The sequence below is a fragment of the Chromobacterium subtsugae genome, assembly GCF_001676875.1.
Taxonomy (GTDB): Bacteria; Pseudomonadota; Gammaproteobacteria; order Burkholderiales; family Chromobacteriaceae; genus Chromobacterium; species Chromobacterium subtsugae.
Genome location: NZ_JYKA01000004.1, coordinates 274,595 through 330,751 on the forward strand (window position 1 = coordinate 274,595; position 56,157 = coordinate 330,751).

The following is a 56,157-nucleotide window of genomic DNA, read 5'->3' on the forward strand; positions in this document are numbered from 1 at the left end:
TAGACGCTGGCGTAATCGCGGCAGCCGGGGAACAGCGCTTTGACCCAGGCGATCTCGTCGAGGTTTTCCGAGATGTGCGACTGGATCGGCACGTCGGGAAACTCCGCCGCCAGCGCGCCCAGCATTTCCAATTGGCCATGGCTGGACGTCGGCGCGAAGCGCGGGGTGATCACGTATTCGGCGCGGCCCCGGCCGTGCCAGCGCTGGATCAGCGCGCGCGAATCCTCATACGCGGTCAGCGGCGTGTCCAGCAGGGCGTCCGGCGCGTGGCGGTCCATGCACACCTTGCCGGCCAGGATGCGCAGGTCTATCCGCGCCGCTTCCTGCAACAGGATCTCCACCGAGGCGGAGTGCACGGTGCCGAACACGCAGCCGGTGGTGACGCCGTTGCGCAGCTGCTCGGACAAGAACACCTGCGCCACTTCGCGCGCGTGCACTTCATCGGCGAAGCCCTGCTCGGTGACGAAGGTGTAGTGATGCAGCCAGTCCAGCAGCTGCTCGCCGAAGGCCGCCATCATCTCGGTCTGCGGATAATGGACGTGGCAGTCGATGAAGCCCGGCAGGATCAGGTGCTCGGGGTAATGCGTCAGCCGGACATCCGGCGTCAGCGTCGGCAACAGCTTGGCCGCCGGGCCGCATGCCGCGATGCGGCCGTTTTCCATCACCACCAGCGCGTCGCGCTGGAATGCCAGGCTGTCCTGCTCGGCCTCCCGGAACGGGTTGCCCCGGAAAGTCAGCACATCGCCGCGTACCGCTGTTTTCAAGCTTCGCTCCCGCCGCGTCAGGCGGCCTTGTCGCGCCGGTGCGGAAGCCGCGGCGCATTTATCTTCACATAAAGAATCTTCATGTATAAATATAGCCGCGTTTCACGCCTCTGGCAAATCCGCCGCCGCGGCGCAAGCGCCAAAGCGCTGATCTTCAACAACTTGTCTTTAGATGAAGATAGTATATTTTCAAGTCGTGATACTCTTGCGCCCGAACCCGTTTGCCGCGTTTACCTTTGGATCAGGAACCAGCAGCATGCAGCAAGTACCAGACCAGATTGACCGTATCGTCGCCCTGTGGAACGAGGTCCGCCCCGACCTGGACACCTCGTCCACCCAAGTCATCGGCCGCATCGTGCGGATGGAATACTTCATCACCCGCCGGGTGCTGCAGGACTTGTCCCGGCACAATTTAAATGTAGGCGAATTCGACGTGCTGGCGGCGCTGCGCCGCGGCGGCGAGCCCTACCAGCTGTCGCCCAACCAGCTGCAAGGCATGGTGCTGATTTCATCCGGCGCGCTGACCAACCGCATCAACCGGCTGGAAGAAGCCGCGCTGGTCAGCCGCTCGCCCGATCCGGACGACCGCCGCGGCGTGATCGTCACCCTCACCGCCAAAGGCCTGCAGGTGATAGAAGACGCCGCCGGCCACCACCTGGCGGCGGAGGCGGAGCTGATGGAAATGCTGGACGCCGACGAGCGCGACACGCTGGCGCGGCTGCTGAAGAAGATGCTGCAGGCGCAGGAAGACTGATTCCGCGAACAGGCCGCCCCCGGGCGGCCTTGATTTCGCCCTTCGCCCGGCAAGGCGACGCCACGCCGCTCACCCCAAGAGCAGCGCGCAGTTGGCGGCCAATATCAGCCAGAACAGACCCCAGCCGCAGACGACTACCCAACGCAGGGCGGCGTGCGCGCCCATCAGCGCCCGGTCCCCGGTCATCCGCAGCAGCGGCCACATCGCCAGCGGCAGCTGCAGGCTCAGCACCACCTGGCTCCACACCAGCAGCGGGCCGACGGCACTCTCCCCCCACCAGCCGATGCCTCCCGCCGCCGGCAGCAAGGCCAGCGCGCGGGTGATCAGCCGCCGCTGGTAGCACGGAATGCGGATCTTGAGGAAGCCGTCCATGATCACCTGGCCGGCGACGGTGCCGGTCAAGGTGGCGCTTTGGCCGGCGGCCAGCAAGGCGACGCCGAACAGCAACGCCGCCAGCGAGCCGGCCAGCGGGCGGATCAGTTCGTGGGCGTCGGCGATGTCGGCCACCGCGGTATGGCCGGCGGCATGAAAGGCGCTGCCCGCAAGCACCAGGATGGCGCCGTTGACCAGCATCGCCAGCAGCAGCGAGGCGATGGTGTCGATCCGGCACAGCAGCAGCGTCTGCCGCAACGCGCCGTCTCCCCCCTCCACCCGCCGGGTCTGCACCACCGACGAATGCAGGTACAGATTGTGCGGCATGATGGTGGCGCCGACGATGCCCAGCGCCAGCACCACGGCCTTGTCCATGTCGTGCGCCGGCAAGCTGGGCGCCAGGCCGGCCGCCACCGCCGGCCAATGGGTATCCAGCAGCGCCAGTTGCGCCAGAAAGCACAGGGTGATGGTGGCGATCAGCCCCAGCACGATGGCCTCCAGCTGGCGAAAGCCCCGTCCCTTCAGCCCCAGCACGATCAGCGTGTCGAACGCGGTCAGCGCCACGCCCCACAGCAGCGGCACGCCGAACAGCAGTTTGAACGCCAGCGCGCAGCCCAGCACTTCGGCGACGTCGCAGGCGACGATGGAGACTTCGGCGCTCAGCCAGTGAAGCAGGCGGCCGGCGCGGCCGTAGCGCGCGGCGCTGGCCTGCGCCAGGTCCATGCCGGTCACCAGCCCCAGCCCGGCCGCCAGCATCTGCAACAGCATCGCGGCGATGCCGGACAGCATCACCACCCACAGCAGCTGGTAGCCGAAGCGCGAGCCGGCCTCGATGTCGGTCGCCCAGTTGCCCGGGTCCATATAGCCGACCGCCACCAGCAGGCCGGGGCCGGCGAAGCGGCGCAGGCGCTGGCTGAACGAGGCGCGCGCGTCTATGCGTATGCTGCCGTTGACCTCGGCCGGGCAGAACGGCGCGGTGGCGGTGGTGGGGAGGGAGAACATGGGGGCCGCGGGGAGAGTTCAGTTCCCCGCCAGCATAACGCGGATCAGCGGGCGCGCGGCAGATTGTCGCCGACCGCCTGCAACGCCGGCGGCGCGCTCCAGGACCACTGGCGCTTCCAGGCGCCCATCACCTGCCCCGGATATTCCGGCTTGCCCAGGCTGCCGTTGTAGCGGCCAAGCGCGCGGTAAAGATTGCCGTGCTCGATGTCGAGATAGTGGCGCAGGATGGTGCAGCCGTAACGCAGGTTGGTGGTCAGGTCGAACAGATTGTGGCGCGGATCGCCGATGTGGCGCACCCAGAACGGCATCACCTGCATCAGGCCGCGCGCGCCGGGGCTGGAGAGCGCGTATTTGTTGAAGCCGCTCTCCACCTGGATCAGTCCCAGCACCATCTGCGGATCCAGGCCGGCGCGGGTCGCCTCGTACTGGACCGCGGTGAGCAGGCGCTCGCGCATCCAGGCGTCGGGAATGCGCTTTTGCAGCCGCGCCGACATCTCGGCGAGCCAGGCCTGGCCGACGCGGGGATCGTCGAACACCAGCCTGGGCGCGTTGACGTCGGAAATCGAACGGCTCATCGCCGAGGCGACATTGGCCGACAGGGCCTCCTCCTTCTGCGCGCCGGCCCGCGCCGGCGCGTGCAGAAGCGCCAGGCAGCAGAACAGCGGGAGGAGGAGGCTCGTCTTCATCAGGCCAGCTTGGAGAGGACATGCTCCAGAATAGCATCGGCGGCGACGGCGGTGGCTTCGCTGTCGCGGCGGTGCTGGTACTCGACCTTGCCTGCCGATAGGCCGCGGTCGCCGATGGTGACGCGGTGCGGCGCGCCGATCAGCTCCCAGTCGGCGAACATCGCGCCCGGGCGCTCGCCGCGGTCGTCCAGGATCGCGTCGACGCCGCGGGCCAGCAGGTCGGCCAGCAGCTTGTCGGCAGCTTCCTTCACTGCTTCGGAGCGGTCATAGCCGACCGGGCAGATCACCACCGCGAACGGGGCGATGGCATCCGGCCAGATCATGCCCTTGTCGTCGTAGTTCTGCTCGATGGCGGCGCCCAGGATGCGGGTGACGCCGATGCCGTAGCAACCCATCTCGAACGGTTTCGGCTTGCCGTCTTCGTCCAGGAAGGTGGCGTTCATCGCCACCGAGTACTTGGTGCCCAGGTAGAACACGTGGCCGACTTCGATGCCGCGCTGGATCGCCAGCACGCCCTGGCCGTCCGGCGACGGGTCGCCTTCCACCACGTTGCGGATGTCGAACACTTCCGGCTCGGCGCAGTCGCGGCCGAAGTTGGCGCCGGTGTAGTGCTGGTCGTCCTCGTTGGCGCCGATGACGAAATCGGCCATCTTGGCGACGGTGCGGTCGGCGATCACTCGGCCCTTGAAGCCCACCGGGCCCAGCGAGCCGGGGTTGGCGCCGAAGGCGTCGCGGATGGCGGCCGGGCTGGCGAACGCCAGCGGGTTCTTGATGCCGGCGATCTTCTGCGCCTTCACCTCGTTCAGTTCGTGGTCGCCGCGCACCAGCATCAGCACGGCCTCGTCCTCTTCGCCTTCCACCACCACCGCCTTGACGGTCTGTTCGATGTCGATCTTGAGGAAATCGACCAACTCGGCGATGGTCTTGACCTTGGGCGTATGCACCTTGGCCAGCGCGGCCGCGGCCGCGGCGCGCTCGCCGGCCGGGGCCACCGCCTCGGCCAGCTCGATGTTGGCCGCGTATTCGGAAGCGGGGCAGTAGACGATGGCGTCTTCGCCGGTATCGGCGATCACCTGAAACTCATGCGAGCGGTCGCCGCCGATGGCGCCGGTATCGGCCGCCACCGCGCGGTAGGTCAGGCCGAAGCGGTCAAAGATGCGGCGGTAGGCGGCGTACATATTGTCGTAGCTCTTGCCGGCGTCTTCGGCGCTGCGGTCGAACGAGTACGCGTCCTTCATGGTGAATTCGCGGCCGCGCATCACGCCGAAACGCGGACGGCGCTCGTCGCGGAACTTGGTCTGGATCTGGTAGAAGTTCTTCGGCAGCGCGCGGTAACTGCGCAGCTCGCGGCGGGCGATGTCGGTGATCACTTCCTCGGCGGTCGGCTGCAGCGCGAAATCGCGCTCGTGGCGGTCCTGGAAGCGCAGCAGCTCGGCGCCCATCGCATCCCAGCGGCCGGTCTCCTGCCACAGCTCGGCCGGCTGCACCACCGGCAGGCTCACTTCGATGCCGCCGGCGCGGTTCATTTCCTCGCGGATGATGGCTTCCACCTTGCGCACCACGCGCAGGCCCATCGGCATCCACGAGTAGATGCCGGCTGCCTGCTTGCGGATGAAGCCGGCGCGCATCATCAGCTTCTGGCTGGTGATGTCGGCGTCGGCGGGGGCTTCTTTCAGCGTGGAGATGAAAAACTGCGATGCGCGCATGGTGCGTCCTTGGAATTCGGCTAAATGGCTTCGATTGTAGCGTTGACAGGGGCTGGCGGCCAAGCCTCGGCGGCGGCGCGCGCCGGCTCGCACCGCTTTTGGCCAGTTGTTGCAGTACAACAATCGTGCGCGCACCGCGGACGCCTGCGCTTGGCTCGCCCCGGCGTCTGGAGTAACCTGCGCGCAGCCGGACCGTTTATGGCTTTTTTATTCCGCCTCCATCATCAACAATGAGGGGATGGCGGCAGCCATCGACGCCCCTCCGGGTCCCCACGCCGCTGCGGCAGCGCCAGCAGCGACGCATAACCGTTATGGAAGCTTATGCAGGATCACAATAAACAGGCGATGGCTGGCCTGACCCTGGCCGCGCTCGGCGTCGTCTACGGCGACATCGGCACCAGCCCGCTCTATACCTTGCGCGAGTGTTTCGTCAGCCAGAGCATCCCCACCACCCCGGACAACATCTTCGGCATCCTGTCGCTGATCTTCTGGTCGCTGATCTTCGTCGTGTCGATCAAGTACGTGGCCTTCGTGCTGCGCGCCGACAATCGCGGCGAAGGCGGCATCATGGCGCTGATGGCGCTGGCCCGCCATTACACCACCCATGCCGCGCGCTGGAAGATCGTCATGCTGGGGCTGTTCGGCGCGGCGCTGTTCTACGGCGACGCCATCATCACCCCGGCGGTGTCGGTGCTGTCCGCCGCCGAGGGCATGGAAGTCATCTCCTCCGGCATGGAGGCCTACGTGCTGCCGGTGGCGGTCGGCGTGCTGGTGGGGCTGTTCCTGCTGCAAAAGCACGGCACCGCCAGCGTCGGCCTGCTGTTCGGTCCGGTGATGATGGTGTGGTTCGCCATCCTCGGCATCCTCGGCCTCAACCAGATCCTGCAGCAGCCGGCGGTGCTGCAGGCGCTGAACCCCTGGCACGCGTTCGCCTTCCTGCACCAGCACGGCTTCCACGCCTTCCTGACGCTGGGCTCGGTGGTGCTGGCGCTGACCGGCGCCGAGGCGCTGTACGCCGACATGGGCCACTTCGGCAAAACGCCGATCCGCCGCGCCTGGTTCGCGCTGGTGCTGCCCGGCCTCGCGCTCAACTACTTCGGCCAGGGCGCGCTGTTGATGCGCGATCCGGCCGCCATCAAGAACCCGTTCTTCCTGCTGGCGCCGGACTGGGCGCTGCTGCCGATGATCGTGCTGGCCACGCTGGCCACGGTGATCGCGTCGCAGGCGGTGATTTCCGGCGCATACTCGCTGACGCGCCAAGCCATCCTGCTGGGCTACTGCCCGCGGCTGGAGGTGAACCACACCTCGGAGAAGGAAATCGGCCAGATCTACATGCCCTTCATCAACTGGGCGCTGCTGATCGCGGTGCTGGTGGTGGTGCTGACCTTCAAGAGCTCGTCCAGCCTGGCCGCCGCCTACGGCATCGCCGTCACCGGCACCATGCTGATCACCACCATGCTGTTCTTCGTGGTGGCGCGGGTCAACTGGCGCTGGCCGCTGCCGCTGGCGCTGGGCATCACGCTGCTGTTCGGCGTGATCGACACCGCCTTCTTCGCCGCCAACATCCACAAAGTGGCCGACGGCGGCTGGCTGCCGCTGGTGATGGGCATGGCCATCTTCACGCTGATGAGCACCTGGAAGCTGGGCCGCGAGCTGCTGTTCAAGCGCCTGCGCGAACAGGCGCTGCCGCTGGACGGTTTCATCCAGAACCTGGAAGCCTACCCGCCGGCGCGGGTGGAAGGCACCGCGGTGTTCCTGACCAGCACGCTGCACGGCGTGCCCCACGCGCTGCTGCACAACCTGAAGCACAACAAGGTGCTGCATGAGCGGGTAGTGCTGATGACGGTGCGCACCGAGGACGTGCCCTATGTGGCCGAAGACGAGCGGCTGGAAGTGGTGCAGATGTCGGCGTCGTTCTGGCGGGTGGTGGCGCGCTACGGCTTCAAGGAAGATCCGAACGTGCTGCAGGTGATGGAAATGTGCGCGAAGGAAGGCTTCGAGCTGGAGCTGATGGACACCTCGTTCTTCCTGTCGCGCGAAACCATCGTCCCCACCGAGCGGCCGGGCATGGCCCGCTGGCGCGAAAAGTTGTTCGTCTGGATGAGCAAGAACGCGATGCGCGCCACCGACTTCTTCCAGGTGCCCACCAACCGGGTGGTGGAGTTGGGCGCCCAGGTCGAACTGTAAGCCCGGCGGCCATCGCCAGGCTGTTTGCCGCGACGCGCCGCTTCCGGCGCGTCGCCCGCTTGCCCGCTGCTAGCGCCTGGCCACCCGGCGCAGCGGGCTCTCCCGCCGCGCGCCCCAGCACAGATATTGCTCGTACGCCGTGCAGAAGGCGGCCAGCACCTGCGCGATGGTCATCGGCCAGATCCTCTCCGGCAACGGCTGCACCCCCATCAATATCGGCCATTCCACATTGTCCGGCGGCATCAGGTCGCGGCGTTCGGTCGCCAGCAGCCTGGCGTCGGCCATCGCCAGCATCGCCCGGTCCTCTCCCGACAGGCTGAGGCCGAAACGGGCTTCCACCGCCGCGCCCACCCGGCCCTGCAGCGGCGAGCGTTCGTAGGTGTCCGCCCTCACCACCTCGCCGGCGTAGGCCTTGGCCGCGCCGTACAGCAAGCCGGCCAGTTGCAGCCGCGGCGGCAGGATCTCCGCCATCCGGATCGCATGCTCGGCCTCGCTGTAGAACTGGCGGCAAGCGCCTCCGAAGCGGCACAGATGCGCCAGATGATGGGCGATGTCGGCGATGTCGATATCGTCGGGCCGCGGGTCCAGCACATTGAGATAGCGGCCGGACACCGTCTGAATAAATGCATTTCTCATCAACCGCTCCATTGACTCGGCCCGCCGGCAGGCAGGCCTGCTTCACGCCCATTCCCGCGCCCGGCCGCGCCGCCGATGCCCGCATGAGCGCCATTCCGCCTCGGCCGGCCACGCGGCGCGGCGACGAAATTTATTTTGATTTAATAATTGAAATAATTAATTCCAATAGAATAGAATCGGTTCGCCCCAAATAACCGAATCGCCAGCGCCATTCATGCAACCACGCTGGCGATAAAGCCTCCATTGGAATGAACTCCGGTGTTCCGCCGACGTAAAACATTCAGGAAGAATGGCGACGGATGCCGAATATGTTCTAAGAAAGACTAATAAAACAGAAACTTGCTATGACACCAGTCATAAACCCGAAATTTAGCACAGCGCCGAACTGATTTTCCAGTGCCATTCCGGGCAGGATATTCGCGACGCTTCAATTAACGTGAATTTCTAAATTCGTAATATCGAAATTAAAACCTATTCTTGATGAGGATTCGTGTCATGCACGCAAAAGACCTCCCTAAAAACAATACTTCGCTGAATGAATTCAAGCTGAAGGCCATCAAGAAAATTCACGATCAAAAACTCACCATCAGCGCGCTGGCCCGAATGACCGGCATCAAGCAGTCCACTTTGCACAAGGGCTTGTTCGAAGAAAGGGAATTGTCGTTCAGCAATGCCCACGCCATCGGCAACGCGCTGGACATCAGCCTGTCCGGCCATGGCGCCGCGCCGGGCCGGATGGCGCCGGTATTGACCCATTTGAGCCAGCTGCCGTCCTTGCGCGGCCCGGGCCTGCCGATATGGGATGAATACGTGCTGCTGCAGCATGCGCCGGGCGAAGCCGTTCTGGCGATAGACCGCTCGCTGTTCCGCCCCGCGCTGTTTCCGGCCCGCGCCGTCGTGCTGGTGCAAACCGGAGAGCGCGACGGGGCAAACCTGGTGTACCCGCACCACGACGCGCTTTGCCTTGGCGACAACGGCAAGCCGCCGCTGGGCAGAATCATCGGCATCACCTTCAGGAAAAACCAATGAGAACCATCAGAGAACTGGCCGGCAAATCGCTGGCCGCGGTCGACCCCATCGTCATCCTGTCCTTTTTGATCCTGATTTCCGCGATTGTGTCCAATCTGACCTCATACAAGGTCATCCAGATTTTCGGCACGGAAGCCAGCCTGGGCACCTTCACCATGCCCATCATCCTGATGCTGCTCAACCCCATCGCCGAGGTCTACGGCAAGAACCGCTCCAACCAGATCCTGTTCGCCACCTGCCTCGCCGAGATCGTCTTCGCGGTCTCCTTTACCGCGCTCAGCCAGTCGCAGCGCGACTGCGGACTGCTGCCGCTGGCCGAACGCGACCACTGCGCGGCGCTGAACCAAAGTTATGTGCTGATCAGCGAACATATCGTCAGGGGCTCGATCTCGTTCGCGCTGGGCTGCCTGATAGGCAGCCAGTTCAACACCCGTTTCCTGCTTTACCTGAAACGGCTGTGGTCCAGCCGCTTCTACTTCGTCCGCGACGTCTTCTCCTCGGTGATAGGCGAGGTGGTCTACACCGCCATCTGCTTCATGATCGCCTTTTACGGCGTGTTCCCCTTCGCCACCATCGTCAAGATCTTCGCCTTCAGCCTGATGTTCAAATTCTCGTCCACCGTGCTGCTGTCCTGGATTTCTCAATACATCGTCCAGTTGCTGTACCGCTACCAGGCCTGGCTGGAGCCGGCGCCGTCCAGCAAGAAAATCAAATTCTCCTCGCGCTACCTGCAAGTATGAAACCCATCGTCCTTCATCACCGGCCCCGCGCCGGCCAAACCGCCGCCGCGCCATTGTTCGCGCTGGAAAGCAATTACGACTACACCCGCAAATACCGCCGCCAATCGCGGCGGGTGGAGCGGGCGTCGCTGACGCTGCTGTTTTTCGCCGACCGCGTCATGCTGCTGCCGCGCAGCGCCAACGGCCTGGCCATGCTGCGGGCGCTGGCGGAGCGGTTGCCGCTGCGGCGCGACGGCGACGGCGACGCCTTCAGCCTGGCGCTGGACGCCAGCGCGCCGTTGCGGCGGCGGCTGGCGCAGCTGCTGGGGCTGCTGCAGCCGTTCCAGGCCGATGCCTGCTTCGGCCTATACGGTTTCTTCACCTACGAGCTGCTCCATGCCGAACTGGGCCTGCCCTGCGATTTGCTCGGCCTGTTCCACCTGCCGGAGCAGTTAAGCGTAGACGGCCAGCCGCATGGATACTTTGTCGACCCCGAGGCCGACGACGGCCCGGCGCCGCCGCCCGACCTGGCGCGCTTCATCGATCTGGACCGCTTCGCCGCCGGCCGCAACGCCGAGCATGGGCCGATGTACCGCGCCGCCAGCCAGCAAATCGCCGACGGCCAAGTACGCTCGGTCAACCCCAGCTTCGCCATCCGCCGCCCCACCGCCCGCAACGCCTACCAGATTTACCAGGCGCTGCAGGCGAAAAACCTGGCGCCGTACAATCTGTTTTTCGACGCCGGCCCCTTCCAGCTGGCCGGCGCGTCGCCGGCGATGTTCCTGCGCATCCGCGGTGGCCGGGTGGAGACCAGCCCGATCTGCGGCACCGTCGCCCGGGGCCGCGACGAAACGGAAGACCGCGCGCAGATCGCCAAACTGCTGGCTTCGGAGAAAGACGATTTCGAACTGGCGGAATGCGTGCGCGCCGACCTGGCGGCCAAACAGGCCAGCTGCCGCGACGCGACGCTGCTGGCGGCCAAGGAAATAGAGAAATTCGCCAACGTGTTCCACACTTCGGCGCACGTGGCGGCCACGCTGCGGGAAGGATGCACGGCGGCCGACGCCATAGCCGATCACCTGTGGCCGGCCACCATCCTGGGCACGCCGACCGCCGCCGCCGCGCGGCTGCTGGCCGAGCATGAAAGCCGCCACTGGTACGGCGGCGCCTTCGGCTATCTGACCGCCGCCGGCGAAGTCGACCTGGGCACCATCATCCGCAGCGCGCTGCTCCGCGACGGCGTCGCCACCACCCGAGTCGGCAGCACCCTGACCCGCCACTCCAGCGCGCCGGCCGAACAAAGGGAACTGGAAGCCAAGGCGGCGCTGATCCTGGGCGTGCTATGAAAGCGCTGACGATAGAGGACATCAGCGGCGAGGCCATCACCATCCGGCTGGTGAACACCGCCAAAACCTACCGGGTCGGACTGGACCGGCCGGTGCGGCTGCAGGATATCCGCGGGCTGGCCAAGGACGAGATTCTGCTGGCCGGCGTGGTGGCCGGCAAAGTGGCGCGCGGCAATGCCGCGCTGCTGGCGCAGTACGACTTCAGCCAGGTCGCCATAGCCGGCGACTTCCGGCTGCAAAGCGTCATTTTCGACCAGAATGTGGCCTTCGTCGCCGACGAAAACGCCAGGATCGCCATTCCCTACCGCGACCTGCCCAGCAATCTGGACGTGATCGGCAAGCTGTCCGACGAGCTGGCCTTCTACATCGGCTTCCTGTACGCCGCCTTCACGCTGCCGGACGAGGAGCTGACCTTCCAGGATCACCCCCGTCCCTACCTGACGCTGAAATAGCGCCGCTACAGCGCCAGGCCGCAGTCCGCCTGCGCGCGCGCCCAATCGAACCAGGGGCCGGGGTCGGTCTTGCGGCCGGGCGCGATGTGCTCGTGGCCGGCCAACGCCGATAGCGGCAGGTGGCGGCGCAATTCCGCGCCCAGCGCCGCCAGCGTGCGGTATTGCGCCTCGCTGAACGGCTCGAAATCGCAGCCCTCCAGCTCCACGCCTATGGAAAAGTCATTGCACTTCTCGCGGCCGCGCCAGCAGGACACCCCGGCATGCCAGGCGCGCTGCCCCACCGGCACGAACTGCAGCAATTGGCCGTCGCGGCGGATGAAGAAGTGCGACGACACCCGCAGCTGGTGGATGCCGCGGTAATACGGGTCTTCGTCCGGGTCCAGGCTGTTGCCGAACAGCTGCTGCACGCCGGGGCCGCCATAGCGGTAAGGCGGCAGGCTGATATTGTGTATCACCAGCAGCTCCGGCGCGCAGCCCGGGCTGCGCTCGTCGCAATTGGGCGAGGCCTGCTGCAGCGCGCCGCGCATCCAGCCGTCCGGGGCCAGCGACAGGACCGGCGGCGCGGCCGGCCGGTAGTCCATCCGCCACAGCGCCAGCCCGTCCGGCACGCTCCAGCGCCGCTCCAGCACGAAGCCCGCCTTGTGGTAGAGCGCGATCGCCGCCTGGTTGACTTCGGCGGTGTCGACGCTGGCGCGCGTCTCGCCGTGCAACGCCCGGTTGAGCAGCCGGTAGCCCCAGCCGCAGCCGAAATGCGCAGGGTCCACCACCGTGCGTTCGATGTGCAGGCCGCCGTCCAGCCGGCGCGACGCCACCACCAGCCCGCGCAGCTCGCCGCCCTCGAACGCCGCCAGGATGCGGTCGCGGCAAGAAAGCAACGCCGCCAGGTCCGGCCACAGCAGCGGCAGCGCCGGATAGTCCAGCCATTCCACCTCGACGCGGTGGGCGGCCAGCTGCAGCCGCAGCGCCCGCTGCGCCAGCTCCGCGTCGCCGCGGTCCAACTCCTTCACTTCAAACGGCAAATCCATTCTGCTCCTCGATCGTCTATGCCCCGGACGGCATCGTACAAATCCGGCTTGTGTTCCACCGCGCAAAGCGGTATCAAGAACTTGCGTCGCGCATCGCGTAAGCGGCCGTCTTTTCCGCCGCATCGAGTTTACGCTTGAGGCGCATCATGTCCACGGTTTCGGCATGGCGTCACAATCATGCCAGAACCCACGCAGGAGACCACCCTCATGCTTACGCTCGACACCCTTGGCGGCGCCGCGGCGCCCAGCTTCGAACAGCCGCTGGAAATGCTGCAGGCCTGTCACGACAAGATCCGCCGCTTCTGCGACACCCTGGACAAGCTGCCGCCCTACATCGAAGAGCACGGCGTCGACGAAGCGGCCCGCAACGCGATCAACGACGTGGTGCGCTACTTCGACGTCGCCGGCCCCGCCCACCATACCGACGAGGAAGAAGAGCTGTTCCCGCTGATCGAGGCGCGCGTGCCCGCCGCCGCATCCAGGCTGGAGCAGCTGGCGGCCGAGCACGGCTACCTTCACTCGTGCTGGAACGCCATCCGCGACGACCTGCTGTCGCTGCGCGACGGCCGCATCCGCCAGATCAGCAAGAACGAGCTGCAGGAATTCGCCCGCCAGTACCGCGAGCACGCCGCCGCCGAGGAGGCCTGGCTCTTCCCCGCCGCCGCCAGCGCGCTGAGCGCGGAAGAGCTGCGCGCCGCCGGCGCCCGCATGGCCCAGCGCCGCCAAACCGGCGGCTGAGCCGGCGCGCTAACGCAAAACGGGTTGCCCGCTCGCGCCGGCAACCCGTTCTTTCCCGCCAGGGCGGCCGCTTAGGCCGTCAGTTTCAGCAACTGGGCGAAAGCGTCCTCGAACAGTTTCAGGCCGTCCTGCTGCAGTTTTTCGCCGACAGCGGCCAGATCGACGCCGGCGGCTTCCACTTCGGCAAGCAGCGCCTGGGCCGCGTCCATGCCCTGCGGCAGCGTCAGCGCGGCGTCGCCGTGGTCGCGGAAGGCGGCCATCGTCGCGTCCGGCACGGTGTTGACGGTTTCGTCGCCGATCAGGCTCTCCACGTACAGCACGTCGCGGTAAGCCGGGTTCTTGGTGCCGGTGGACGCCCACAGCAGGAATTGCGGACGGGCGCCGGCGGCGCGCAGCTTGGCGAACTCCTCGCCGTGGAAGCGTTGCTGGTAGCGGGCGTAGGCTGCCTTGGACAGCGCGATCGCCACCTTGCCCTTGTGCTGCTCGGCCACTTGCGGGTCCAGCAGGCTGTCGACGCGCGACAGGAAGAAGCTGGCCACCGCCTTGACGCCGGCCACCGGCTGGCCGTCGGCCAGGCGCGCGGACAGGCCGGCGATGTAGGCGTCCCATACCGCTTCCACTTGCGGCAGCGAGAACAGCAGCGTGATGTTGACGTTGACGCCTTCGCGGGTCAGCGTCTGGAAGGCGCGGATGCCCTCGGCGGTGGCCGGAATCTTGATCATCGCATTGGCGCGGCCGATCTCGGCCCACAGCCGGCGCGCGGCCGCCAAGGTGCCGGCTTCGTCGCGCGACAGTTCCGGCGACACTTCCAGGCTGACGTAGCCGTCGTTGCCCTGGCTGGCTTCGTATTGCGCCAGCAGCAGATCGCAGGCGGCCTGGATGTCGGCCACCACCAGCGTTTCGTAGCGCGCTTCGGCGGACAGCGCCGCGTCTTGTTTCAGCACGGCCAGCTCGCCCTGATAGCTCGCGTCGGAGCTGATCGCCTTGTAGAAGATGGCCGGATTGGAGGTGACGCCGGCGATGCCGTCGTCGGCCAGCAGGCGGGCCAGTTCGCCGGAGGCGATCAGTTCACGGGACAGATTGTCCAGCCAGATACGCTGGCCGAACGGACGGATGGCTTGCAAACGGTTCATGGTGAGGCGTCCGGGAATTGCTTGAGGTAAAGACAGACATCGTAGCGCGCCGCAACCGCCGCGCCAAGAAAATTGTCGCGGCGGCTTGCGCTGGATCGAAGACCGCTCAGGCGGCCTGGCTGTCGTTGCGGCGTTCGCGCGGGAACACCACGCTGAAGGTGCTGCCCTTGTCGGGCTCGCTCTTGATTTCCAGCCGGGCGTGATGGCGCGCCAGCACGTGCTTGACGATGGCGAGGCCGAGGCCGGTGCCGCCGCTGCCGCGCGAACGGCCGCGGTCCACCCGGTAGAAGCGCTCGGTCAGCCGCGGGATATGCTCGCGCGGGATGCCGATCCCAGTGTCGCTGACCGAGAAGCGCAGCTGCTCGCCCTCCTCCTGCCAGGCCAGCGTGATGCTGCCGCCTTCCGGCGTGTAGCGCACCGCGTTGGACACCAGGTTGCCGAAGGCCGAATGCAGCTCCTGGCCGCTGCCCCACAGGCCGGCGTCGCAACAGCCGGACAGCTTGACCTGATGCCGCCCCTGGGACAGGCCCTCGGCCTCCACCATCAGCGTGTCCAGCATGTCGCGCATGTCCACTTTTTCCGAACTCGCCGCCTTGGGGCTGTTCTCCAGCCGCGACAGCGCCAGCAGATCTTCCACCAGGCTTTGCATCCGCCGCGACTGCTCCAGCATCATCGGCAGGAACTGGCGGAAGGTGCGGTCGTCCACCTCAGGCATGTCGCCTAGCGTCTCCAGGAAGCCGCCCACCACCGTCAGCGGCGTGCGCAGCTCGTGCGAGACGTTGGCGACGAAATCGCGGTGCACCGTTTGCACCCGCTCCAGCTGGGTGATGTCGCGGGTCAGCAGCAGCTTGCGGGTGGAGTCGAACGGCACCAGCTGCAGCGAAATCACCAGTTCGCGCGGCTGGACGAAGTTCAGCACCAGCGGCTGGCTGAAGCTGGCGTTCTTCATATAGCTGTGGAACGATGGCTGGCGGATCAGGTTGAGGATCTGGTTGCCGACGTCGCGCTTGCGGTCCAACCCCAGGTGCTCCACCGCCATCGGATTCACCCATTCGATGCGGTCATGCTCGTCCAACACCACCACGCCATCCGGCATCGCCTCGCCGGCGTTGATGAAGCGCTCCAGCACGTGAGTCAGCTTCTTCTTGCTCTGGCTCTGGTTGCGCATGGTGCGGTACAGCGTCATGAACACCGAATGCCAGACGCCGAAGCCGTCCGGCACCCGCTCCGGCACCGGATGGCGCAGCCAGCGCAGCAGCAGCGCGATGTGGTAGAGGTTGAAGGCCAGCCAGGCGCCCAGCGTGATCGCCAGCGCCAGCAGCGCGTCAGTGGCCGAGGACAGCGCCCAGAAGCCGCCGCTGACGACGACGATGCCCGTCAGCCACAGCAGGGTCCGTTGCAGAAATTCGCGCATCAAGCCTCACTGTTGCACGGAGAAGCGGTAGCCGGTGCCGCGCACGGTCTGGATCAGGCCGTCGTGCTGAGTGCCCTCCAGCGCGCTGCGTAGCCGGCGGATGTGCACGTCCACGGTGCGCTCCTCGACAAAGACATGATCGCCCCACACTTGGTCCAGCAGCTGGGCGCGCGAGTGCACGCGCTCCGGGTGGGTCATGAAGAAATGCAGCAGGCGGAATTCTGTCGGCCCGAGGTCGATCACGCTGCCGTTGCCGGTGACGCGGTGGGTCACCGGGTCCAGCCGCAGGCCCTGCACGTCCACCGCGTCGTCGGTCATCTGCGGCGCGCGGCGGCGCAGCACCGCCTTGATGCGTGCCAACAGCTCGCGCGGCGAGAACGGCTTGGTGATGTAGTCGTCGGCGCCGGTTTCCAGGCCGACGATCTTGTCCTGCTCATCGGAGCGGGCGGTCAGCATGATGATGGGAATGTGGCGGGTGCGCTCGTCGGCGCGCAGGCGCTTGGCCACGTCGACGCCGCTGGCGCCCGGCAGCATCCAGTCCAGCAGCACCAGGTCGGGCAGCGCGTTTCTGACCAGGGTCAGCGCGGCTTCGGCGGTGCCGGCGCGCAGCACGTGGTGGCCAGCCTGGGCCAGGTTGAAGGCGATCAGCTCCTGAATCGCCGGTTCGTCTTCGACAAGCAAGATATTGGCGGCCATGGTCGGCTATCCTCGTTTGATTGTGTGGCAAGGATACAAACGCTTGATGACAGTAATATGACATGTCTTGGTCAGTTCCCGCGCCCGGATTGTCCGCGATCCGGCCCGCCGCCGCCAGACAAAAAAAACGGGCCTGCCAGATGGGCAGACCCGGAATGGTCGTCGTCAAAAACGTTTGATCTGACAAGAGACCAGGGACAAAGAGATCACCAGGACAGTCTCAAATGAGGGGGTCGAGCGACTCGCTCATCCGCAACCAATCTTGGACGGAGACCGCGGCGGGACGTGCCGCTTTCTCCTTGATACGGGCTGCATTCTACGTAGCAAATGCCGGGCCATACCCATTCATTCATTGGATTTTTTCTTTTTCCGCCTTTTTTTTGATGTTTATTTTGTCATATTTCATTAGAATCGAAACATGGACAGATTTGATCGCAAAATCCTCGCTGCACTGCACGAAAATGCCAGAATCAGCTTCGCCGAACTGGCGCGCCGGGTAAACCTTTCCGCCCCCGCGGTGGCCGACCGGGTGGCCAAACTGGAGCAAGCCGGCGTGATCACCGGCTACCGCGCCCAGATCGATCCCGGCCGGGTCGGCCTGCCGATTTCCTGCCTGATCGAACTGACAGTCAAGCATCTGGAGTACTACCTGGTGATCGAGCAGATCCGCAACACTCCCGAGGTGATCGAGTGCGCGTCCATCACCGGCACCAGCGGCCTGATGATCAAGGTGGCGGTGGACACCATGGCCTCGCTGCAGGCATTGATCGCCCGGCTGATGCAGTTCGGCGACACCAAGACCTCCATCATCATCGACATGCCGGTGGCGCCGCGGATGCCGGCGCTGCAGCAGGACGACTAGGCGATAAAAAAGGCCGGGGCCCTCACGGGCGCCGGCCGGAACAGAGTACAACTCTCCCTTACATACTTCTCAACCCGCCACGTGCCGCACGAAGCGCAGCATATTGCAGGTGTAGCCGTATTCGTTGTCGTACCAGGCCACCACCTTGATGAAGGTCTTGTCCAGCGCGATGCCGGCGTCGGCGTCGAAGGTGGACGGCGCGGTGTTGCCGACGAAGTCGGTGGACACCACTTTTTCGTCGGTGTAGCCCAGCACGCCCTTCAGCGCGCCCTGGGACGCCTCTTTCATCGCCTTGCAGATGTCGGCGTAGTCGGCTTCCTTCTCCAGCTCCACCGTCAGGTCCACCACCGACACGTCGGAGGTCGGCACGCGGAAGGCCATGCCGGTCAGCTTCTTGTTCAGCTCCGGGATCACCTTGCCCACCGCCTTGGCGGCGCCGGTGGACGAGGGGATGATGTTTTCCAGGATGCCGCGGCCGCCGCGCCAGTCCTTGCTGGACGGGCCGTCAACGGTCTTCTGGGTGGCGGTGGCGGCGTGCACGGTGCTCATCAGGCCGCGCTTGATGCCCCAGTTGTCGTGCAGCACCTTGGCCACCGGAGCCAGACAGTTGGTGGTGCAGGACGCGGCGGAGACGATTGCCTCGCCGGCGTATTTTTCGTGGTTGACGCCGTAGACGAACATCGGGGTGTCGTCCTTGGACGGCGCCGACTGCACCACTTTCCTGGCGCCGGCTTCGATGTGCTTCTGGCAGCTTTCCTGGGTCAGGAAGAAGCCGGTGCATTCGATGACGATGTCGGCGCCGATCTCGTTCCATTTCAGGTTGGCCGGGTCTTTTTCGGCGGTCAGGCGGATGGTCTTGCCGTTGACGATCAGGCTATTGCCTTCCACCTTGACCTCGCCGTTGAAGCGGCCGTGCACCGAATCGTACTTCAGCATGTAGGCCAGGTATTCCGGGTCGAGCAGATCGTTGATGCCGACTACTTCGATTTCAGGAAAATCCTTGGCGATTGCGCGGAACGCCATGCGACCGATACGACCGAAACCGTTGATACCGACTTTGATAGTCATGAGGAAGTCTCCTTATCACCTTGTAATGCTCAATGAACGACCCGGCGGCGATCCGTGCCGCGGCCGCCGAGAATGCCGATTCCGTGGGCGGGCGCCCTTGCCGCCAGGCGGCGGACTGTGGCCGCCGGCCGCGCCGCGGCGCCCGGAAAACAAAACAGCGCAAGGCCATCTCGTTCCTTGCGCTGTCACTTTCCACCCATTTCACCTTGTAATCAACTCGCTACATCAAGAGTTGGCGAAATTGCCGTTTCATCCTTGCAAAACAGCGGCGTAGGGGCTTGCGTCGCCCTGCAGAATGATATGCAGCAGCGTGGCCGAAACTGCGGTGACGCCGCTGGCGCCCAGCTGGCGCAGCGCGTCCTGGTCGACGCGGCCGCTGTCGGCCACCTCCACCCGCAGCCGGCTGCCGGCCACCGCCTCCACCTTGCGCACATTGTCGGCGCCGCCCAGCGCGGCCAGCCAGCGCACCTTGTCTATGCTGGCCCCGTTGGCGGCTGCGGTGGACACCAGCGTCTCGGCGGCGGCTTGCGGCGCGGCGGCGGCCGCGCCCAGCGCGTTGCGGATCTCGTCGGCGATCAGGTCGGCCTCCGGCCCCAGCACCACCTGCACGCTGCCGGCGGCCGGGCGGATCAGCCCGCGCGAGCCCAGCGCCTTCAGCGCGGCCTCGTCCACCTTGTCATTGCTGACCACCAGCAGGCGCAGCCGGGTGGTGCAGGCGTCGACGTTCTTCAGGTTGGCGGCGCCGCCCAGCGCGGTGATGAAGCCGCGCGCGCGCTCGGTGCCCTTGACGCCGGCGGCGACGGCCACCGCGCCGTCCTCGCGGCCCGGGGTCTTCAGGTCGAACTTCTTGATGAAGAACACGAACAGGCCGTAGTACACCACGAAGTAGACCGCGCCCACCGGCAGCAGATACCACGGATGGGTGGAAATGCCGAAGCCCAGCACGTAGTCGAACAGGCCGGCGGAGAAGCCGAAGCCAAGCTTGACGTCGAGCGCGTGCATGATGGCCATCGACAGGCCGGTCAGCAGCGCGTGGATCGCGTACAGCGCCGGCGCCAGGAACATGAAGGCGAATTCGACCGGCTCGGTGACGCCGGTCAGCATCGCGGTCAGCGCCAGCGAAAACAGCAGGCCGCCGACCGCCGCCTTGTTTTCCGGCTTGGCGGTGCGGTACATCGCCAGGCAGGCCGCCGGCAGGCCGAACATCATCACCGGGAAGAAGCCGGCCATGAACATGCCGGCCGTCTTGTCGCCGGCGAAGAAGCGGGTCAGGTCGCCGTGCACCACCTTGCCGGTGGCGTCGGTGAAGTCGCCCAGCTGGAACCAGAAGATGTTGTTGAGGATATGGTGCAGGCCGGTGACGATCAGCAGGCGGTTGAGCACGCCGAACACGAAGGCGCCGACTTCGCCCAGGCCTATCATCCAGTGGCCGGTGTTGTCGATGGCGTTCTGCACCGGCATCCAGATGTAGCCGAGCGCCGCGCCCAGGATCAGCGCGGCGAAGCCGGTGGCGATGGGCACGAAGCGCTTGCCGCCGAAGAAGGCCAGGTAGCTGGGCAGCGCGATGTCCTTGTAGCGGTTGTACAGCGCGCCGGCCACCAGGCCGGACAGAATGCCGGACAGCACGCCCATATTGATCTTGGCGTCTATCGTCTTCAGCACCGCGGTGATCACCAGATAGCCGATGGCGCCGGCCAGGCCGGAGGTGCCGTTATTGTCCTTGGCGAAGCCGACCGCCACGCCGATGGCGAAGATCAGCGCCAGATTGCCGAAAATGGCGTCGCCGGCCTGGGCCATCATCTTGATGTCCAAGAGGTCGGGCTGACCCAGCCGCAGCAGCAGGCCGGCCACCGGCAACACGGCGATCGGCAGCATCAGGGCGCGCCCCAATTGCTGGATGCCGGCAAACTTGTTCAGAGTACTCACAACATATCTCCCAGGTTAATCTGGCGCCGTCTTGTCTCGCGGCGGCTCACCAGCACATCACGCAACGCTCCTCACCCCCGCCTCAGGCGGCGGGCCACAACTCCACTATCCTGCCGCGCACTTCCTGCGCGGAGCTCAATCCCAGCAGGCGCTCGGCCTCGCTCTGGCATTGCCGTTGCGACAAGCCGCGCACCAGGCTCTTCACCTCCGGCACCAGCCGCGGGCTGACCGACAGCTCGGCCACGCCCAGCCCCAGCAATACCGGCACCGCCTGCGGATCGGACGCCATCGCGCCGCACACCCCCACCCATTTGCCGTGCCGTTTGGCGCCTTCCACCGCGATGGCGATCAGGCGCAGCAGGCCCGGATGCAGCGAATCGATGCGGGCGGCCAGCGTGGCGTTGCAACGGTCCATCGCCAGCGTGTACTGGGTCAGGTCGTTGCTGCCTATCGACAGGAAATCGGCGTGCTTGGCCAACTGGTCGGCCAGCAGCGCCGCCGACGGCACCTCCACCATCACCCCCAGCTGCGGCCGTTCGGCCAACTGCATTTCCACCGCCAGCTGCTCGATGCGCTCGCGCAGCCGGATCAGTTCGCCGACGTCGGCGATCATCGGTACCAGGATGCGCAGCCGCGCCAGCGGCTTCACCGCCAACAGCGCGCGCAATTGGGTGTCCAGCATCTCCGGATAGGCGAAGCCGGCGCGGATGCCTCTTAGGCCCAGCGCCGGATTCGGCTCCGGCGGCAATTGCAGGTAAGGCACGTCCTTGTCGCCGCCGACATCCAGCGTGCGGATGATGGCGTTGCGGCCGTCCAGCGCGTCCAGCACCGCCTGATAGGCGGCGGTCTGCTCGGCCTCGGTCGGCGCGTCGCGGCGGTCGATGAACAGGAATTCGGTGCGCAGCAGGCCCACCGCGTCGGCGCCGTGCGCCACGCCTTCGCGGGCGTCGTCGGCGTTGGCGATGTTGACCGCCACTTCGATCGCCACGCCGTCCTGGGTGATGGCCGGCGCGCTGGCCGACGCCTGCATCGAGCGCAGGCGCGCCGCCAGCTGCTCGATTTGCGCGCGCGCGGCGGCCAGCTCGGCCGCGTCCGGCTGCGGATTGGCGAGGCCGGCGCGCGCGTCCAGGATCAGTTGCTGGCCGTGGCGCAGCGTCAGCGCGGCGGGGCCGCAGGCCACCAGCGCCGGAATGCCCATCGCCCGCGCCAGGATGGCGACGTGGCCGCTGGCGCCGCCGGCGGCGGTGACGATGCCGGCCACCTTGCCGCGCGGCAGGCGGGTCAATTCGGACGGCGCCAGATCGTCGGCCACCAGGATGGACGCGTCGAACAGCTCGGGCGCGGAGCCGGCGTCGCCGTACAGCGCGCGCAGCAGCTGCCGCTCGATGTCTTTCAGATCGGCCACCCGCTCGGCCAACAGCTGGTTGCCCAGGCCGGCCAGCACCTCGCATTGCGCGCGGATGGATTGGCGCGCGGCCAAGCCGGCGCTCAGGCCGGCGTCGATGCCGCGCCCGGCCGCCGCCAGCAGCTCCGGATCGTCCAGCAGAGCCAGATGGGCGGCGAAGATGTCGCTCTCGGCGGTGGCGCCGCGGCGCAGCGCCTCGTCTATGCCGCGCTGAATGTCGGCGCGCACCGCCGCCTGCGCGTCCAGCAGCGCGGCGCGTTCCGCCTGCGCGCCGGCGCCGCGCTCCGGCAGCGGCATGTCGAAAGCATCCAGCCGCACCGCCTGGCCGATGGCCAGGCCCGGCGCGGCGGCGACGCCGGCGATGCGGCCCGCCACCTGGACGACAGCGGCGCTAGCGGCCGGCGCGTGGCCGGCGCCGCTATGGGTTTGCAACACGCCCACCACCGCCGCCAGCGCGGCGTCGGCGTCGGCGCCGCTGGCGGCTACCGCCACCACGTCGTTTTCGGCCACCCCCAGGCTCATCAGCGCCACCACGCTGCGCGCGTTGGCCTGCTTGCCGTTGAATTCGATGACGATGTCGGCGGCGAATGCCTTGGCTGCCTGCTGCACCCGCGCCGACGGCCGCGCGTGCAGGCCGCCCTCATGGCGCACCACCGCCTCGCCGCGGCGTTCCGGGCCGCCGGCGGCGCCGCGGGGGGAGACATCCCCGCGGGCCGCCAGGGTCAGGAAGCGCGTCCGGCCGGCTTCGACCAAGCCTTCGGCGCGGAGGGGAAAATCAAACTGCTCGGAATTGGCGATCACCACCATGGTCTGCAGCGACGGCGCGCGGCGCGCCACCGCGTCCAGGTCCACCTCGATCAGCGGCTGGCCTTGAACCACGCGCTCGCCGGCCCGCACCAGTGGCTGGAAACCCTGGCCCTCCAGCTTGACGGTGTCGATGCCGATGTGGATCAGCACCTCGGCGCCGTTGTCGGCGGTCAGCGTCAACGCGTGGCCGGTACGGGCCAACTGGCTGACCGTCCCGCTACAGGGCGCGAGCAGCGTGGACGACAGCGGCTCCAGCGCCAGGCCGTCGCCCGCCATCAGGCCGGCGAACACCGGATCGGGCACTTGGGACAGCGGCACGGCCGGGCCGGTGAACGGCGCCAGCAGATCTAGCGTGGTGGTCATCGCGATTCCTTGTTCCATTCTTTTTATTCCGGGACACCGCGGCGTCCCGGCGGAAAACCCGCCCCGCTCAGCGGGTGCAGGTGACTTTGGACAGATGGCGCGGCAGGTCCGGATTCAGGCCGCGCGCCTCGGACAAGCGCGCCGCCATCAAGTAGAAGCTCTGGATCGCCAGCAGCGGATCCAGCGCCTCGTCGTCGGCCAGCGCCAGCGTCAGGTCGCGGCTGGCGACTTCGGCCGGCGCCGCCAGCAACACCTTGGCGCCGCGGCCGCGCATCTCGGCCGCCAGATCGATCAGGCCCTGCTGTTCCGGGCCGCGCGGCGCGAAGATCAGCAGCGGGTAGCCGTCGTCGATCAGCGCCATCGGGCCGTGCTTGATCTCGGCGCCGGAGAAAGCCTCGGCCTGGATCGCGCAGGTTTCCTTGAATTTCAGCGCCGCCTCCAGCGCCACCGCGAAGCCCAGGCCGCGGCCGACCACCATGATGCGTTCGGCCGGCTGCAGCACTTCGATGGCGGCGGACCAGTCCTGGACGGCGGCTTCGGTCAGACGCTGCGGCAGATTTTCCAGCGCGGCCAGCAGCGCCTCGTCGGCATGCCAGTGCGCCACCAGGCGGGCGACGGCGGACAGCGCGGTGATGTAGCTCTTGGTGGCGGCGACGCTTTTTTCCTCGCCGGCACACAGCGGCACCGCCCAGTCGCTGGCCTCGGCCAGCGGCGACTGCTGCTTGTTGACCAGCGCCACGGTGTGCGCGCCGGCCGCGGACAGCGCCTTGACGGTGTCCACCAGGTCCGGGCTTTGGCCCGACTGCGACACGGCGACCGCCAATTGCCCTTCCACCGCCAGCGGCGCGCGGTGCAGCGTCACCAGCGACATCGGCAGCGACACCACCGGAATGCCGAGGCGCTGCATCACCAGGTAGGCGAAGTAGTTGGCCGCGTGGTCGGAACTGCCGCGCGCCACCGTCAGCGCGAGCTTAGGCGCGATGCGGGCCAGCTCGCGCCCCAGCGCGGCCAGGCCTTCATCGGCGTACATATGTTGCGCGGACACCGCCTCGGCGGCGTACAGCGCTTCTTCAAGCATCAACGAGGCCAATCTCTTCTCCCTCTACGTAGACTTGCTGCAAATTCAGGTCGGCATCCAGCGCCACGATGTCGGCCCAGGCGCCGGGGGCCAGGCGGCCGCGCTCGGACAAGCCCAGGTAGTCGGCCGGGTACAGCGACAGGCGGTGGCTGGCGTCGGCCAGCGGCAGGCCGATCTTCACCAGGTTGCGCAGCGCCTGGTCCATGGTCAGCGTGCTGCCGGCCAAGGTGCCGTCGGCCAGCCTCACCCCGCCCATGCATTTGGTCACGGAGTGGGAGCCCAGCTTGTACTCGCCGTCCGGCATGCCGGCGGCGGCGGTGGAATCGGTCACGCAGTAGAGGCGCGGAATGGCGCGCAGCGCGGTGCGGATCGCGCCCGGATGCACGTGGAGCAAGTCGGGGATCAGCTCGGCGTATTCGGCGTGCGCCAGCGCGGCGCCCACCACGCCGGGCTCGCGGTGATGCAGGCCGGTCATCGCGTTGAACAGGTGGGTGAAGCCGGACGCGCCCTGCTCCAGCGCCTCCACCGCCTGCTCGTAGCTGCCCAGGGTGTGGCCCATCTGCACCCGCACGCCTTGCGCGGACAACGTGCGGATGATGTCGAGATGGCCGGGGATTTCCGGCGCCAGCGTGATCAGCGAGATCGGGGCCAGCGCGCGGTAGGCGTCGATTTGCGCCATCGCCGCCTGACAGGCGTCGTCGGGCTGCGCGCCCAGCTTGCCCGGGTTGATGTACGGGCCTTCCAGGTGCACGCCCAGCACCCGGCTGCCCGCCGGCGCCCTTTCCTTGCAGTTGCGGCCCAGATCGGCCAGCACGCGGCTGATTTCCTCCGGCGGCGCCGTCATGGTGGTGGCAAGCAAGGAGGTGGTGCCGAAGCGGGCATGCAGCCGGGCGACATGGGAGATGGCGTTGCCGCCCTCCATGATGTCCACCCCGCCGCCGCCGTGCACGTGCAGGTCGATGAAGCCGGGCAGGATATAGCGTTCCGGCTGCCGGCCAGACGCCAGCTTGGCGTCTATCTCTGCGATGCGGCCATCGGCCGCCAGGCGCACGACGCCGTCCATCCACCCGGAGGCGGTGAGGATGCGGCCCTGCAAGGTCAGGTTCTGGGTCATCGTTTCAGTTCGGCTACAAAATCGTAATAATCGTTGCGGCAGTAAGTGTCGGTGAGCTCGATCGCCACATTGTCGGCATTGAAGCCGATCCGGGTGATCAGCAGCATCGCCTCGCCGGGCCGGATGCCGGCCAGCGTGGCGACGTCGCCCGAGGCGTTCACCGCCCGGATGTGCTGCAGCGCGCGCACCACCGAATGTCCCGCCGCGTCCAGGTGGGCGTATAAAGACGTGCCCACCGCCTGCGGATCCGGCAGATACGCCACCGGCATCGTGCTCATTTCAATCGCCATCACCACGCCGTCTGCCAGCCGCTGCCGCTTCAGCCGCGCCACCATCGAGGTCGGCGACAGCCCCAGGCGGATCACTTCCTCGTTGCTGGGCGGGAACACGCCGCGCTCCAGCCACACCGACGACGGCACGAAGCCGCGCAGCCGCAGCTGCTCGGTAAAGCCGGTCAAGCGCGACAGCGGCTGCTCCAGCCTGGGCGTGATGAAGGTGCCCGAGCCCTGGCGCCGGCGGATCATGCCCTGCTCCAGCAGCACATCCATCGCCTTGCGCGCCGTGACGCGCGAAATGCCCAGCTCTTCCGAAAACGTCCGTTCCGACGGCAGCGCCTCGTCCGCCTGCCACCAGCCGGCGTTGATCGCATCGGCCAGTTTGCGCGACAGCTGCAGGTACAGCGGGGTGCTCAGGTTTTCATCGGGTTTCAATGCCAGCCAGCGGTTTTCCATGGTCGTCTGCAAGTGGTCTGAAAATTGCAGTGTAAGCCTAGTCTTCCGCCTCCGGTATCCCGCAGCCGCCGCAATGGCTGGCTTACCCTGCGGAAGTTAATACCACATTAATACCACGTCAATACCATTTGTCAGATCATCGCCGCTTAATATCGGCCGCATGGCAACAAAACGACAGCGCGCGGATTCATGGCGGGGAAAAGTGGAAATTTGGCCAGGGAGAGGCGGGAACGCAGGACTGGCGCGGCGCGATCTTTGCAAGAATCAAGCCAGCGTGGCCTCACGGCCAGTTGGCCGTCATTAATACCAGTTTGTAAACTTGCATTTAAAATTTGCATCAAATTTTAAATCGCCAACTTGTTTTGGCGTACTGGATCAGTCCCGCTGATGACTGTGCATTTGCATACCACTACAACAAGGAGCTTGTAATGAAACTGCATTGGCAACTCCCCGCCGTGATGACGCTAAGCTGCCTGAGCGCGCCGCTATGGGCGCATGGCACCATGGAAGTTCCGATCAACCGCACTTACAGCTGCTTCCTGGAAGGCCCGGAAGCGCCGAAGACCGCCGCCTGCCAGGCGGCCAGGCAAGTCGGCGGCACCCAGGCGATGTACGACTGGAACGGCATCAACCAGAATCCGCAGGGCGACAACCACCAGGCGGCGGTGCCGGACGGCACGCTGTGCGGCGGCGGCAAGGCCGAATTCAAAGGCTTCAACCTGGCCCGCCGCGACTGGCGCGCCACCAGCATCGTGCCGGACGCCAACGGCAATTACGAATTCATCTACAAGGCCACCGCGCCGCACGCCACCAAGTACTTCAAGTTCTACATCACCAAGAACGGCTGGAATCCGGACCTGCCGCTGAAATGGTCGGACCTGGAACTGTTCGGCACCGTCAACGGCAATCCGCAGCAGGACGCCGCCAAGCGCTACCACATGACGCTGAAGCTGCCGCAGGGCAAGACCGGCCAGCACATCATCTTCAACGTCTGGAAGCGTTCCGACAGCGAGGAGGCCTTCTACTCGTGCTCCGACGTCAGCTTCGGCGACGCCGCGCCGCCGGCCGCCAATCCGTGGAAGGAAATCGGCAACGTCGCCGCGCGCGAAAACCTGCCGGCCGGCAGCAGCGCCACGCTGCGGGTGTTCGACAGCCAGGGCCGCGACGCCGAGAAGCACACGGTGGCGCTGAACGCCGCCAGCGGCCAGGCCGCCAACTGGCCGTACGCGCTGGCGCTCAAGGTCAACGCCGCCTCGCCGGCCATCCGCATCGGCGTGCTGAAATCGCAGCAGCGCGCCGTATCCATCGTGCCGGTGAAGGATGCCACCGCCAACCGCGTCTACCTGAACGACAGCTACAAGGGCTACAGCTTCGCGGTCGATCTGAAGAAGGGCGACGGCGGCGCGACGCCGCCCGCCGCCAACGCCTGGCAGGAAGGCGGCAAATACGCGACCGGCCAGGTCGTCAGCTACCAGGGCCGCCAGTACCGCTGCCTGCAGGCCCACACCGCCTGGGCCGGCGCCGGCTGGACGCCGTCCACCCAGGCCACGCTGTGGCAGGCGCTCTGACGCTCCGTCCATGAAAAACGCCGCTCCGAAGAGCGGCGTTTTTTCGTCATTTGCGCCAGCTGATCAGCACCACCGCGGTGACGATCACCACCATCGCCAGCATCTCGTGGACGCCGACCCGCTCGCCGAGGAACAGCGCGCCCAGCAGCACCGCGATCACCGGATTGACATAGGCGTAGCTGGTGGCCGCCGCCGCCGATACCGTCTTCAGCAGGTAGAGGTAGGCGCTGTAGGCGATCATCGAACCGAACACCGTCAGGTACAGCAGCGCCCCCCAGCCTTCCACGCCGGGCCAGGCGGCGAGGCGCTCGCCGACGGCGCAGCTCGACGCCAGCAACGCCAGGCCGCCGAAAATCATGGTCCAGGCGCTGCCCATCGCGCCGGCCGGCTGCGGCAGCTTCTTGCTCCAGGCCGAGCCCAGCGCCCAGCCGGCCGAGGCCAGGATCAGCAGCGCCGCGCCGCGCGGGCTGGCGCTGAGGCTGGAGCCCAGGTTCAACAGCACGATGCCGCATACGCCCAAGCCCATGCCGGCCCACTCCAGCGGCCGCGAGCGGTGGCCGAACAAGCGGGCGAACAGCAGCGTGAACAGCGGCACCGTGGCGATCACCAGCGCCGCCACGCCCGACGACACCTCGCGTTCGGCCACCGTCACCAGGCCGTTGCCTATCGCCGGCATCAGCACCCCCAGCAGCGCCGCGCCGCCCAGCTGGCGCGCGTCCGGCCACGGCGTCCGCTTCCACGCCAGATACCCCAGCACCAGGCTGCCGGCCAGCAAAAAGCGGATGCCGGCCATCAACAGCGGCGGCCAGGATTCGACGCCGATGCGGATGACCAGATAGGTGGAGCCCCAGACCAGGTAAAGGGCGAGGAAAGCGGCCAGCGTCAGCGGCGCGAGACGTGAAAAAGGCATGGTTCGATCCGTAAATTCCAAGATCAAACCATGCCGGATGCAAGCCGAAACGGCAAGGGTCTTAACGCGTCGCCAGCCGCTGCAGGATGTTGGAGAACTCTTCCATATAGGTGTCGAAGCGGGTGGCCAGGCGGTCGACGTCGGTAGCGAAGCGGTTGTAGGCCACCACCGCCGGAATGGCCGCGAACAGGCCGATGGCGGTGGCCACCAGCGCCTCGGCGATGCCGGGCGCCACGGTGCTCAGCGTGGCCTGGCCGGCGTTGCCCAGGCCGATGAAGGCATGCATGATGCCCCACACCGTGCCGAACAGGCCGACATAGGGGCTGACCGAGCCGACCGTCGCCAGGAAGGAGGTGTGGCTGTCCAGCGTGTCCAGCTCGCGCTGCGCCGCCGCCCGCATCGCCCGGCGCGAACCGTCCATGATGTCGGACAGCTCGGCGCCGCCGCGGCCGCGCTGCTTGAGAAATTCGGCGAAGCCGGACTGGAAGATGCGCTCCATGCCGGCGGTGTCGCTGCGGCGGCACACGTCTTCGTACAGGCGGTTCAGATCCGCCCCGCTCCAGAAGTTGCGCTCGAACTCCTCGCTGTGGCGCTTGGCGGCGCTCAACGCCGCGATCTTGCTGAAAATCAGCGCCCACGACAGCAGGGAAGTCAGCGCCAGTCCCGCCATCACCAGCTGCACCATCAGGCTGGCGTTCAGGATCAGGCTAATAAATGAAATCTGTTGCACGGCGTTTTCCTCAATTCACATGCGGCCTAGCGTAACACGCGGCCGCTTTCCAGATCGATGATGGTGGACGGTTTGCGACGCTTGCCGATGCGGCCCGGCAAGGTCAGCACCCTGTCCTTGAAGGCCATGCGACAGGCGCGCGCCCGCTTCAGCGATTTCTGCCCGGCGCGGTTGGCCGAAGTCGACACCAGCGCCGTCCCCAGGCTGCGGCACAGCGCCGCCGCCTCGCCGTGGGCGGTCACCCGCACCGCTATCTTGTCGTGCCGGCCGCGCAGCGCCGGCGGCACCCGCCGCGACGCCGGCAGCAAAAAGGTATATGGACCCGGCCAATGGCGTTCCAGTTCCGCGCGCTGCGCGGCATTCAGCGGCTTGACCAGATGGCGGATCTGCTCGAAATCGGCGGCGATGACGATCAGGCCCTTGTGATTGGGCCGCGCCTTGATCGCCAGCACCCGGCGTATCGCGCGGACGTCGAGCGGATGGCAGCCGAGGCCGTAGCAGGATTCGGTGGAATAGGCGATCACGCCGCCATGGCGCAATTGCGCGCGCGCCCTTTGCTGCAGGCGTCTGCCTGGCAGACGCGGCAAGGGGCTGGAACCGGACTTCATGATTGATCGGATCGGAACGAAAACGGGAAGCCGCCATTGTACCGGCAACGGAGGAAAAGCACAGGCGGGAATTGAGCGCGAACAGACGGGGAAGGAACACCGGAATCGACTACAGGCCATCGTCCGACTCCGGTGTCGAACCATGCCTCAATGCAACAGCAAATCCTCGTGGTCTTCGGGGACATCTTCCGGCGCGGCGCGCCAGGCATAACAGCGCGGCGGCGGGCCGGCTTCGGTGTTGAACTGCTTCAGCCAGTAGGCCAGGCGGCGCCAGCAACGGCGCTCGTGCGTCAGGAAATGCATCAAGCGGCTGCGACTTCCAGGCTCCGGTTCTGCCGGCAGGCTGGCTTCATTGTCGGGAACATACATGGCGACACCCCTTGCGAAATGCCGGATGGGCATGCTGTCAATGTATGTCGCCGGACATCAATCCTTCATCTAAATCGCGCGCCAGCGCATCAAAATCGCATAAAAACCAGCCGGCGCGAAAGAAAACAGCGCCTGATGGCGCTGTTTTCCCTACGGCGGCGAGACGCTCAGACCTTGCGGCCTATCGCCCGCGCGCCGATGTCGCGGCGATACTGCTTGCCGGCGAAATCGATGGCGTCGGCCAACAGATAGGCCTTGCCCTGCGCCATCTTGACGCTGTCGCCCAGCCCCACCGCGCACAGCACCCGGCCGCCGTGGCTGCGCAGCTGCTGCTCGCCATCCAGCGCGGTGCCGGCATGGAACACCACGCCGTCGTCGGTCTCATGCGGAATGCCGTGGATGGCGTCGCCCTTGCGCGGCGCGTCCGGATAGCCGGCGGCGGCCAGCACCACCCCCAGCGCCACGCGGCGGTCCCATTCGGCCTCCACCTTGTCCAGCCGGCCGTTGACGCCGGCTTCCAGCAGCATGGTGAAGTCGGTTTTCAGCCGCGCCATGATGGGCTGGGTTTCCGGATCCCCGAAACGGCAGTTGAACTCGATGGTGTGCGGCTTGCCGTCGGCGTCTATCATCAGGCCGGCGTACAGGAAGCCGGTATACGGATGGCCGTCCTTCTTCATGCCCAGCACGGTGGGGTTGATGATTTCGCGCATCACGCGGTTATGCACCGCCGGCGTCACCACCGGCGCCGGGCTGTAGGCGCCCATGCCGCCGGTGTTCGGGCCCATGTCGTGGTCCAGCAAGCGCTTGTGGTCCTGGCTGGTGGCCATCGGCAGCACATGCTCGCCGTCCACCATCACGATGAAGCTGGCCTCCTCGCCCTGCAGGAAGTCCTCTATCACCACGCGGCTGCCGGCCGAGCCCATCTTGTTGCCCAGCAGCATGTCGTCGATGGCGGCGTGCGCCTCGTCCAGCGTCATCGCCACCACCACGCCCTTGCCGGCGGCCAGGCCGTCGGCCTTGATCACGATGGGCGCGCCCTTGTCGTTGACATAGGCGTGCGCCTCGGTGGCGCTGGCGAAGGTGCGGTAAGCGGCGGTGGGGATGCCGTGGCGCTGCATGAAGGCCTTGGCGAAATCCTTGGAGCTTTCCAGCTGCGCGCAGTACTGGCTGGGGCCGAAAATCTTCAGCCCCTCGCTGCGGAAGGCGTCCACCACGCCGGCCGCCAGCGGCGCTTCCGGCCCCACCACGGTGAGGTCCACCTTTTCCTGTTTGGCGAAAGCCAGCCAGGCGTCGACGCTGTTGAGATCGACATTGGTCAGATTGGGGTCAAGCGCGGTTCCGGCATTGCCCGGCGCGACAAACACCTTGGACACGCGCCTGGATTTGGCGATGCGCCAGGCCAGCGCGTGTTCGCGGCCGCCGGAGCCGATCACGAGAACTTTCATGGGTGAGATCCTATTTTGGGCGGACGGCGGCCTGCTGGCCGCCCGTCTACGCCATCACTCGGCATTACCTGAATAGCATAACGCCAAGCTTGTTTCATTGCCGCCGTTTCCGTCGCGGCCACGGCGGCCGCGGCCTGCTCAGTGGCGGAAATGGCGCACGCCGGTCAACACCAGCGCGATGCCGTGCTCGTCGGCGGCGGCGAACACTTCGTCGTCGCGCATCGAGCCGCCCGGCTGGATGATGGCCTTGATGCCCTGTTCGGCGATCACGTCTATGCCGTCGCGGAACGGGAAGAAGGCGTCAGACGCCGCCACCGCGCCGGCCAGGCTCAAACCGGCGTCCTGCGCCTTGCGGGCGGCGATGCGGGTGGAGTCGACGCGGCTCATCTGGCCGGCGCCGATGCCGGCGGTCTGGCCGTTCTTGCAAAACACGATGGCGTTGGACTTGACGTACTTGGCCACGCGCCAAGCGAACAGCAGGTCCGACATCTCCTGCGGCGTCGGCTGGCGCTTGCTGACCACGCGCAGCTCTTCCGGCGTCACGTTGCGGATGTCCGGCGTCTGCACCAGCACGCCGCCGCCGACCCGCTTCAGTTCGAAGCGGTTGGCGCCGGTCTCCAGCGGGATTTCCAGCACCCGCACGTTTTTCTTGGCGGCGATGATGGCCTTGGCTTCTGCGGTGAAGGACGGCGCGATCAGCACCTCCAGGAACTGGCCGGTCACGGCTTCCACCGTGGCTGCGTCCACCGGGCGGTTGAAGGCGATGATGCCGCCGAAGGCGCTGGTGGTGTCGGTGGCGAAGGCCAGCTTGTAGGCTGCCAGCGTATCCGGGGCGACCGCCACGCCGCACGGGTTGGCGTGCTTGACGATGACGCAGGCGGTGTCGTCGAAAGTCTTCACCGCCTCCCAGGCGGCGTCGGCATCGGCGATATTGTTGTACGACAGCTCCTTGCCCTGCAGCTGCCGGTAGTGGGCGATGCTGCCGGCGGCCGGGTCCAGGTCGCGGTAGAAGGCGGCGGCCTGGTGCGGGTTTTCGCCGTAGCGCATGTCCTGCACCTTGATGAACTGGGCGTTCAGGCGGTTCGGGAAGGCGACGCGCTCCGGCTTGCCCGCCACCACGCCGTCGGCCAGGCTGGTCAGGTAGTTGGAGATGGCCCCGTCGTAGGCGGCGGTGTGGGTGAACGCCTTCTTCGCCAGCTCGAAGCGGGTGGCCTTGGCCAGCCGGCCGTCGTTGGCCTTCATCTCGGCCGCCAGCGCCGGGTAGTCGGCGCTGTCGGTGACGATGGCGACGTGCGCCCAGTTCTTGGCAGCGGAGCGCACCATGGTCGGGCCGCCGATGTCGATGTTTTCGATCGCGTCCTCCAGCGAACAGTCCGGATTGGCGATGGTGGCTTCGAACGGGTAGAGATTCACGCACACCAGGTCGATGTTGCCGATGCCGTGCTCAGCCATGGTGGACACGTGCTCGGGCAGGTCGCGGCGGCCCAGGATGCCGCCATGCACCTTGGGATGCAGGGTCTTCACCCGGCCGTCCAGCATTTCCGGAAAGCCGGTGTAGTCGGACACCTCGGTCACCGGCAGGCCGGCGTCCAGCAGCAGCTTGGCGGTGCCGCCGGTGGACAGGATGTGCACGCCCAGGCTTGCCAGCTCGCGGGCAAATTCCAGAACACCGCTCTTGTCGGACACGCTGATCAGCGCTCGTTCGATCTTGGTCATGATTCTCTACCGCTTTGGCTATGGATAAACACGAAAAAACCGGTTTGGTCGGGCTGCCGCGCAACCCGTCCCGCTGGCCCGGCCCCGCGCCGGGGCCGGACAAAAAAAACCGGCCATTCCTGGGTAGGCATGGCCGGTTATCTTCAAATCAAATCATACGACTTCATCTTCTTGCGCAGCGTGTTGCGGTTCAAGCCCAGCAACTCCGCCGCTCGCGTCTGATTGCCCTGGGTGTGTATCAGCACCACCTCCAGCAGCGGCTTCTCGACACAGGCGAGCACCATGTCGTAGATGGCGGACGGCGCCTCGCCGTCGAGATCGCGGAAATACTGCTCCATCGCAATCCGTACCGACTGCGCGATATGTTCGTTGTTTTGCATGTTTATTATTGGTGTCCAGATTTCGGGGTCCCCAGGAAGCCCGTGCCGCCATGCCTCGGTTTCAGTCAGCATAGCCGCAGGCCTCTCCCTCCACGCCGGCTTCCCGGTCGTGGTCCATCCTGTCTGCATCCTCGGCCAGGTAAACCAGGCGATCGGATTGCTCGCCCAGCCGTGCAAAATAGTCCGCCACCGCCAGACGCTGCTCGTCCGTGCTCTCCAGCCGGTACATCTGCTGGCGGAACTCGTTGCTGCCGGCCAGGCCCTTGGTGTACCAGGCGATGTGCTTGCGGGCGATGCGGCAGCCCGAATATTCGCCGTAAAACCGGTATAGCTCGTCCAGATGGCCCAGCAGCAAGTGGCGGATTTCCTCCACCTCCGGCGCCGGCAGCGTCGCGCCGGTGTCCAGGTAATGCTGGATCTCGCGGAAGATCCACGGCCGCCCCTGCGCGGCGCGGCCTATCATGATGGCGTCGGCGCCAGTGTAGTCCAGCACCCGGCGCGCCTTCTCCGGCGAATCGATGTCGCCGTTGGCCACCACCGGGATCGACACCGCCTGCTTGACCGCGCGTATCGTGTCGTACTCGGCGTCGCCGCGGTACATGTCCTCGCGGGTGCGGCCATGCAGCGCCAGCGCCGCGATGCCGGCGTTCTCCGCCATCCGCGCCACCTGCAGCGCGGTCTTCGCCTCGCGGCTCCAGCCGGTGCGGGTTTTCAGCGTCACCGGCACGTCCACCGCCTTCACCACCGCCTCCAGGATGCGGCCGACATTGTCCAGATCGCGCAGCAACGCCGAGCCGGCCGCCACATTGCACACTTTCTTCGCCGGGCATCCCATATTGATGTCGATGATCTGCGCGCCGTGCTCGACATTCAGGCGCGCCGCCTCGGCCAGCATCTGCGGATCGCCGCCGGCGATCTGCACCACGATGGGCTCGACCTCGCCTTCGTGATCGGCGCGGCGCAGCGTTTTCGCGGTGGTCCACAGGGCCTTGTTGGCGGTGATCATCTCAGACACCGCCATGCCGGCGCCCAGCCGTTTGCACAACATGCGGAAAGGCCTGTCCGTCACCCCGGCCATCGGTGCCACGATCAGCCGGTTTTTCAGTTGGTAGGGACCTATCTGCATGACAGTTTCAATACGGGTAAGGGCTGGGAAGGGTCGGTATTGTATAGCGTTTCGCCCGGGGCGGGAAAAATTTTTGCTTATTTTTTAGGCAGAGTCGATAGCCGCGAGTAATCGGCTGCGGGAATGGGGTGGAAGTCAGTCGATAAGCCGGGTTCTGTCGTTGGACAGTCATTCCTCTAGACCTGCCGTTGCCGACAGGTTCAAGCAACCTACCCGGGGACAACGCGAGCCGCGTTAGCGCCCCCCTATTTGGTCTTGCTCCGGATGGGGTTTAGCCTGCCGTCCGTGTCGCCACGTCCGCGGTGCGCTCTTACCGCGAGCGGGTTGCCCCGCCCGTCCGGGCCGGCTTGCGCCTCCCGGTACACCTTTTCACCCTTGCCTGATCCGCCCTTGCGGGTTTTTGTCGGGACAAGCCCTCCAAAAAGACTTTGTCGACCTTGCGGTCGACAAGTCCGGCCATCGGCGGTTCAGCTCTCTGTTCCACTTTCCGTCGCCTCGCGGCGCCCGGTCGTTAACCGGCATCCTGCTCTATGGAGCCCGGACTTTCCTCCCCGCCCTTGCGGGCGCGGCGACTGTCTGACTGACTTCCGGCCGCGATTCTAACGGAAATCCGCCGGCGCCGCCCGACAATCTTTCATGACATTCAGGATAATCCCGTATACTGACCATCCCTTTTCGAAGTCCCGAGACCGTGATGGAGTTGAACCAAGCCAGGCTGTCGCGCTTGCAGCTGTTCGGCACCCTGGCCATCGTGTTTGCGCTGGCCCTCACCCTGACCAGCTATTTCCTGATGATGAGCTGGCACGATTTCCAATCCGGACGGCAAAACATAGAGCAAGAGGCCTCCGCGCGCGCGCGCGACAACCTGCGGGCCTATACCGACCACGCCGCGCTGCTGCTGTCGGCGCTGCGCGAACGCACCAACGACACCGTCCGCCACCAGCTGCAGGAGCAGGTGGACCAGGCCTGGAGCCTGGCCGACGCCATCTGGCGCCGAGAACACGGCCGCCGCGGCGAACAGGACGCGCAGCGGCTGATCGTCGAGGCGCTGCGCCCGCTGCGCTACTTCAACGGCCGCGGCTACTTCTTCATCGACACCCTGGACGGCCGCTGCGTGCTGCTGCCCACCGCGCCGGCGCGCGAAGGCACCTCGCTGCTGGCCAACCGCGACGACCGCGGCCGCTACATCATGCGCGGCCTGATCGACTCGGTGGCCAACCCAGACGGCCGCGGCTTCTCCGCCTACCGCTGGTATCTGCCCGGCGGCAACCGCATGGACGACAAGATCACCTATGCCCGCCGCTTCCCGCCTTACAACTGGCTGATAGGCAGCGGCGAATACATCAGCAATGTGGAAGCCGCGCTGCAGCAGCAGGGCCTGGACACGCTGGCGCGGATGCGCTTCGGCCAGGACGGCGGCGAATTGATGATCATCGACCGCCAGGGCGTGATCCGCCTCTATCCGACCCGGCCGTCGCTGGTCGGCAAATCCTACCAGACGCTGCCGGCGGCCGAGCGCGACCGCGCGCTGCAACTGATCCAGCGCGGCAAGCACGGCGGCTTCCTCGAATACAGCCGCCAGGACGAGGCCGGCGCCGCCGCCGAATCCTATCTCGCCTACACCCGCCAGCTGCCGGGCTGGGACTGGACCCTGGTCACCAGCCTGCGGGTGCAGACGATACAGGACGACGGCCTGCGCGCCGCGCAGCGGCTGAAAAGCAGGCTGGCCGAGCGCATCATCGCCACGCTGGGCATGACGCTGGTGGCGATGCTGTGCGCCGGCCTGCTGTGCTGGTATTTCGTGCGCTGGGTCAGCGCGCTGGTGCGGCGCTACCAGCACGATCTGGCGCAAAGCCACCTGTCGCTGAAGGAGCAGGCGCGCGAACTGAAGCTCAGCCACTTCATGATCGACAACGCCACCGACCTGGTGGCGCTGCAAAGCAGCCAGGGCGAGGTGGTGTACTGCAACCTGGCGCTGCGCCGCCTGCCGCAGCTGGTGGACGACCTGTTCCGCCATCCGCCCGGCGCCTTCCCGCTGACTTTCGAAACCCGCCACGACGGCGACGACGGCGAGCTGTTCCTGGAAATCACCGTCAACCAGCTGCGCTATCAGGGCGACAGCTATCTGTGCGCCACCGCGCGCGACATCAGCGGCCGCCGCCAGACCGAGCGCCAGCTGAGGCTGGCCGCCCAGGTGTTCGAATCCAGCAACGAAGCCATCCTGATCTCCGACCCGGACAACCGCATCCTCACCGTCAACCGCGCCTTCTGCCACATCACCGGCTACAGCGAGGACGAAGTGCTGGGCCGCAAACCATCGCTGCTGTTCTCCGGCCGCCACGAGCCCGCCTTCTTCCAGCAGCTGTGGCAGACCCTGCGCCAGCGCGGCCAATGGGCCGGGGAAATCTGGAACCAGCGCAAGAACGGCGAACACTTCCCCTGCTGGGTCAACATCAGCGTGCTGCAGGACGCGCAGGGCGCGATCAGCCACTTCGTCGCGCTGTTCACCGACATTTCCGAACGCAAGGAGCAGGAGGCCCGGGTGCAGCACATGGCGGAATACGACGCGCTGACCGACCTGCCCAACCGCGTGCTGGTCAACGACCGCCTGCACCAGGCGATACGCCAGGCCGAGCTGCAGCACAACCAGCTGGCGGTGCTGTTCGTCGACCTCGACCACTTCAAGAACATCAACGACACGCTGGGCCACAGCGCCGGCGACGAACTGCTGAAGGAAGTGGCGCGGCGGCTGGCCGGCGCGGTGCGCGGCCTCGACACCGTCGGCCGCACCGGCGGCGACGAATTCGTGCTGATCCTGCCGGCGATCAATCAGCCGAGCGAGGCGGCGCAGATCGCCGAACGCATCCTGCGCACGCTACAGCAGCCGTTCCAGATCGGCGAGCACTCGCTGGTGGTCAGTTGCAGCATAGGCATCAGCCTGATGCCGGACGACGGCAGCGACATCCAGAACCTGCTGATGAACGCCGACCTGGCGATGTACCACGCCAAGGCGCACGGCCGGAACACCTTCCGCTTCTACACCCGCGAGATGAACACCCAGGTGGCGGAGCGGCTGTTGATGGAAAACCGGCTGCGGCGGGCGATGGAGCAGCAGCAGCTGTACCTGGTGTACCAGCCGCAATACGACATGGCCGGCAACCGCCTGCTGGGCTGCGAAGCGCTGCTGCGCTGGCGCGATCCGGACGAGGGCCTGATCATGCCCGGCCGCTTCATCCCGGTGGCGGAAGACACCGGCCTGATCGTGCCGCTGGGGCGCTGGGTGCTGAACGAAGCCTGCCGCCAGGCCAGCCAGTGGCTGCGCGACGGCCTGGGGCCGATCCGGGTGGCGGTCAACGTGTCCGCCCACCAGCTGATGCGCCACGACTTCATCGACGACGTGCGCGACGCGCTGCAGAAGAACAGCCTGCCCGGCCACTGCCTGGAGCTGGAGGTGACGGAAAGCACGCTGATGGCCGACGCCGACCTGGCCTCGCGCCAGCTGGCGGTGATCAAGGCGATGGGGGTGCGGCTGTCGGTGGACGACTTCGGCACCGGCTATTCCAGCCTGGCCTACCTGAAGCGCTTCGCGCCGGACACGGTGAAGATAGACCGCTCCTTCATCACCGACCTGCCCGGCGACGAGGAAAACGCCGCCATCGTCAGCGCCATCATCCACCTGGCCGGCGCGCTGGGCATGGAAACGCTGGCGGAAGGCGTGGAAAACGAAACCCAGCAGCACTTCCTGGAAACGCTGGGCTGCGAGGCGATGCAGGGCTACCTGCTGGGCACCCCGCTGGCCGAAGAATTGATGACGCGGCGGCTGGAGGCCCAGCAACCGCTGCAGCCGGCCTAGCCGCCGGCAGGCGTCACAGCGCTTCCAGCTGCGCCTGGTCAATGATGCCGGCGATGGCCGCCAGCTGCTTCATCGACATCTGGTGTTCGTCCTCATTGGCCGCCGCGCAGGCCGGCTCCAGCACCAGCACCCGGTAGTCGCGGTCGTGCGCGTCGCGCGCCGCCGCCTGCACCGCCCAGGTGCTGCTGACGCCGGCGATCACCAGCCGCTCGACGCGCTGCGCCCGCAGCACCGCCTCCAGGCCGGTGGCGTAAAACGGGCTGATGCGGTGCTTCACCACCACCGCGTCTTCCAGCGCCACATCCAGCTCCGGATGGAAATCGGTGCCCGGCCCGGCCAGGTTCAGCGCCTGCAGCGCCTGGGCGCGGCTGAAGATGGCCGATCCCTCCGGCATTTCGGCGTAATTCGGCGAAAACCCCACCTTGACATGGATGATCGGCCAGCCCTGCCGGCGCGCCAGCGCGATGGCGCAGTTGGCCGCCGCGATCACGCCGCGCTCGGCGGCATGGCCGGCGCAGCGCGCCGTCTTGCCCGTCGGGTGCATGATGTCGATGATGTAGTCCAGCGTCAGCAGCGCGGTTTTCATGGTTCACTCTCCGAATACTCTCGATCGCGGCGGCGAAGGGCCGCCGCCCTGTCAATCCTCGCGCGCCAGCCGCTCCAGCAAGGCGCCGGCGCGCAACAGCAGCGCGCGGTCGGCGTCGCCCAGTCCATCCAGCCGCGCCTGCAGCCAGCCATCGCGCAGCTGGCGATTGCGCTGCAAGGCCGCGGCGCCTGCCGCCGACAACTGCACGCGCACCCGCCGGCCATCCTCCGGATCAGGCAGGCGGCGAATCAGCCCGCCGCCCTCCAACTCGCGCAGCAGCCCGGCCAGATTGGACGAGCGCAGGCTTTCGCCGCGCGCCAGCTCGGTGGGCGTCGCCTCTCCGCCGGCGCGGTCTATCGCGCCCAGCACCGCCAGCAAGCCGAAAGGCAGCACATCCTGGCTCGCCTGCTGGCGCAGCCGGCGCGTCATCGTCATCAGCTGCATCCGCAGCCGGGTCGCCGCGGCGATGTGGGCGCTATTGTCTTTCATCATTTATCTACTATTACATAGCTATTCAATTATAGCAATTTTGCCGAAAAAGGCCCCGAGGAAGCCAGGCCCAGGCCGATTGCCCAGCGGACCGTCACGCCGCCGGCAGACGGTCCGTACCCATCATGCCCTCTGCGTCGCCACGTGCTCGCCGGCCTTCAGCATCGCGATCTTCACATCGGCGAAATTCAATACCCTGTAAGCCAGGCCCAGCGCCAGCAACTCAACCAGATAATCGCGTCCGAAAATGGCCGCGCCCTCCCAGTCCGACCCCTTCTCGCCCAAGATGGATGGACAAGTCACCAGGACGCGCTTGCCCTGTATCGTGTCCAAGGCGAAATCATCGTCCTCTATTCTCTGAACCAGATGTGTTGATGCCATCTAATGCCACCTCAACTCGATAACTCATCGGAGCAGACGCCGCGCCAGGCCAAACATCCACCCGGCGCGGCATCCGATTGCTTACACACGCGATACTCAACCACCGTCAAACATGCCAATGTCAATCAATACTAAGACAATTCCAACACTACCTACTTGTCTCTGCAATAGACAGCCCAGTCATGACCAAAATGGCGTCTCGCGGCTTGGCCATCCCGACCTTCGCTCGACAGGCATACGATATCAGGCAAATTAATCTCAATGCCATAAAATTTGCAATTTACGCACACAAAAAAATAAAAATGTGCGCTTTACGCAATCGGCAACCAAGCCATGTCATGGCAAATTTGTAGCATCAATGATTTGCTGATAGCATTTCGACCCGCCAACCGCAGACGAAAATGCCGACATGATCGACGACTTCAAGTCATATTTCCTGGGCCGCCTGGCCCAGCTGCTAGAGTCGCGCGGCATTGCGGAGCGCGAACGCACGCTGTGGCTGAAGACCCTGCTGGGCATCGACCTATCCAGTGCGAATCGCAAATTGAAGGGCGGAATCGCCTTCAATATCGAAGAACTGGCCAAGGTATCCCGGGCGGTGAGTTGCTCCAGCGATTACTTGCTTGGCCTGAAAGACGAAGCCTCCGCTACCCGTCCGCCCGGCCATGCCTTCGATGGCCTTGGCGTGCGCGCCACGCTGGACTGCGACCGGTTGCCCGCGCAGGACACCATGACTGTCGCGGCTCGCCACCTTGGCGACCCTGATGAAAAAGCGTTGATTGCCTGGATATCGCGCAATGAGAGTGCGCTAAACGCACAAGTTGTCGCCTGGAAGCCTGTCGGCGGCAGCGGCTGGAAAATGGCGGAACGCGCGGACGCGCCTTCCGATGCGACCTTGCACCGGGTATACGCGCGCCTCGCGCTGGATCCCGCCATCAGCGCCTACCGGATCGCGGTGCTGGATGATAGGGCCGAAACGGCGGAAGTGATGCAAGGCTTTCTGGAACAGGCCGGGTACATCGCCGACACCTACACCCGGACAGACGAGCTGGCCAAAGCGCTGCGGCAGACCCGCTACGACGCTTTCGTGCTGGACTGGTCGATGGGCCGCGGCGAAACCACCGAATCGCTGATGGAAGACATCCGCCAGAACCATGCCGCCGACACGCCAATCATCCTGATCACCGGCGAAGCCAGCGAACTGGAGATAGAACGCGCCATCGACCGCCACGGCGTGCGCTACTTTCAGAAAACCGGGCTGTTCAAGCCCATCATCGCCCAGTTGAAAAAGGATTTGCGCGAATTGGCTTGAAACCGATCAGACCAGCTCAACCGGCAGTCTGGCGATGAAGGTAGACCCCTTGCCCACTTCGCTGCCGGCGAGAAACACCTCGCCCTGCATCAGTACGGCGATCTTGCGGACAATCGCCAAACCCATGCCCGCGCCGCCGCGATTGGCGCCCTTGGCTTGGGTAAAAGCCTCGAACAGACAAGCCTGCTCGCTCTCGGGGATCCCGATGCCGGTATCACTGACCGTTAGCGTCAGACAGGCTCGCGGCGCGACGCCCTCCAATTCCAACGCCACCCGCACCTCGCCGGCGTCGGTATAGCGCAAGGCGTTGGAGATCAAATTGCTGGCCACTTGGCGGATTCTGGTCATGTCGGCATGCGCCTCGACCCCGGCCACGCCCGCCGCGGCAAAAGACAGCGCCACCCCCTTGGCCGCGGCGACCTGGCGAAACTCCCCCACCACGCTGCCCAGCAGCTGGCCGGGCTCGAACCGCGTCGGCCGCAAAATCATCCTTCCCGCGTCCAGCCGTCCCATATCCAGCAAATCCTGCATCAGCTTGGACAGGTAGTCGGCGGCAGTCCTGACATTGGCGATCGTCCGCAACACCCTGGGCTCCCGCTCCATGTCGGACAACAACTCGACCCCGCCCTGTATCGTGTGCAGCGGCGTCAGGATTTCGTGGCTGACGGTAGACAACATGGTGGAGCGCGCCAGCGCCGTCTGCACCGCCTCTTCCTGGGCCTGCTTGGCTGCGGCGATCATCTCGCGCTGCAGCTCAATGATCTCCTGGCGCCGTATCGCCTTCCATAGCTCCCGCGCCAGAAACACCACCAGCACCGCCCAGATGATCAGGCTGACCAAGGCGAAATTGCGCAGCCTCAGCGTCTGTTCGATCGATGCATCGCGCAGCCGGACCTCTTCGTGATGAGCGGCTATCACCAAATCGGCGATCACCGGCGACATGTCGTTCAACTCCTGCTGCAGCGCGGCCAGGGCGGCGGCATCGCTCCGCGTCGCCGGAAACAGGATCTTGCCGCGCCGCATGAAGCCGGCGATCTGCTCCAGCAAGGCCGCGTAATCGGCGTTCTTGCGCAATTGCGGAGAAACCGAGCGGTTCAGCACCAGGTATTTTGATTCCAGCACATCGTAGGCGACCTGCAAATCTTCAAAGGTTTCGATATGCAGCGCATAAGCGTTGATCTCGCCATACAGGCGCTGCACCGCGTACCGATATTGCGATGCCGCCCAGTAATAGCCCTCCCCTGGGCCCGCGGCCTGCTCCAGCGCCTGCTTGGAAAACAGCGTGCTTTGCACGTAAAAGAAGCACAACATCGGCAACAAGACCGCCAGGCAGAAAAACATCAGCCACTGCCGCCCCTGCTGCACCGGAAGCGGAATTCTCATCAACGCACCACGATGGTCTTGATTTGCCAGGCAAGCTTGGCGTCGGCTTTGACTTTCTGCAATTCGGCGAAATCGCTGACCGGATACATCATCCACAGCGGGCCGAAATCCCGCCTCTCCAACGGCTTGCCATTGATGAACCTGGCCATGATGGGATGGTATTTGTCCAGATCGCTCAGCGGCAGGATCACTTTGTATTCATCGTAAGTGACCAGTTCTATCTTCGAACCGCGCGCGCCGACCGCGCGCAGAATGTCGCTGAGCCCTGGGCCGGAAAACACCGACCTCGGCGTCCAGGTGGTTCGCGTGGTGATGGTGCGCTGCGGCAAGCGCAACAGCTCGCTTTCGGTGAAGCGGTATTCGCTGCGGCCGGCGTCGTTGAACATGCCTGCTCCGCCCCTGACCGTCAGCATGACATCGGCGGGCGAGGCCATCGCCGCGCCGGACCAGGCCAGCAGCATCCCCGCCAGCAATCGTTTCATTCCATCCCTCATTTCGCCTCCCGCCGATTCATTACTCCGTCGTAAAGACGAACTACCGACAAGCCTATCATCATGAATCCAGGGTGGCGATGCCCAAGCCGCTTATTTGCCGACTATCACCACCGTGCAAGTCTGCCCGGCGATCAGCGGCTGGCCCTGCGGCTGCTCGTCCAGCTGGATGCGCACCGGCACCCGCTGCGCCAGCCGCACCCAGTTGAACGTGGGGTTGACGTCGGCCAGCAGCTCGCGGCCGGTGCCGGCGTCGCGATCGGTGATGCCGCGGGCGATGCTGGCGATATGGCCGCGCAGGCGCTGGCCGCTGCTCATCAGCGTCACCTCGGCCTTGGCGCCCACCTTCAGCATCGGCAGCTTGGTTTCCTCGAAATAGCCGTCGACATAGAAAGAGCCGCCGTCGATCAGCGCCAGCCGGGGCGCGCCGGTGGCTGCGAAGTCGCCGACATGGACGTTGAGGTTGGTGACATAGCCGTCGGTCGGCGCGCGCACCACCGTGCGCTGCAGGTTCAGCGCGGCCAGCTCGCGCGCGGCCACCGCCGCCTGGTACTGCGACACCGCGGCGGCGGCGGCGAAATCGGCGCTTTCGCGGCTTTCGGTGGAGACGATGGCGCTGTCCAGGCTGGCGCGGCGCGCCGCCTCCTTGCCGCGGCGGCTCTTGTCGGCCTGGTGGCCGGCCAGCGTCGCCTCGGCCTGCGCCAGCGCCGCGCGGTAGCGGCTGGGGTCGATGACGAACAGCACGTCACCGCGGCGCACCGGCTGGTTGTCCTTCACCGCCACCTGGGTGACGATGCCGGACACGTCGGCGGCGATGGTGACCACGTCGGCCTTCACCCTGCCGTCGCGGGTCCACGGCGACAGCATGTAGTGGTCCCACAGCGTTTTTCCGGCCCAGACGGCGGCGGCCAGCAACAGCAGGGTGATCAGGTAGCGGGTAATCGATTTGGCGATCATGGAAAAGAATCCGGTAGGCATTGTCAACGGTAAAGCGGCAGCGCCAGCGCGCTGAAAATCACGATCAGCAGGCACCAGCGGAACAGCGCCGGATGCCACACCTTCTCATATACCCCCAGCCGGCCCAGCGCCCAGTCCAGGCCGATCTGCAGCAGCATGCCCAACACGAACAAGGGCAGCAAGGTCGGCATCAGGATGCCGAATACGGCGATTTCATGCGGCATGGCCGTCTCCCGCCGGCGCGCCGGCTTCCGGCTGCGGCATGGCGTCCAGCAGCGAAGTATGGATCAGATGCAGCGTGGCCAGCGCCCGGTTCAGGCTGGCCGCGGCCTCCGGCAGCGCCACCGCCAGCTGCGCGCGTATCGGCGGCCCCGCCGCCAGCAGCGCCGCCATCGCCCGCCGCAATTGCGGCGGCTGCGGCGCGGCGAAATAGTCGGCCAGCGCCGCCACGCTGGCATCGAGCGCGCGCCGCACCGGCTCCTGCCCGGCGTCGCGGGCCAGCTGGCGCAGATCGATGATGGCCAGCCCCAATTCGAGCAAGGTGATCGCCTGGCTGATGGTGGCCTGGCGCGCCGGATCGCCGGCCTCGCCCGGCGCGGCGTTCAATTGGTTCAGCAGGTCGCGCACGCGGTTGCCGTAGCGCTGCTTCAGGTGCGGCAGGCCGGCGCGGCAGGCGTTCAGCGCCTCGCGCCACAGCGCCGCGGCGATGTGGCGGCGCGAGCCCATGGTGTGCTCCGGCAGCACCAGCACGAAGAACATCCCCGCCAGCGCCAGGCCCAGCAGGCGGGCGATGCCGTCGTTGAGAAAGGCCACCACGTCGTAGCTCATCATGTTTTCCGGGTTCACCGCCTGCGCCATCAACAGGGTGATGCCGGTGCCGACGCCGGCGGTTTTCGGCCAGCATTTCAGGTAGCAGCCCAAAACCAGGAAGGGCGACATCGCCAGCGCCAACAGCGCAAAGCTGTCGGCCTGGTTCAAGAGCTTGAAGGTGCAGACGTAGGCCAGCGGCGTGGCCAGCGCGAAGCCGACCAGGATCTGCTTCACCATCAGCAAGGGCCGCGGCGACGACGAGGCCAGGCCGCAGAAGATGGTGGCCAGCAGCACCGCGCCCAGCGCGCTGGGCCAGGCCAGCCAGTACCAGGCGACGGACAGCGTCAACAGCGTCAGCGCCGCCCGCGCGCCGCTGGCCAGCGCGATGGCGGCCGGGGTGCGCGCCGAATAGGCCAGCGCCTCCACTTGCAGCGGGTTGCGCTGGCGAAAGCCGTGGTACACCGCGGTGAAGGTGTGCATTTCTTCGACGAAGCGCAGCAGCAGCTCGCTGGCGGTGTCGAACTCGATGCGCAGGCTTTCGTCGTGCGGCTGCGCCAGCAGCTGCTCGCGCGCCGCGGCCAGATCCTGGCGCAGCCCCGGGCGGACGGCATCCAGCCGCGCCAGCGTCGGCCCGGCCTCCAGCGCGGTGCGCGCCGGGCCGTCGTCATTGCTCAGCGCCGCCGCCGCCCGCTGGAACAGCGGGTAGAACAGACTGGGCAGCGGCGACGCCGGATCGCGGCGCAGCCGCTCCATCTGCCGGTGCAATGTATGAAAGGTGGTCAGCGCCGCCATGAAGGTGGCGTTGAAGGCGTGCAGCTGGTTGCTGCGCGCGCGCACGTTGCCGGCCTCGAAGAACGCGGCGGCGCGGCCCGCCTCCAGCGCGGCGATGTCGGAAGCGAAGCGCAGCTGGGTGGCCTCCAGCGTCGCCGCGTCCAGCCTTTGCGTCAGCGCCTCCTGGCACAGCAGCACGAAGCCGTGGTAGCGGCCGCGCACGGTGCGCACCACCAGGTCGGCCTGATGGCGCGGGAAGATGAAATCGTTGATCACCGCGCAGCAGAAGATGCCCAGCGAGATTTCCGACACCCGCGTCACCGCCAGGTTGAACACCGCCAGCGGATGGTTCAGCGCCGGCAGCGCGATCATGCAGGCGGTGTAGCCCGACAGCACGAAAGCGTAGGAGCGCGAGTCGCGGTACAGCGTGGCCCCGCCGGTGCAGACGCCTACCCACAGCGCCAGGCTGATCAGCAACAGCGCCGCCTGGCCGTCGAACAGGCCGACGAAGCCCAGCGCCGCGGCGCTGCCCACCAGCGTGCCCAGAATCCGGTAGGCGCTTTTCTCCAGCACCGCGCCGCTGCGCGGGAAGGTGACGATGAACACCGTGGTCATCGCCGAGCTCGGCGAATCGAAGCCGAGGCGGAAGGCGATCCACAGCGAGGCGAAAGCCGCCAGCAGCGTCTTGGCGACGAAGCTCCAGTTTTCGCCCTCGCTGGCCAGCCAGTCGCGGCCGACGCGCCTGCCGGCCGCCAGCAGGCCGGCGCTCATTGCGGCTTGCCCTCGGCCGGCGGCTGGCTCACCGCCACGCCGCCGCCCAGCGCGCTCATCAGCGCGGCGAAGCTGTCCAGCCGCTCGCTGCGTATCCGCGCCAGCTGCTGCTTCGCCGCCAGCAGCGCCAGGCGCGCGGCGATCACATTGTCCTGGTCGGACAGGCCGGCGCGGTAGCCTTGCTGCGCCAGCCGGAACGCCTTCTGCGCCGAGGCCAGCGCCAGTTCGGTCTGTTTCTGCTGCCCGGCTTGCGACTCCACCTTGGCGATGGCGCCGGCCACCTCGTTCAGCGCGCGCACCACGCTGGCGTTATAGCTGTCCACCGCCGCATCGTAGGCGGCGGTTTGAGCCGACAACGCGCTGCGCAGCCGGCCGCCCTCGAAGATGGGCAGGCTGATCGCCGGGCCGATGCCGCGCACCGCGGTGGAGGCCGACGGGAAATTGTCGAAGCCTATCGCCTGGAAGCCGGCGAAGGCCATCAGATTGATGTTCGGGTAGAAAGCCGCCTTGGCCGCGTCTATCTTGCGGGCCTCCGCCTCCACTTTCCAGCGCTGGGCGGACACGTCGGGCCGGCGGCCCACCAGTTCGGCCGGCAGCGCGCTGGGCAGCCGCGGCGCGGCGTCGTCCAGCTTCAGCGTCGGCCGCCGCAGCGCCTCGCCGGCGGCCGGCCCCTGGCCGCACAGCGCGGCCAACTGGTTGCGCAGCAGCTCGATGGCTTCGTCCACTTGCTCGATCTGGTTGCGCGCGGCCGGCAGCCGCGACTCCAGCAACACCACTTCGGCTTCGGCGGCCAGGCCGGCGGCCTTGCGCTTCTTCGCCAGCTGCCAGCTGCGTTCGCGCTGCGCCAGATTGTCCTGCAGCAGGTCTTTCTCGGCGTACTGCAGCGCCAGCTGCACATAGGCGCGCACCACCGCGGCGCTGAGGTTCAGGCGCGCCAGCTGCGCTTCGGCCGCCAGCACCTGCGCCTCGTCCAGCGCCGCGGACAACGCGGCGCGCTGCCGGCCCCATAAGTCGAGGTCGTAGCTGGCGTTGAGGGCGGCGTGGTTGTACCAGGAATAGTTGCCGGCTTCGGGCGGCGGGATGAAGTCCTGCTCGGAATAGCGCTGGCGGGTGAACGAGGCCTCGCCGGCCGCTTGCGGCCGGGTGGCGGATTCGGCCACGCCGGCCAGCGCCTGGGCCTGGCGCAGCCGCGCCGCGGCGGCGCGCAGGCCGGGATTGCCGGCCAGGGCGGCCGTCACCAGCTGGTCCAGCTGCGCGTCGTGCAGCTGATGCCACCAGTCGGCCTGCGGCCAGCCCGCCTTGGCCGCCGCCTCCTGTATCCGCTTGCCGGCGCTGAGGCTATCGGCGTCCAGCAGCCGCGACTGCGGCCCGCCGGCGCCCGGATCGGCGCAACCCGCCGCCAGCAAGGCCAAACCCGCAATCCATACCGTGTAGAACCGCTGCATCTATCGCACCAATGGCCAAACGCAAAATGAAAGGCCGCCGGCGATATGCCGGCGGCCCCGATTCCAGCGGCAGTCGGCGCCAGCCGACGGCGGCCTGCTAGCTTGTACTATCTCCGGCCATTTTAGCACCTGCGCATGACAACAGCGTCAAACTGTTAGACATTTTCTAATCGAAACGCAGCGTATAGCGCGACTCGGCCGACATCGCGGTGCCGGCGCGCAGCACCACCGACCAGCCCTTGGACAGCTGGTAAGCGAGCTTCACCGCCTGGTCGGCGCTGCTGATGCCGTATTCATAGCCCAGGTACAGCTCGCGCGTCAGCTGGCGGCCTACCGTCACCACCTGCTCGGCCGGGCTCACCGTGCCGTTGGACAGCGTCTTTTCCTTGCGGCTGGAAACGCCCAGATCGTCGAACAGGCCGATGTGGTCGTTGATCGAACCGGCCAGCATCATGCCGGCCGAGGCCGCCAGGTCGTTGTTATCGCGGTCGCCGCTGGCGGCGCGGCCCAACACCAGCCAGGCCAGCTTGTCCTTGTCCGCCATCGGGTCGTCGGTGATCAGCCGCACCTTGGGTGCCGCCACCGAACCGGTCACCTCCACCCCAGCCCCCACCGGCGACAGCCGGCGCTTGGCCTGCACATTGAGCAGCGGATTGTCCAGCGGGCCATTGAAGGTGATGGCGCCGAAGGTGATGTCCAGGTCCTGGCCGTAAGCCTTGTAGCGGCCCTTGTCCACCTTGACCTGGCCCCTGGCCGCCGGTGCCTCGCCCGGATTGGCGCTGACGTGCACCAGGCCCGACAGCTCCACGTCCAGCCCCTGGCCGGAGAAGCGGAAGCGCTCGCCCAGATCCAGATCCAGCGCCACCGTCAGCGGCATGGTGGCGAAGGCCGAAGGCTCGGCCGCCGGCCGCCCCACCACCACCACGTCGGCGCCCAGGTCGGGCGCGCCCAGCTTGGGCAGGCCCACCCGGCCCTGGTCGGCGCGGATGCGGCCGCTCAACGACAGCCGGCCGCCGACGAAGGCCAGCTCGCTCTGGCCGGATACCACCAGCCGGCGGTTGGGGCGGTCGAACACGCTGAACTTCTGCAGCGACACCTTGACCCGCGCATCCGGCTGGGCGTCGCTGAAATCAAGCGAGCCGCTGGCGTTGACTTCGCCCTTGCCGCTGACGAAGCGCAGCTGCTGCAGCGTCAGCTGGCGGCCGTCCACCCGCGCCAGCAGGCTGCCGTCGGATAACGACACCCCGGTGCGGCGGTCGGCCAGCTTCAGCTTGTCGCCGCGGATCTGCCCCTGCGCCTGCGGCATCTGCAGCGGGCCGCCCAGATCGAGATTGGCCGCCAGCTGTCCGCCCAGCTCCAGCCCCGGGCCGGACAGCTCGGCCAGCGCCGCCAGCGACGGCAGGCTGGCGCGTAGATTGCCGGACAGCGGCGTGTGGCCGTCGATGCGGCCGCCGTTCCACGGCAGGCTGCCCTGGCCCTGCGCCTGGGCGAAGCGGCTGTCCACGCTGACATTGAAGGCCAGCTGCCTGCCGTCCAGGTCCAGTTCCGCCCGCGCCGTCTTCAGGCCCAGCGCGACATGCCGGCCCTTGTCCAGCGGCAGCTGCACGTCGCCGCCGCTGCGCCACAGCGCCAGCTTGCCGATGCCGGCAGGGCTGAGGCTCCAATCGGCGTCGAATTGCAGGTTCTGCTCCAGCGGCAGCTTCAGCCATGGCCCCAATTCGCTCAGGCGCAGGCCGCGCGCGCTGCCGCCGCCGCTGAGCGCGCCGTTCGCCTGGCGCGTCAATTCCGCCAGATTCAGGCTGCCGCCCAGCAAGGCCAGCCGCGCCGCGCCCAGTCGCGCCTGGCCGTCTGCGCCCAGTGTCAGATCTGCCGGCGCCTGCAGGCTGAGGCCGGGCTTGCCGGCCAGCTCCAATTTTTGCAGGCTGCCCTGCCAGCGGTTGTCCAGGCTCAAGCCGCCCGCCGCCGCCAGCTGCAGCGCGTAATTCTGTTGCTCCAGCTGGAAACGGCCATCCAATTGCAGGCTGTGGCGGGCGCGGGTGCCCGACGCGCGCGCGCGCAGCTGCTCGGCGCTGACGCCGCCGGCCTGCAGCGCCGCCACGTCCAGGCTCAGCTGGAAGGGGCTGGCCTGGTCGGCCTTGATGTTGCCGGCGAACTGCATCGACTGCAGCGCCACGCCGCCCGGCAGGCGCAGCCGCTGCGCCTGCAGCTTGGCGCTCAGCACCGGTATCTTCGGCACGCCGGCCAGCTCGCCCTGGCCTTGCACGACGCCGGCGAAGCCGGGGCCCAGCAAGGACAGATTGGGCGCGTTGACCGCCAGCTTGAGCTTGTCGCCCAGCACGCCGTAGCTGCCGCTGGCCTGCAGGCGGTTGTCCGCCAGCTTCAGATCCAGCAACAGCTGTTTCAGCCGCGCCTCGCCCAGCAATACGCTGGCGTTGCCGGACAGCGGCGCGCCCGACAGCCGGCTGGGCGCCAGTTGCAGCTTGGCGCCCACTTCCATCGGCTCGGCCAGCTGGCCGGCCATCTTCAGCGTGGCGTTGAGATCGCCGCTGGGCAGGCCGTCGCGCAGCCGCGCTGGGTCGGCGTGCACCAGCTTGCCGTTCAATTCGAATAGCCGCTTGCCGGACAGGCCCAGCTTGCCGTTGACGCTGGCCGCGCCGCTGCCCGCGCCCAATTCCAGTTTTTTCAGCAGCAAGGCCGGCTGCTGGCCGCCCGACAGCTCGGCCAGCGCGCTCGCCTGCAGCCATTTGCCTTTCAGCTGCGCGGCGAAGCGCGGCGCGGCGAACGCGCCCTCGGCGGTCAGCCGGCCGCTGATCACGTCGTCCGGCGCCGACGCGTGCAGCTGACGCAGCGACAGCTGGCTCAGGTCCAGCGCCAGCTTCATCCGGTCGGGCTTGACCTCGCCCACCAGGCCCAGCTTGCCGCCGCCCAGCTCGGCGTGGCTGTTGAACAGCTCCAGCGCCTGCTCGTCGGCGCGGAATTCGCCGGCCAGCAGCGACAGCGGCAGCCGTTGCGCCGACAGCGCGCCCGGCTCGGTGTTGACCAGCGTCAGGCCGCCTTTCACCCGCTGGCCGGCGTCGGGCTCGGCGAACACCGCGAAGCTGAGCCGCGCCTTCGGCCAATCGGGCAGGATGGCTTGCGGATTGATGTTGCCGACGCGGGCATCCAGCCGGACCAGCCGGTTGAACGGATTGGCGTCGAACGGCCGCAGCGCGCCGGCGATGTCGACGCTGACGCCCTTGCCGTCCATTTCGCCGGAGAAGGCCGGCTTGAGCAGGTCGCCGGACAGGTCGAGCCTGGCCTTCACCGGCACCTGCTCCAGCTCGCCCTTGGCGGACAACTGGCCGGACAGCGCAAACGGCGAGGCCGCCGACAGCGTCAGGCCGGCGCGGGCCTCGCCCCAGGGCGAATCCAGCCGCTGCAATTGCAGGCGGTGGCGCGCGCCGTCGTAATCGTAGGCGGCCTGCAGCCGGTACAGGCTGAAATGCGCCGGCTCCAGCGTCAGGCTGGCCAGGTTCAGCTGGTCCACCTTCAGCCGCAGCGGCAAGGCCAGCGTGCGCGGCGCGGCCAGCGGCGCGCTTTTCTGTTCGGGCGCGGGCCGGCTCAACACCCGCACATGGCCGACGTCCAGCCGGCTGATGCGCAGCTCGCCGCGCGACAGCGCCGCCGGCTGCCAGTCCAGCCGCAGCGATTCGATGTCGACATCGTCGGCGCCGCCGCGCAGGCGGATGTCGCGCAGCGCGAAGCCGCGCCACAGCGTGCCCTGGGTCGCGCCCACGCTCAGCCGCTGGCCGCTGAGCCAGTCCAGTTTGCCCAGCGCCCAGGCGAAGCCGGCCGGGCTGGCGCTGATCCAGCCCAGGCCGGCCAGCAACAGCGCCAGCGTCAAGGCCAGGCAGGAAAACGCCAGCCGCCAGCGGCGCGGGCGCGGCGGCGCGGCGGGCGGCGCCTGCGGCGTTTCGGGGGGAAGATCGTGATGTTCGCTCATGCTTGCGGCGGTTTAGAAAGCCAGGCCCAGGCTGAGGTTCCAGCGTATCTTGCCGTCCCCCTCCGCCTTGGCGATATCAAAAGACAGCGGCGCCACCGGGCTCATCCAGCGCACGCCGACGCCGTTGGCGCGCATGGTCTGGAAGCCTTTCCAGCTGTCGGCGGCGTTGCCGGCGTCGCTGAACAGCGCCAGATACCAGTCCGGCTTCACCGGAATCTGGTATTCGACGCTGCCGGTGGCCACCACCCTGCCGCCCAGCACCGAGCCGTTGGGGCCGGGCAGGCCCAGGCTCTGGTAGTCGTAGCCGCGCACGCTGTTGGCGCCGCCGGCGCGGAACAGCAGCGCCGAAGGCACTTGCGCGCCCTCCTTGGCCCAGACCTGGCCCAGCTCCAGCCGGGCGACGAAGGTGCCGTACTTGGGGAAGGGCGACCAGTAACCGACCGCGCGGCCATAGGCGCGCACCATGGATGTGGACGACGCCAGCGCGCCCAGCGAGCCGGACAGCTGACCGTCCAGCAGATAGCCGCTGCGCGGCCGCATCAGGTCGTCCACCGCGCGCTGGGTCCAGCCGTACACCAGCTGGGTGACGTGGGTGTCGCTCGACGTGACGCCGCCGGCCTCGGCGCTTTCCTTGAGGAATTCCACCCCCAGCCGCGCCTCGATATTGCCGCGGCTGCGCAGGCGCCAGGCACCGGCGTCCATGGTATTGGTCTTCACCCCCTGCACGTTTTCCGACTTGAAGGCGCTGGTCAGCGAGTGCGAATAGCCGTCGGACTCGCGCGGGAAGCCCAGGCCGAAGCTCAGCGACTGCTGCTCGCGCTTCCAGTCCACCAGCGCCGAGCCGGTCCAGCCCTGCTGGAACAGATTGTAGTGGTCGTAACCCACCCGCACGCCGGGGCCGACGTCGGAATCGTAAGTAAGGCCCAGCTCCAGCTTTTTCTTCGGCAGCTCCACCACGTCCACCGTCACCGGCACCTGGTTGTCGACGATGTGGTCGAAATCGGCGCTGACGATCACCGAGGAGAACTGCGGCGACTGCTCCAGCGCCGACTGGAAGGCCAGCACCTTGTCCTGGTGGTAGGGCGAGCCGGGGTTGAAATCGGCCATGCCGGTGGCCAGTTTTTCCGGGTAGCGCTTTAGGCCGTTGACCTTGATCGCGCCGAAGCGGATCAGCGGGCCGCTGTCCACCGCCACGTCGAGCGTGGCGCGGCGGGTGGCCGGGTCTATCCTGGCTTCGCTCTTGACGATGCGCGCCTTGGGAAAGCGGTCGGCCTGCACCCGGCGCAGCACCGCGCGCTTGCCGGCGTCCCAGTCGGCCTGGCGGTAGGGCGCGCCCATCGGCAGCGTCCAGGCTTCCAGCACCTGGGCGAAACGCTGCTGGTAGTCGCTTTCCTGGCGGACCGCGCCGTCCAGCCGGATCACCACGTCGTCGATCAGCACCGGCTCGCCTGGGGAAACCTTCACCTTCACCCGATTGCCGCCTTCCAGCGCCGCCTCCACCTTGGCGCCGAAATAGCCCTCGGTTTCCAGCAGTTTTTTGGCGTCGTCCGGCGTGCTCTTCACCAGCGCCTCCAGCCAGCTCTGGTCGATGTCCGGATCGCGCTGGTTTTCCACCAGCTCCAGGTTGTCGCGCAGCAATTGCGCCAGATTGGACGGCGCGTCTATCTCCACCATGTAGTCGAGCGCGGCCTGGGCCTGGCCGGCCAGCAAAATGGCCGCCAACGCCAACAGCCGCCGGCCTGGTATACGGCGGCGGCGATGCGAGCGAGCGAAAACGAGGGAAGCGCTTGGCATGGTCCGGTTCATTGGGGAATGCTGCATGGTAACGGAAGTCGGCCGGACTGGCGACGGCAAACGATTGTCGAACAAGGGGTGTCAGACAAGCGCGCGCGCCAGGTAGTTCAATGGCGGACAATATGATGGAAAACTGGAAAACCGGGCCTGCCCGCGCCGTTAGCGGTCGGTGACGCTGACCGATCCAACCAGCGCGAACAAGGCCTGGACATCATCGGCGTCCGGCTGGAACGCGGGGGCATGAAAATCGCCAGCCTTGCCATCGCGCCGGAACAGCAGATGGACGTTGCGCGCCTGCGCGGGCTCTCCGTCCCGCTCGGCGCGGACCAGGCAGGAGACTTGCACGCCCGCCGGCAGCGCATTGGCGCGGACGCTGGACGCCGCCACCAGAGGCGATGACCGCAGCTTGCGCAGGAAGCAGCGGCAGATCGGCTCGTTGGACTCCGCCCCTCGCAAGAAGGCGGCTCGACAAACAGTGAAACGTTCAACTTGCCCGCTGCGGCCGCGTAAACAAAGCGGTCTGGCTGCGCAACGGCTTCCATTCCGGCGCGTCGAAACGCACCTGCCAGCCGGCATCGGGCGCCGCGATGGCGATCGGCTGGGCCGTGGCCGCAAACGGCGATAAAAGACAAGCAAGCCAAATCAACGATTTCATTTCGTTTCCATCATGCATGTCAATCCGTGGGCGGCGCGCCATTCACCGGCCTTCGCGGCAGTCTCCCAGATAAGCCCGCAGCAGGCGGACCAGCTCCCGCCGCACGCCGGCCTCCGCCAGCCTGCCGCGCCTGGCCGCATTGTGGACCACGCCTTCGATGGCGGAGGATATCGTCTGCGCCGCCAGCTCGTCATCCTCGTCCCGCGCCACGCCGCGGCAACCGGCGACGATCGCGCGGTAGCGCCGCAGGTATTCCGCCTGGAAAGCGTCGCCGGCGGCGCGCATCTCGTCCGGCACCGGCACGTCCAGCAACGCCCGGTGCAGGGCCGGGCAGCCGCCGTGGACGGCGATCATGCCGTCCACCAGGCGCTCCAGCGGACACTCCGGCCGCCCCAGGCCATCGCAGACCCGCTGCAAAGCGGCCAGCACCTCGTCGAAATGGCGGCGGCGGATGGCGTCGACCAGCACGATCTTGTTCGGGAAATACTGATACAGCGAACCGATGCTGACCCCGGCCACGCCAGCGACCTCGCTGGTGGTGAACCCGCCCCAGCCGCGCGCGCCCAGAACGCGAGCCCCGGCCTCGACAATGACGTCCACCGTGGCCCGGGAACGGGCCTGGCGCGGGGCTTTGCGCATCGCCAGCCGCGGCCCGGAAATGCGAATGGACATGCCGGCCTCCTCCGCGAACAATATCAATGATGCGGCATCCTATTACTCACATGGAAAGGTTAGCATCATGAGCGCAAGCAGACTATTGGCGCGGCTGTTCCGCTACCAGGCGTGGGCGAACGATGACATGCTGCGGGCGCTGGCGGCACTGGACCCCGGCCGGCACGCCGAGGAACGCCAGCTCGGCCTGCGGCTGATGAACCACTGCCTGGTGGTGAACCAGATCTTCGCCGCCCATCTCGCCGGCCGCAGCCACGGCTTCGCCGCCGACAACACGCCCGATACCCCGGCCCCAGAAGCGCTGCGGCGCGAGCTGGCAGCCGTCGACCGCTGGTATCTGGACTACGCCGAAGCCGCCACCCCGGATCTGCTGGCCCAGCCGCTGCCGTTCACCTTCACCGACGGCGATCCGGGCTTCATGAGCCACGAGGACATCCTCGCCCACGTGGTCACCCACAACGGTTATCACCGCGGCGAGGCCGGACGGCTGCTGCGCCAGGCGAACGACCGCGCCCCGCTGCGCGGCGAGCTGCCGTGGGACACCTACGCCGTTCACCTGCACCGCGCCGAGCCGGAACGCCGGCGGCAAGGCCGCGCCGCGCCGTAACTTTCCGCTCAATCATGCCGTGGCCATTGCCGTTTGGAATAGCCGCGGCCAATGGTTTACCGATAGCGGGACATTTCCGCGCGCCGGCCCGCGGCCGCGGCAAAACCATCTATCGTGAATCAGGCAGGCCCCGGCCCGCCGCGCCTTGCGGCCGGGCCGGCATCGCCTCGCCCGCAAAGCTTGTGAATGTCCGTAGCCACCCGGCGAGGCCGCCATGTTCGACAAAAGCGACAAAAGCATCATTCTGAAAACCATCATGGTGGCCGCCCCCATCCTGATCTGCATGGGCCTGCTGCCGGTGCTGTCGTTTTACATCGAAAAACTGGAGGAAAA

The 56,157-nt window shown here is 66.8% G+C and carries 51 protein-coding genes, 1 other RNA gene and 1 pseudogene (2 of these 53 only partly in view); 14 read left to right on the forward strand and 39 right to left on the reverse strand.

What is annotated here, in order from left to right:
* On the reverse strand, positions 1–764 hold the 5' portion of the coding sequence (gene guaD / locus MY55_RS07135) for a guanine deaminase (RefSeq protein ID WP_065202160.1). It extends 544 nt beyond the left edge of the window; 764 of the gene's 1,308 nt are visible here — the first part of the coding sequence; its start codon is at positions 762–764; its stop codon lies off the left edge, out of view.
* A gap of 256 nt (positions 765–1,020) precedes the next feature.
* On the opposite strand from guaD, the gene MY55_RS07140 reads away from it, so the two are divergent.
* The gene (locus MY55_RS07140) at positions 1,021–1,518 is read left to right on the forward strand and encodes a MarR family winged helix-turn-helix transcriptional regulator (RefSeq protein ID WP_043578296.1); all 498 of its coding nucleotides are present in this window, start codon (positions 1,021–1,023) and stop codon (positions 1,516–1,518) included.
* Between the two features lie 69 nt (positions 1,519–1,587).
* Here MY55_RS07140 and MY55_RS07145 read toward each other — a convergent pair whose 3' ends face one another.
* Genes MY55_RS07145 through MY55_RS07155 form a run of 3 tightly spaced genes read right to left on the reverse strand, consistent with a single transcriptional unit; the run spans position 1,588 to position 5,284 of the window.
* The gene (locus MY55_RS07145; RefSeq protein WP_065202161.1) at positions 1,588–2,892 is read right to left on the reverse strand and encodes an Nramp family divalent metal transporter; all 1,305 of its coding nucleotides are present in this window, start codon (positions 2,890–2,892) and stop codon (positions 1,588–1,590) included.
* Positions 2,893–2,936: 44 nt separating this feature from the next.
* Positions 2,937–3,578, reverse strand: a complete 642-nt coding sequence (locus MY55_RS07150) for a lytic transglycosylase domain-containing protein (protein ID WP_043578290.1) — start codon at positions 3,576–3,578, stop codon at positions 2,937–2,939.
* Complete coding sequence (locus MY55_RS07155) at positions 3,578–5,284, reverse strand: proline--tRNA ligase (protein ID WP_043578287.1); 1,707 nt, start codon at positions 5,282–5,284, stop codon at positions 3,578–3,580. Before MY55_RS07155 ends, MY55_RS07150 begins: the two co-directional genes overlap by 1 nt.
* 321 nt (positions 5,285–5,605) lie before the next feature.
* Here MY55_RS07155 and kup point away from each other — a divergent pair, with 321 nt between their 5' ends.
* Positions 5,606–7,471, forward strand: coding sequence for a low affinity potassium transporter Kup (kup, locus tag MY55_RS07160; protein WP_043578284.1), 1,866 nt, complete (start codon positions 5,606–5,608; stop codon positions 7,469–7,471).
* A gap of 69 nt (positions 7,472–7,540) precedes the next feature.
* On the opposite strand, the gene MY55_RS07165 is transcribed toward kup, so the two are convergent.
* Entirely contained in the window at positions 7,541–8,107 is a 567-nt protein-coding gene (locus tag MY55_RS07165) for a phosphohydrolase (RefSeq protein WP_065202162.1), read from the reverse strand.
* A 495-nt stretch (positions 8,108–8,602) separates the two neighbouring features.
* Here MY55_RS07165 and MY55_RS07170 point away from each other — a divergent pair, with 495 nt between their 5' ends.
* Genes MY55_RS07170 through MY55_RS07185 form a run of 4 tightly spaced genes read left to right on the forward strand, consistent with a single transcriptional unit; the run spans position 8,603 to position 11,653 of the window.
* Positions 8,603–9,136 carry a helix-turn-helix domain-containing protein gene (locus MY55_RS07170; RefSeq protein WP_047236570.1) on the forward strand — a complete coding sequence of 178 codons (534 nt, stop codon included), beginning with the start codon at positions 8,603–8,605 and terminating at the stop codon, positions 9,134–9,136.
* The gene (locus MY55_RS07175) at positions 9,133–9,876 is read left to right on the forward strand and encodes a queuosine precursor transporter (RefSeq protein WP_043578275.1); all 744 of its coding nucleotides are present in this window, start codon (positions 9,133–9,135) and stop codon (positions 9,874–9,876) included. Before MY55_RS07170 ends, MY55_RS07175 begins: the two co-directional genes overlap by 4 nt.
* Positions 9,873–11,201 (forward strand): chorismate-binding protein, encoded by a 1,329-nt coding sequence (locus MY55_RS07180; protein ID WP_065202163.1) that lies wholly within the window; start codon positions 9,873–9,875, stop codon positions 11,199–11,201. The genes MY55_RS07175 and MY55_RS07180 overlap by 4 nt, the downstream gene beginning before the upstream one ends.
* A complete protein-coding gene (locus tag MY55_RS07185; RefSeq protein ID WP_043578269.1) occupies positions 11,198–11,653 on the forward strand; it encodes a hypothetical protein in 456 nt (151 codons plus the stop codon). The genes MY55_RS07180 and MY55_RS07185 overlap by 4 nt, the downstream gene beginning before the upstream one ends.
* 5 nt (positions 11,654–11,658) lie before the next feature.
* On the opposite strand, the gene ampD is transcribed toward MY55_RS07185, so the two are convergent.
* Complete coding sequence (gene ampD / locus MY55_RS24715; RefSeq protein ID WP_461610014.1) at positions 11,659–12,234, reverse strand: 1,6-anhydro-N-acetylmuramyl-L-alanine amidase AmpD; 576 nt, start codon at positions 12,232–12,234, stop codon at positions 11,659–11,661.
* A gap of 6 nt (positions 12,235–12,240) precedes the next feature.
* Positions 12,241–12,801 (reverse strand): annotated as a pseudogene (locus MY55_RS24720) (GNAT family N-acetyltransferase); the annotation flags it as partial.
* An 84-nt stretch (positions 12,802–12,885) separates the two neighbouring features.
* Between MY55_RS24720 and MY55_RS07195 the strand changes: the two are divergent.
* Entirely contained in the window at positions 12,886–13,416 is a 531-nt protein-coding gene (locus MY55_RS07195; RefSeq protein ID WP_043578264.1) for a hemerythrin domain-containing protein, read from the forward strand.
* A 71-nt stretch (positions 13,417–13,487) separates the two neighbouring features.
* On the opposite strand, the gene tal is transcribed toward MY55_RS07195, so the two are convergent.
* From tal to phoB, 3 genes are all read right to left on the reverse strand, one after another.
* Positions 13,488–14,549, reverse strand: coding sequence for a transaldolase (tal, locus tag MY55_RS07200; protein ID WP_065202164.1), 1,062 nt, complete (start codon positions 14,547–14,549; stop codon positions 13,488–13,490).
* Positions 14,550–14,655: 106 nt separating this feature from the next.
* Positions 14,656–15,963 (reverse strand): phosphate regulon sensor histidine kinase PhoR, encoded by a 1,308-nt coding sequence (phoR, locus tag MY55_RS07205; protein ID WP_043578258.1) that lies wholly within the window; start codon positions 15,961–15,963, stop codon positions 14,656–14,658.
* Between the two features lie 6 nt (positions 15,964–15,969).
* Positions 15,970–16,659 carry a phosphate regulon transcriptional regulator PhoB gene (gene phoB, locus MY55_RS07210; protein WP_043578256.1) on the reverse strand — a complete coding sequence of 230 codons (690 nt, stop codon included), beginning with the start codon at positions 16,657–16,659 and terminating at the stop codon, positions 15,970–15,972.
* Positions 16,660–17,077: 418 nt separating this feature from the next.
* Between phoB and MY55_RS07215 the strand changes: the two genes are divergently transcribed.
* Positions 17,078–17,521, forward strand: coding sequence for an Lrp/AsnC family transcriptional regulator (locus tag MY55_RS07215; RefSeq protein WP_043578253.1), 444 nt, complete (start codon positions 17,078–17,080; stop codon positions 17,519–17,521).
* 69 nt (positions 17,522–17,590) lie between these two features.
* Here MY55_RS07215 and gap read toward each other — a convergent pair whose 3' ends face one another.
* Positions 17,591–18,589 (reverse strand): type I glyceraldehyde-3-phosphate dehydrogenase, encoded by a 999-nt coding sequence (gene gap, locus MY55_RS07220; RefSeq protein ID WP_043578250.1) that lies wholly within the window; start codon positions 18,587–18,589, stop codon positions 17,591–17,593.
* 32 nt (positions 18,590–18,621) lie between these two features.
* Here gap and MY55_RS07225 point away from each other — a divergent pair, with 32 nt between their 5' ends.
* A complete protein-coding gene (locus MY55_RS07225) occupies positions 18,622–18,801 on the forward strand; it encodes a hypothetical protein (protein ID WP_065202165.1) in 180 nt (59 codons plus the stop codon).
* Between the two features lie 37 nt (positions 18,802–18,838).
* On the opposite strand, the gene nagE is transcribed toward MY55_RS07225, so the two are convergent.
* From nagE to MY55_RS07250, 5 genes are all read right to left on the reverse strand, one after another.
* The gene (gene nagE / locus MY55_RS07230) at positions 18,839–20,515 is read right to left on the reverse strand and encodes an N-acetylglucosamine-specific PTS transporter subunit IIBC (RefSeq protein ID WP_043578247.1); all 1,677 of its coding nucleotides are present in this window, start codon (positions 20,513–20,515) and stop codon (positions 18,839–18,841) included.
* Between the two features lie 82 nt (positions 20,516–20,597).
* Positions 20,598–23,108: a phosphoenolpyruvate--protein phosphotransferase gene (ptsP, locus tag MY55_RS07235; RefSeq protein ID WP_244270664.1), complete on the reverse strand. Its 2,511-nt coding sequence runs from the start codon at positions 23,106–23,108 to the stop codon at positions 20,598–20,600.
* 49 nt (positions 23,109–23,157) lie between these two features.
* On the reverse strand, positions 23,158–24,180 hold the full coding sequence (locus tag MY55_RS07240; protein WP_244270665.1) for an SIS domain-containing protein: 1,023 nt from the start codon (positions 24,178–24,180) through the stop codon (positions 23,158–23,160).
* A complete protein-coding gene (nagA, locus tag MY55_RS07245; RefSeq protein WP_043578235.1) occupies positions 24,161–25,282 on the reverse strand; it encodes an N-acetylglucosamine-6-phosphate deacetylase in 1,122 nt (373 codons plus the stop codon). Before nagA ends, MY55_RS07240 begins: the two co-directional genes overlap by 20 nt.
* Positions 25,279–26,013: a GntR family transcriptional regulator gene (locus MY55_RS07250; RefSeq protein ID WP_043578231.1), complete on the reverse strand. Its 735-nt coding sequence runs from the start codon at positions 26,011–26,013 to the stop codon at positions 25,279–25,281. Before MY55_RS07250 ends, nagA begins: the two co-directional genes overlap by 4 nt.
* Before the next feature lie 428 nt (positions 26,014–26,441).
* Here MY55_RS07250 and MY55_RS07255 point away from each other — a divergent pair, with 428 nt between their 5' ends.
* Positions 26,442–27,581: a lytic polysaccharide monooxygenase gene (locus MY55_RS07255; RefSeq protein WP_065202168.1), complete on the forward strand. Its 1,140-nt coding sequence runs from the start codon at positions 26,442–26,444 to the stop codon at positions 27,579–27,581.
* Positions 27,582–27,627: 46 nt separating this feature from the next.
* Here the strand turns inward: MY55_RS07255 and yedA are convergent, their stop codons facing one another.
* The 9 genes from yedA to rnpB form a co-directional block, all read right to left on the reverse strand.
* Positions 27,628–28,491, reverse strand: coding sequence for a drug/metabolite exporter YedA (gene yedA, locus MY55_RS07260; RefSeq protein WP_043578227.1), 864 nt, complete (start codon positions 28,489–28,491; stop codon positions 27,628–27,630).
* A 61-nt stretch (positions 28,492–28,552) separates the two neighbouring features.
* A complete protein-coding gene (tolQ, locus tag MY55_RS07265; protein ID WP_043578225.1) occupies positions 28,553–29,221 on the reverse strand; it encodes a protein TolQ in 669 nt (222 codons plus the stop codon).
* A 26-nt stretch (positions 29,222–29,247) separates the two neighbouring features.
* Entirely contained in the window at positions 29,248–29,829 is a 582-nt protein-coding gene (gene tsaC / locus MY55_RS07270; RefSeq protein WP_172670391.1) for an L-threonylcarbamoyladenylate synthase type 1 TsaC, read from the reverse strand.
* Positions 29,830–29,976: 147 nt separating this feature from the next.
* Positions 29,977–30,198, reverse strand: coding sequence for a hypothetical protein (locus MY55_RS23370; protein ID WP_146008388.1), 222 nt, complete (start codon positions 30,196–30,198; stop codon positions 29,977–29,979).
* Positions 30,199–30,365: 167 nt separating this feature from the next.
* Entirely contained in the window at positions 30,366–31,643 is a 1,278-nt protein-coding gene (gene purD, locus MY55_RS07275) for a phosphoribosylamine--glycine ligase (protein ID WP_043578223.1), read from the reverse strand.
* 138 nt (positions 31,644–31,781) lie between these two features.
* Positions 31,782–33,359, reverse strand: coding sequence for a bifunctional phosphoribosylaminoimidazolecarboxamide formyltransferase/IMP cyclohydrolase (gene purH / locus MY55_RS07280; RefSeq protein ID WP_047237099.1), 1,578 nt, complete (start codon positions 33,357–33,359; stop codon positions 31,782–31,784).
* 143 nt (positions 33,360–33,502) lie between these two features.
* Complete coding sequence (locus tag MY55_RS07285) at positions 33,503–33,739, reverse strand: helix-turn-helix domain-containing protein (RefSeq protein WP_043578218.1); 237 nt, start codon at positions 33,737–33,739, stop codon at positions 33,503–33,505.
* Between the two features lie 61 nt (positions 33,740–33,800).
* Positions 33,801–34,865 carry a tRNA dihydrouridine synthase DusB gene (gene dusB / locus MY55_RS07290; RefSeq protein ID WP_047237098.1) on the reverse strand — a complete coding sequence of 355 codons (1,065 nt, stop codon included), beginning with the start codon at positions 34,863–34,865 and terminating at the stop codon, positions 33,801–33,803.
* 127 nt (positions 34,866–34,992) lie between these two features.
* An RNA gene (gene rnpB / locus MY55_RS07295) (RNase P RNA component class A) lies at positions 34,993–35,453 on the reverse strand.
* A gap of 106 nt (positions 35,454–35,559) precedes the next feature.
* Here rnpB and MY55_RS07300 point away from each other — a divergent pair.
* Complete coding sequence (locus MY55_RS07300; RefSeq protein ID WP_065202169.1) at positions 35,560–38,718, forward strand: bifunctional diguanylate cyclase/phosphodiesterase; 3,159 nt, start codon at positions 35,560–35,562, stop codon at positions 38,716–38,718.
* A 13-nt stretch (positions 38,719–38,731) separates the two neighbouring features.
* Here the strand turns inward: MY55_RS07300 and MY55_RS07305 are convergent, their stop codons facing one another.
* The 3 genes from MY55_RS07305 to MY55_RS07315 all read right to left on the reverse strand — a co-directional run bounded on the left by MY55_RS07305 (position 38,732) and on the right by MY55_RS07315 (position 40,174).
* Positions 38,732–39,304, reverse strand: coding sequence for a cysteine hydrolase family protein (locus MY55_RS07305; protein WP_065202170.1), 573 nt, complete (start codon positions 39,302–39,304; stop codon positions 38,732–38,734).
* A gap of 51 nt (positions 39,305–39,355) precedes the next feature.
* Entirely contained in the window at positions 39,356–39,793 is a 438-nt protein-coding gene (locus tag MY55_RS07310; protein ID WP_099049619.1) for a MarR family transcriptional regulator, read from the reverse strand.
* A 123-nt stretch (positions 39,794–39,916) separates the two neighbouring features.
* Complete coding sequence (locus MY55_RS07315; protein WP_043578210.1) at positions 39,917–40,174, reverse strand: hypothetical protein; 258 nt, start codon at positions 40,172–40,174, stop codon at positions 39,917–39,919.
* Between the two features lie 409 nt (positions 40,175–40,583).
* On the opposite strand from MY55_RS07315, the gene MY55_RS07320 reads away from it, so the two are divergent.
* Positions 40,584–41,486, forward strand: coding sequence for a helix-turn-helix domain-containing protein (locus MY55_RS07320; protein ID WP_052258216.1), 903 nt, complete (start codon positions 40,584–40,586; stop codon positions 41,484–41,486).
* Between the two features lie 6 nt (positions 41,487–41,492).
* Here the strand turns inward: MY55_RS07320 and MY55_RS07325 are convergent, their stop codons facing one another.
* The 11 genes from MY55_RS07325 to MY55_RS07370 all read right to left on the reverse strand — a co-directional run bounded on the left by MY55_RS07325 (position 41,493) and on the right by MY55_RS07370 (position 55,217).
* A complete protein-coding gene (locus tag MY55_RS07325; RefSeq protein ID WP_043578209.1) occupies positions 41,493–42,869 on the reverse strand; it encodes a sensor histidine kinase in 1,377 nt (458 codons plus the stop codon).
* A complete protein-coding gene (locus tag MY55_RS07330; protein WP_043578206.1) occupies positions 42,869–43,351 on the reverse strand; it encodes a putative pterin-binding protein in 483 nt (160 codons plus the stop codon). Before MY55_RS07330 ends, MY55_RS07325 begins: the two co-directional genes overlap by 1 nt.
* Positions 43,352–43,453: 102 nt before the next feature.
* Positions 43,454–44,317, reverse strand: coding sequence for an efflux RND transporter periplasmic adaptor subunit (locus MY55_RS07335; RefSeq protein WP_043578204.1), 864 nt, complete (start codon positions 44,315–44,317; stop codon positions 43,454–43,456).
* Positions 44,318–44,340: 23 nt separating this feature from the next.
* Complete coding sequence (locus tag MY55_RS07340) at positions 44,341–44,541, reverse strand: DUF1656 domain-containing protein (RefSeq protein ID WP_043578200.1); 201 nt, start codon at positions 44,539–44,541, stop codon at positions 44,341–44,343.
* Positions 44,531–46,669, reverse strand: a complete 2,139-nt coding sequence (locus MY55_RS07345) for an FUSC family protein (protein WP_047244359.1) — start codon at positions 46,667–46,669, stop codon at positions 44,531–44,533. The genes MY55_RS07340 and MY55_RS07345 overlap by 11 nt, the downstream gene beginning before the upstream one ends.
* Positions 46,666–48,114: an efflux transporter outer membrane subunit gene (locus tag MY55_RS07350; RefSeq protein WP_047237093.1), complete on the reverse strand. Its 1,449-nt coding sequence runs from the start codon at positions 48,112–48,114 to the stop codon at positions 46,666–46,668. The genes MY55_RS07345 and MY55_RS07350 overlap by 4 nt, the downstream gene beginning before the upstream one ends.
* Before the next feature lie 166 nt (positions 48,115–48,280).
* Positions 48,281–52,096, reverse strand: a complete 3,816-nt coding sequence (locus MY55_RS07355; protein WP_065202172.1) for a translocation/assembly module TamB domain-containing protein — start codon at positions 52,094–52,096, stop codon at positions 48,281–48,283.
* Positions 52,097–52,108: 12 nt separating this feature from the next.
* Positions 52,109–53,818, reverse strand: coding sequence for an autotransporter assembly complex protein TamA (locus MY55_RS07360; protein ID WP_244270666.1), 1,710 nt, complete (start codon positions 53,816–53,818; stop codon positions 52,109–52,111).
* A 231-nt stretch (positions 53,819–54,049) separates the two neighbouring features.
* The gene (locus MY55_RS07365; protein ID WP_065202173.1) at positions 54,050–54,346 is read right to left on the reverse strand and encodes a hypothetical protein; all 297 of its coding nucleotides are present in this window, start codon (positions 54,344–54,346) and stop codon (positions 54,050–54,052) included.
* Positions 54,347–54,374: 28 nt separating this feature from the next.
* Positions 54,375–54,545: a hypothetical protein gene (locus tag MY55_RS23375; RefSeq protein ID WP_155294751.1), complete on the reverse strand. Its 171-nt coding sequence runs from the start codon at positions 54,543–54,545 to the stop codon at positions 54,375–54,377.
* Positions 54,546–54,587: 42 nt separating this feature from the next.
* The gene (locus MY55_RS07370) at positions 54,588–55,217 is read right to left on the reverse strand and encodes a TetR/AcrR family transcriptional regulator (protein ID WP_043578488.1); all 630 of its coding nucleotides are present in this window, start codon (positions 55,215–55,217) and stop codon (positions 54,588–54,590) included.
* A 67-nt stretch (positions 55,218–55,284) separates the two neighbouring features.
* On the opposite strand from MY55_RS07370, the gene MY55_RS07375 reads away from it, so the two are divergent.
* Positions 55,285–55,824 (forward strand): DinB family protein, encoded by a 540-nt coding sequence (locus MY55_RS07375; RefSeq protein WP_043578185.1) that lies wholly within the window; start codon positions 55,285–55,287, stop codon positions 55,822–55,824.
* Between the two features lie 214 nt (positions 55,825–56,038).
* Positions 56,039–56,157: the 5' portion of a GGDEF domain-containing protein gene (locus MY55_RS07380; RefSeq protein ID WP_065202174.1), read on the forward strand. The gene runs 1,075 nt beyond the window's last position; the window shows 119 of its 1,194 coding nt (coding positions 1–119); the start codon lies at positions 56,039–56,041; its stop codon lies beyond the right edge, outside the window.

Bases quoted from the DNA above. Each gene is read 5' to 3' on its own strand.
- MY55_RS07150 (WP_043578290.1), bottom strand. From the start codon at position 3,578: ATGAAGACGAGCCTCCTCCTCCCGCTGTTCTGCTGCCTGGCGCTTCTG.
- MY55_RS07225 (WP_065202165.1), top strand. From the start codon at position 18,622: ATGAACGACCCGGCGGCGATCCGTGCCGCGGCCGCCGAGAATGCCGAT.
- gap (WP_043578250.1), bottom strand. From the start codon at position 18,589: ATGACTATCAAAGTCGGTATCAACGGTTTCGGTCGTATCGGTCGCATG.
- dusB (WP_047237098.1), bottom strand. From the start codon at position 34,865: ATGCAGATAGGTCCCTACCAACTGAAAAACCGGCTGATCGTGGCACCG.
- MY55_RS23370 (WP_146008388.1), bottom strand. From the start codon at position 30,198: ATGTATGTTCCCGACAATGAAGCCAGCCTGCCGGCAGAACCGGAGCCT.
- MY55_RS07310 (WP_099049619.1), bottom strand. From the start codon at position 39,793: ATGAAAGACAATAGCGCCCACATCGCCGCGGCGACCCGGCTGCGGATG.
- MY55_RS07320 (WP_052258216.1), top strand. From the start codon at position 40,584: ATGATCGACGACTTCAAGTCATATTTCCTGGGCCGCCTGGCCCAGCTG.
- MY55_RS07195 (WP_043578264.1), top strand. From the start codon at position 12,886: ATGCTTACGCTCGACACCCTTGGCGGCGCCGCGGCGCCCAGCTTCGAA.
- nagA (WP_043578235.1), bottom strand. From the start codon at position 25,282: ATGACCCAGAACCTGACCTTGCAGGGCCGCATCCTCACCGCCTCCGGG.
- MY55_RS07165 (WP_065202162.1), bottom strand. From the start codon at position 8,107: ATGAGAAATGCATTTATTCAGACGGTGTCCGGCCGCTATCTCAATGTG.
- MY55_RS07305 (WP_065202170.1), bottom strand. From the start codon at position 39,304: ATGAAAACCGCGCTGCTGACGCTGGACTACATCATCGACATCATGCAC.
- MY55_RS07145 (WP_065202161.1), bottom strand. From the start codon at position 2,892: ATGTTCTCCCTCCCCACCACCGCCACCGCGCCGTTCTGCCCGGCCGAG.
- MY55_RS07180 (WP_065202163.1), top strand. From the start codon at position 9,873: ATGAAACCCATCGTCCTTCATCACCGGCCCCGCGCCGGCCAAACCGCC.
- ptsP (WP_244270664.1), bottom strand. From the start codon at position 23,108: ATGGAACAAGGAATCGCGATGACCACCACGCTAGATCTGCTGGCGCCG.
- tsaC (WP_172670391.1), bottom strand. From the start codon at position 29,829: ATGAAGTCCGGTTCCAGCCCCTTGCCGCGTCTGCCAGGCAGACGCCTG.
- phoR (WP_043578258.1), bottom strand. From the start codon at position 15,963: ATGCGCGAATTTCTGCAACGGACCCTGCTGTGGCTGACGGGCATCGTC.
- MY55_RS07355 (WP_065202172.1), bottom strand. From the start codon at position 52,096: ATGAGCGAACATCACGATCTTCCCCCCGAAACGCCGCAGGCGCCGCCC.
- MY55_RS07185 (WP_043578269.1), top strand. From the start codon at position 11,198: ATGAAAGCGCTGACGATAGAGGACATCAGCGGCGAGGCCATCACCATC.
- MY55_RS07350 (WP_047237093.1), bottom strand. From the start codon at position 48,114: ATGCAGCGGTTCTACACGGTATGGATTGCGGGTTTGGCCTTGCTGGCG.
- MY55_RS07340 (WP_043578200.1), bottom strand. From the start codon at position 44,541: ATGCCGCATGAAATCGCCGTATTCGGCATCCTGATGCCGACCTTGCTG.
- kup (WP_043578284.1), top strand. From the start codon at position 5,606: ATGCAGGATCACAATAAACAGGCGATGGCTGGCCTGACCCTGGCCGCG.
- purH (WP_047237099.1), bottom strand. From the start codon at position 33,359: ATGACCAAGATCGAACGAGCGCTGATCAGCGTGTCCGACAAGAGCGGT.
- MY55_RS07140 (WP_043578296.1), top strand. From the start codon at position 1,021: ATGCAGCAAGTACCAGACCAGATTGACCGTATCGTCGCCCTGTGGAAC.
- MY55_RS07300 (WP_065202169.1), top strand. From the start codon at position 35,560: ATGGAGTTGAACCAAGCCAGGCTGTCGCGCTTGCAGCTGTTCGGCACC.
- MY55_RS07215 (WP_043578253.1), top strand. From the start codon at position 17,078: ATGGACAGATTTGATCGCAAAATCCTCGCTGCACTGCACGAAAATGCC.
- MY55_RS07250 (WP_043578231.1), bottom strand. From the start codon at position 26,013: ATGGAAAACCGCTGGCTGGCATTGAAACCCGATGAAAACCTGAGCACC.
- MY55_RS07330 (WP_043578206.1), bottom strand. From the start codon at position 43,351: ATGAAACGATTGCTGGCGGGGATGCTGCTGGCCTGGTCCGGCGCGGCG.
- MY55_RS07375 (WP_043578185.1), top strand. From the start codon at position 55,285: ATGAGCGCAAGCAGACTATTGGCGCGGCTGTTCCGCTACCAGGCGTGG.
- MY55_RS07345 (WP_047244359.1), bottom strand. From the start codon at position 46,669: ATGAGCGCCGGCCTGCTGGCGGCCGGCAGGCGCGTCGGCCGCGACTGG.
- MY55_RS07285 (WP_043578218.1), bottom strand. From the start codon at position 33,739: ATGCAAAACAACGAACATATCGCGCAGTCGGTACGGATTGCGATGGAG.
- MY55_RS23375 (WP_155294751.1), bottom strand. From the start codon at position 54,545: ATGAAATCGTTGATTTGGCTTGCTTGTCTTTTATCGCCGTTTGCGGCC.
- yedA (WP_043578227.1), bottom strand. From the start codon at position 28,491: ATGCCTTTTTCACGTCTCGCGCCGCTGACGCTGGCCGCTTTCCTCGCC.
- purD (WP_043578223.1), bottom strand. From the start codon at position 31,643: ATGAAAGTTCTCGTGATCGGCTCCGGCGGCCGCGAACACGCGCTGGCC.
- tal (WP_065202164.1), bottom strand. From the start codon at position 14,549: ATGAACCGTTTGCAAGCCATCCGTCCGTTCGGCCAGCGTATCTGGCTG.
- MY55_RS07370 (WP_043578488.1), bottom strand. From the start codon at position 55,217: ATGTCCATTCGCATTTCCGGGCCGCGGCTGGCGATGCGCAAAGCCCCG.
- MY55_RS07155 (WP_043578287.1), bottom strand. From the start codon at position 5,284: ATGCGCGCATCGCAGTTTTTCATCTCCACGCTGAAAGAAGCCCCCGCC.
- MY55_RS07315 (WP_043578210.1), bottom strand. From the start codon at position 40,174: ATGGCATCAACACATCTGGTTCAGAGAATAGAGGACGATGATTTCGCC.
- MY55_RS07175 (WP_043578275.1), top strand. From the start codon at position 9,133: ATGAGAACCATCAGAGAACTGGCCGGCAAATCGCTGGCCGCGGTCGAC.
- MY55_RS07335 (WP_043578204.1), bottom strand. From the start codon at position 44,317: ATGATCGCCAAATCGATTACCCGCTACCTGATCACCCTGCTGTTGCTG.
- MY55_RS07170 (WP_047236570.1), top strand. From the start codon at position 8,603: ATGCACGCAAAAGACCTCCCTAAAAACAATACTTCGCTGAATGAATTC.
- ampD (WP_461610014.1), bottom strand. From the start codon at position 12,234: ATGGACTACCGGCCGGCCGCGCCGCCGGTCCTGTCGCTGGCCCCGGAC.
- phoB (WP_043578256.1), bottom strand. From the start codon at position 16,659: ATGGCCGCCAATATCTTGCTTGTCGAAGACGAACCGGCGATTCAGGAG.
- MY55_RS07325 (WP_043578209.1), bottom strand. From the start codon at position 42,869: ATGAGAATTCCGCTTCCGGTGCAGCAGGGGCGGCAGTGGCTGATGTTT.
- MY55_RS07255 (WP_065202168.1), top strand. From the start codon at position 26,442: ATGAAACTGCATTGGCAACTCCCCGCCGTGATGACGCTAAGCTGCCTG.